The sequence below is a fragment of the Pseudoalteromonas sp. S4741 genome, assembly GCF_005886135.1.
Lineage (GTDB): Bacteria > Pseudomonadota > Gammaproteobacteria > Enterobacterales > Alteromonadaceae > Pseudoalteromonas > Pseudoalteromonas tetraodonis.
In genome coordinates this window covers 1-46,175 of sequence record NZ_PNCN01000075.1, presented here as the reverse complement: position 1 = coordinate 46,175, position 46,175 = coordinate 1, and the positions used below count along the sequence as shown (strand labels likewise).

At 41.6% G+C, this 46,175-nt stretch carries 37 protein-coding genes, 1 tRNA gene and 2 pseudogenes; 13 read left to right on the top strand and 27 right to left on the bottom strand.

Annotated features, from left to right (window positions below):
* Nucleotides 1-50: 50 nt before the first annotated feature.
* The 4 genes from CWC30_RS11930 to tkt all read right to left on the bottom strand — a co-directional run bounded on the left by CWC30_RS11930 (nucleotide 51) and on the right by tkt (nucleotide 4,711).
* A complete protein-coding gene (locus CWC30_RS11930) occupies nucleotides 51-1,283 on the bottom strand; it encodes an NRAMP family divalent metal transporter (RefSeq protein ID WP_138627192.1) in 1,233 nt (410 codons plus the stop codon).
* A 142-nt stretch (nucleotides 1,284-1,425) separates the two neighbouring features.
* Nucleotides 1,426-1,782, bottom strand: coding sequence for a ribosome hibernation-promoting factor, HPF/YfiA family (gene hpf, locus CWC30_RS11925; protein WP_013465684.1), 357 nt, complete (start codon nucleotides 1,780-1,782; stop codon nucleotides 1,426-1,428).
* A gap of 188 nt (nucleotides 1,783-1,970) precedes the next feature.
* Nucleotides 1,971-2,285, bottom strand: coding sequence for a pyrimidine/purine nucleoside phosphorylase (gene ppnP / locus CWC30_RS11920; protein ID WP_138627191.1), 315 nt, complete (start codon nucleotides 2,283-2,285; stop codon nucleotides 1,971-1,973).
* Between the two features lie 434 nt (nucleotides 2,286-2,719).
* Nucleotides 2,720-4,711 carry a transketolase gene (tkt, locus tag CWC30_RS11915; RefSeq protein WP_138627190.1) on the bottom strand — a complete coding sequence of 664 codons (1,992 nt, stop codon included), beginning with the start codon at nucleotides 4,709-4,711 and terminating at the stop codon, nucleotides 2,720-2,722.
* Nucleotides 4,712-4,976: 265 nt separating this feature from the next.
* Between tkt and metK the strand changes: the two genes are divergently transcribed.
* The 5 genes from metK (at nucleotide 4,977) to serA (ending at nucleotide 9,374) form a co-directional block, all read left to right on the top strand.
* Nucleotides 4,977-6,128 carry a methionine adenosyltransferase gene (gene metK / locus CWC30_RS11910; protein ID WP_036981564.1) on the top strand — a complete coding sequence of 384 codons (1,152 nt, stop codon included), beginning with the start codon at nucleotides 4,977-4,979 and terminating at the stop codon, nucleotides 6,126-6,128.
* A 139-nt stretch (nucleotides 6,129-6,267) separates the two neighbouring features.
* Nucleotides 6,268-6,813 carry a hypothetical protein gene (locus tag CWC30_RS11905; protein ID WP_036981562.1) on the top strand — a complete coding sequence of 182 codons (546 nt, stop codon included), beginning with the start codon at nucleotides 6,268-6,270 and terminating at the stop codon, nucleotides 6,811-6,813.
* An 18-nt stretch (nucleotides 6,814-6,831) separates the two neighbouring features.
* Entirely contained in the window at nucleotides 6,832-7,428 is a 597-nt protein-coding gene (locus CWC30_RS11900; protein WP_138627189.1) for a 5-formyltetrahydrofolate cyclo-ligase, read from the top strand.
* A 53-nt stretch (nucleotides 7,429-7,481) separates the two neighbouring features.
* Complete coding sequence (gene rpiA / locus CWC30_RS11895; RefSeq protein ID WP_013465690.1) at nucleotides 7,482-8,135, top strand: ribose-5-phosphate isomerase RpiA; 654 nt, start codon at nucleotides 7,482-7,484, stop codon at nucleotides 8,133-8,135.
* Nucleotides 8,136-8,144: 9 nt separating this feature from the next.
* Nucleotides 8,145-9,374 (top strand): phosphoglycerate dehydrogenase, encoded by a 1,230-nt coding sequence (gene serA / locus CWC30_RS11890; RefSeq protein ID WP_028833921.1) that lies wholly within the window; start codon nucleotides 8,145-8,147, stop codon nucleotides 9,372-9,374.
* Nucleotides 9,375-9,466: 92 nt separating this feature from the next.
* On the opposite strand, the gene CWC30_RS11885 is transcribed toward serA, so the two are convergent.
* Together CWC30_RS11885 and radA are read right to left on the bottom strand one after the other, a co-directional pair.
* Nucleotides 9,467-10,399, bottom strand: coding sequence for an aq_1923 C-terminal domain (locus CWC30_RS11885; RefSeq protein WP_138627188.1), 933 nt, complete (start codon nucleotides 10,397-10,399; stop codon nucleotides 9,467-9,469).
* Between the two features lie 85 nt (nucleotides 10,400-10,484).
* Nucleotides 10,485-11,870 carry a DNA repair protein RadA gene (gene radA, locus CWC30_RS11880; RefSeq protein WP_138627187.1) on the bottom strand — a complete coding sequence of 462 codons (1,386 nt, stop codon included), beginning with the start codon at nucleotides 11,868-11,870 and terminating at the stop codon, nucleotides 10,485-10,487.
* A 348-nt stretch (nucleotides 11,871-12,218) separates the two neighbouring features.
* Between radA and CWC30_RS11875 the strand changes: the two genes are divergently transcribed.
* Nucleotides 12,219-14,699: a PilZ domain-containing protein gene (locus tag CWC30_RS11875; RefSeq protein ID WP_069440044.1), complete on the top strand. Its 2,481-nt coding sequence runs from the start codon at nucleotides 12,219-12,221 to the stop codon at nucleotides 14,697-14,699.
* On the opposite strand, the gene serB is transcribed toward CWC30_RS11875, so the two are convergent.
* The gene (serB, locus tag CWC30_RS11870) at nucleotides 14,696-15,721 is read right to left on the bottom strand and encodes a phosphoserine phosphatase SerB (RefSeq protein WP_138627186.1); all 1,026 of its coding nucleotides are present in this window, start codon (nucleotides 15,719-15,721) and stop codon (nucleotides 14,696-14,698) included. The genes CWC30_RS11875 and serB overlap by 4 nt on opposite strands.
* A 142-nt stretch (nucleotides 15,722-15,863) precedes the next feature.
* Between serB and CWC30_RS11865 the strand changes: the two genes are divergently transcribed.
* Entirely contained in the window at nucleotides 15,864-16,484 is a 621-nt protein-coding gene (locus tag CWC30_RS11865; protein ID WP_138627185.1) for an AhpA/YtjB family protein, read from the top strand.
* Here the strand turns inward: CWC30_RS11865 and CWC30_RS11860 are convergent.
* The 10 genes and pseudogenes from CWC30_RS11860 to CWC30_RS11815 form a co-directional block, all read right to left on the bottom strand.
* Nucleotides 16,451-17,218: a TatD family hydrolase gene (locus CWC30_RS11860; RefSeq protein ID WP_138627184.1), complete on the bottom strand. Its 768-nt coding sequence runs from the start codon at nucleotides 17,216-17,218 to the stop codon at nucleotides 16,451-16,453. The genes CWC30_RS11865 and CWC30_RS11860 overlap by 34 nt on opposite strands.
* A 12-nt stretch (nucleotides 17,219-17,230) precedes the next feature.
* A complete protein-coding gene (gene pdxH, locus CWC30_RS11855) occupies nucleotides 17,231-17,869 on the bottom strand; it encodes a pyridoxamine 5'-phosphate oxidase (RefSeq protein WP_024602100.1) in 639 nt (212 codons plus the stop codon).
* A gap of 551 nt (nucleotides 17,870-18,420) precedes the next feature.
* The gene (gene argS / locus CWC30_RS11850) at nucleotides 18,421-20,163 is read right to left on the bottom strand and encodes an arginine--tRNA ligase (protein ID WP_138627183.1); all 1,743 of its coding nucleotides are present in this window, start codon (nucleotides 20,161-20,163) and stop codon (nucleotides 18,421-18,423) included.
* 62 nt (nucleotides 20,164-20,225) lie between these two features.
* A complete protein-coding gene (gene prfC / locus CWC30_RS11845; protein WP_138627182.1) occupies nucleotides 20,226-21,815 on the bottom strand; it encodes a peptide chain release factor 3 in 1,590 nt (529 codons plus the stop codon).
* A gap of 255 nt (nucleotides 21,816-22,070) precedes the next feature.
* Nucleotides 22,071-22,718: a LexA family protein gene (locus CWC30_RS11840; RefSeq protein WP_069440049.1), complete on the bottom strand. Its 648-nt coding sequence runs from the start codon at nucleotides 22,716-22,718 to the stop codon at nucleotides 22,071-22,073.
* 200 nt (nucleotides 22,719-22,918) lie between these two features.
* Nucleotides 22,919-23,354, bottom strand: a pseudogene (locus tag CWC30_RS19145) (alcohol dehydrogenase catalytic domain-containing protein); the annotation flags it as partial.
* 42 nt (nucleotides 23,355-23,396) lie between these two features.
* Nucleotides 23,397-23,837, bottom strand: a complete 441-nt coding sequence (locus CWC30_RS11830; RefSeq protein WP_138627181.1) for a PaaI family thioesterase — start codon at nucleotides 23,835-23,837, stop codon at nucleotides 23,397-23,399.
* Between the two features lie 414 nt (nucleotides 23,838-24,251).
* Nucleotides 24,252-25,259, bottom strand: a complete 1,008-nt coding sequence (locus CWC30_RS11825) for a zinc-dependent alcohol dehydrogenase family protein (protein WP_138627180.1) — start codon at nucleotides 25,257-25,259, stop codon at nucleotides 24,252-24,254.
* Between the two features lie 46 nt (nucleotides 25,260-25,305).
* On the bottom strand, nucleotides 25,306-26,313 hold the full coding sequence (locus CWC30_RS11820; protein WP_138627179.1) for a zinc-dependent alcohol dehydrogenase family protein: 1,008 nt from the start codon (nucleotides 26,311-26,313) through the stop codon (nucleotides 25,306-25,308).
* Nucleotides 26,314-26,387: 74 nt separating this feature from the next.
* Nucleotides 26,388-27,146: an SDR family oxidoreductase gene (locus CWC30_RS11815; RefSeq protein WP_138627178.1), complete on the bottom strand. Its 759-nt coding sequence runs from the start codon at nucleotides 27,144-27,146 to the stop codon at nucleotides 26,388-26,390.
* A 159-nt stretch (nucleotides 27,147-27,305) separates the two neighbouring features.
* Here CWC30_RS11815 and CWC30_RS11810 point away from each other — a divergent pair, with 159 nt between their 5' ends.
* Nucleotides 27,306-28,199, top strand: coding sequence for a LysR family transcriptional regulator (locus tag CWC30_RS11810; protein WP_138627177.1), 894 nt, complete (start codon nucleotides 27,306-27,308; stop codon nucleotides 28,197-28,199).
* 520 nt (nucleotides 28,200-28,719) lie between these two features.
* On the opposite strand, the gene CWC30_RS11800 is transcribed toward CWC30_RS11810, so the two are convergent.
* Together CWC30_RS11800 and CWC30_RS11795 are read right to left on the bottom strand one after the other, a co-directional pair.
* A complete protein-coding gene (locus CWC30_RS11800; protein ID WP_138627176.1) occupies nucleotides 28,720-29,934 on the bottom strand; it encodes a type II toxin-antitoxin system HipA family toxin in 1,215 nt (404 codons plus the stop codon).
* Entirely contained in the window at nucleotides 29,927-30,247 is a 321-nt protein-coding gene (locus tag CWC30_RS11795) for a helix-turn-helix domain-containing protein (protein ID WP_000122829.1), read from the bottom strand. Before CWC30_RS11795 ends, CWC30_RS11800 begins: the two co-directional genes overlap by 8 nt.
* A gap of 905 nt (nucleotides 30,248-31,152) precedes the next feature.
* On the opposite strand from CWC30_RS11795, the gene CWC30_RS11785 reads away from it, so the two are divergent.
* The gene (locus tag CWC30_RS11785) at nucleotides 31,153-33,810 is read left to right on the top strand and encodes an ATP-binding protein (protein WP_138627175.1); all 2,658 of its coding nucleotides are present in this window, start codon (nucleotides 31,153-31,155) and stop codon (nucleotides 33,808-33,810) included.
* A gap of 3 nt (nucleotides 33,811-33,813) precedes the next feature.
* On the opposite strand, the gene rimI is transcribed toward CWC30_RS11785, so the two are convergent.
* From rimI to guaB, 5 genes are all read right to left on the bottom strand, one after another.
* On the bottom strand, nucleotides 33,814-34,278 hold the full coding sequence (gene rimI, locus CWC30_RS11780) for a ribosomal protein S18-alanine N-acetyltransferase (protein WP_171034711.1): 465 nt from the start codon (nucleotides 34,276-34,278) through the stop codon (nucleotides 33,814-33,816).
* Nucleotides 34,265-34,549: a hypothetical protein gene (locus CWC30_RS11775; protein ID WP_138627174.1), complete on the bottom strand. Its 285-nt coding sequence runs from the start codon at nucleotides 34,547-34,549 to the stop codon at nucleotides 34,265-34,267. Before CWC30_RS11775 ends, rimI begins: the two co-directional genes overlap by 14 nt.
* Before the next feature lie 63 nt (nucleotides 34,550-34,612).
* Nucleotides 34,613-34,689: transfer RNA gene (locus CWC30_RS11770), tRNA-Trp, on the bottom strand.
* 145 nt (nucleotides 34,690-34,834) lie between these two features.
* On the bottom strand, nucleotides 34,835-36,412 hold the full coding sequence (gene guaA / locus CWC30_RS11765) for a glutamine-hydrolyzing GMP synthase (protein WP_036981535.1): 1,578 nt from the start codon (nucleotides 36,410-36,412) through the stop codon (nucleotides 34,835-34,837).
* A gap of 105 nt (nucleotides 36,413-36,517) precedes the next feature.
* The gene (gene guaB / locus CWC30_RS11760; RefSeq protein ID WP_008110278.1) at nucleotides 36,518-37,987 is read right to left on the bottom strand and encodes an IMP dehydrogenase; all 1,470 of its coding nucleotides are present in this window, start codon (nucleotides 37,985-37,987) and stop codon (nucleotides 36,518-36,520) included.
* 134 nt (nucleotides 37,988-38,121) lie between these two features.
* Here guaB and xseA point away from each other — a divergent pair, with 134 nt between their 5' ends.
* Complete coding sequence (gene xseA / locus CWC30_RS11755) at nucleotides 38,122-39,456, top strand: exodeoxyribonuclease VII large subunit (protein ID WP_138627173.1); 1,335 nt, start codon at nucleotides 38,122-38,124, stop codon at nucleotides 39,454-39,456.
* A gap of 15 nt (nucleotides 39,457-39,471) precedes the next feature.
* Here the strand turns inward: xseA and CWC30_RS11750 are convergent, their stop codons facing one another.
* Together CWC30_RS11750 and cysE are read right to left on the bottom strand one after the other, a co-directional pair.
* Nucleotides 39,472-40,116 carry a hypothetical protein gene (locus CWC30_RS11750; protein ID WP_138627172.1) on the bottom strand — a complete coding sequence of 215 codons (645 nt, stop codon included), beginning with the start codon at nucleotides 40,114-40,116 and terminating at the stop codon, nucleotides 39,472-39,474.
* Nucleotides 40,117-40,133: 17 nt separating this feature from the next.
* Nucleotides 40,134-40,952, bottom strand: a complete 819-nt coding sequence (gene cysE, locus CWC30_RS11745; protein WP_010387694.1) for a serine O-acetyltransferase — start codon at nucleotides 40,950-40,952, stop codon at nucleotides 40,134-40,136.
* A gap of 326 nt (nucleotides 40,953-41,278) precedes the next feature.
* Between cysE and CWC30_RS11740 the strand changes: the two are divergent.
* A pseudogene (locus CWC30_RS11740) lies at nucleotides 41,279-41,685 on the top strand (hypothetical protein).
* Nucleotide 41,686: 1 nt separating this feature from the next.
* A complete protein-coding gene (locus CWC30_RS11735; RefSeq protein ID WP_138627171.1) occupies nucleotides 41,687-42,001 on the top strand; it encodes a helix-turn-helix transcriptional regulator in 315 nt (104 codons plus the stop codon).
* A gap of 64 nt (nucleotides 42,002-42,065) precedes the next feature.
* Here the strand turns inward: CWC30_RS11735 and CWC30_RS11730 are convergent, their stop codons facing one another.
* The gene (locus CWC30_RS11730; protein ID WP_138627170.1) at nucleotides 42,066-44,948 is read right to left on the bottom strand and encodes a M16 family metallopeptidase; all 2,883 of its coding nucleotides are present in this window, start codon (nucleotides 44,946-44,948) and stop codon (nucleotides 42,066-42,068) included.
* Between the two features lie 249 nt (nucleotides 44,949-45,197).
* On the opposite strand from CWC30_RS11730, the gene CWC30_RS11725 reads away from it, so the two are divergent.
* Nucleotides 45,198-46,154: a methylenetetrahydrofolate reductase gene (locus CWC30_RS11725; RefSeq protein WP_008110265.1), complete on the top strand. Its 957-nt coding sequence runs from the start codon at nucleotides 45,198-45,200 to the stop codon at nucleotides 46,152-46,154.
* Nucleotides 46,155-46,175: the final 21 nt, after the last annotated feature.

Sequence of the window (46,175 nt, the reverse complement as noted above, 5' to 3'; positions counted from 1 at the left end):
ACCTTTAACCTTTAACCTTTCACCTCGAACCTCGAACCTCGAAAATAAAATCACATCAACTTCCACACTACAAACGCCATAGCAAAACCAACTAAGTACACCAAGCCCAACCAAGTTAAGCTACGCAAAAGTAGGCTGTGTTTAATCGCAGGCTCTGAGCGTACTAGGCTAAAATTAAGCCATGCAAAAACAGGGGTAGTAACAAACGCAAGCGTCATAGCAAAGGTAAGCATGGGGCCAAGGGCTGATTTAAAAAATAAAATAACGGCCATACCGGCCATTGCTTGTAATATAAGCCACGTATTTAAGCTGTGTTTAGATTGCTTAAAACCCAGTAATTTATGCGATTCGTTAAGTGTGCGGGCGTAGCCGTCAAGCACGGTGAGTGTGGTGCCAAACATACACAAAAACGCGATGGCTGATACCAAAGGCCTTGCCCACTCGCCAATAGTAAGTGCATACATATCAATCAGCTGTTTAGCAAAGGCTACACCGCCAAGCTCTATATTACTGCTTTGCCCATATTGCACTAACGCACCTAAACTAAAAAATACCAGCGCAAGCCCGGCGGTTAACCAATAGCCTACATTAAAGTCGAATAAGCCTTGGGTTTTAGTCACACTTTGCTGAGCTTGTTTTTCTTTAAGCCACAACGAGCTCAGTGCCGATATTTCAATAGGCGCTGGCATCCAGCCCATTAAGGCAACCATAAAGCCTAACATGGCAAGTTCATACGGTGAGGGGCCAACATAATTTACAGGCGCTACAGGGCCGTTATTTATAGCAATAACTAATGCCGTTATGGTTGCTATAGTAAGTAGCCCCATAATAGCTTTTGCAACGTTATCGAGCGCTTTAAAGTGCCCTAGTAATAATATAATTAAACATACAGCCAATATTAACCAGCACAATAAGGTAACGGGAATACTAATAGGTAATGCGTAGTGTAATAAGCTCGCAGTAAGCAACAATACGCCCGCGGTATTTACCACAGCGGCAATAATATTGAGAGCAATAAAACTGTAAAAATAGCCAGGCCCTTGGTTTTTATACCCTTGCACTAAACTATTTTTAGTAGCGAGTGTGTATTCCATGCCAAAACGAAAAAACGGGTACTTTAAAACGTTAACCACTACAATAAGCCAAAATAGCTGCCAGCCAAATAATGCACCTGCTTGAGTAGAGGCCACTAAGTGTGAGCCACCAATGGCAGCGGTGGCCATTAAAATACCTGGGCCGAGCGCCCCTAACCGAGACTTCCATGTGCTTTGTGTGTACTGCATTAACTTCTCAAATTTGGTGTATTAAGTGCTTTTATTATTAATTTTTATCATTAATAAACTGTGTGAATGCATAACTTACCTAATTTACAGGCAATAAAAAAGAGCCCTTAGGCTCTTTTTAAAAATAACACATTGTTAGTTATTAATTTAAATCCATCTCTTGGATGATTTCGTGTGCTATTTCAGGTGTGGTACTTACAGGCTTTTCATGTAAGTTCGCTTTTATTTGCCCTTTACGATGCTTTAGTGCGGCATCGAGTTTTTTAGCTGCGCTAGAAATAGCAGGATACATAACTTCGTTTTCCCCTTTTACCGATATACGCGCACCTTCATAATTTGTGCTAATTTCCGCTTGGAACTTATGATGCTCTTTTGAAAGAATAATATCTAGAGATATCAATGATGGAAAATGGCTCGCGACTTTTGAGAACTTTTCGTTAATGTGTTCTTTAATAGAATCAGTAACGTCAACATGGTGACCAGAAAGATTAATTTTCATAGGGTATCCTTTTATTTGTTACCTCATAGTTAGTATTGGGGGCTAAACGAATTAACACAAGAGAAAAAATGAAAATTACGCAATTATTTATTACCCCACTGATTTAGATCATTCATTTAGCATTAAGTATGCAAAAAGCCGCTTTGTAGCGGCCTTTAGAGGTGTTGACAATTTAATCAACCTACAAATTAATCGATGTATGAACAACAATAATCTGCAAAATCACTTACTTTTACATGAAAGCTAACATTAGCATCAACGTTAAATGACTCGCCCGCGTTAAATGTTTGCCATTCGCTTTCACCAGGTAGTAATACATCCCACTGCCCTGCTAACAATTCCATGCACTCTTTTTGGTTGGTATTAAACTCAAATTCACCGGGTTGCATAAAACCCAAGGTTTTTGCTTCACCGTTACCTAAAAGCACAGTACGACTTGATACTTTGCCATCGAAATACACATTGGCTTTTTTAACCACACTAACGTTATCGAACTTTGGCATGTTAACTCCTGTTGTTAATTTATAATTTTGTTACCTCCACAGTGCCTGATACATATAAACCTTGCAAGTTAAGTGCTGTGAAAATTACTCACTTAGAAGCCAAAAGGTTAAAAATGAACGACTTTATAGAGAGATATGCTTCGAGCAACGGGCTACGAGTTTCGAACAGTACTTTTAGAGATTTATGCACAAGAGAGCTATGAGACGCTGAGCTTTAAAAGAAGTAATCAAACAGCAGAATTAATTTTGTAATTAAGGTTTTGTATTGCCTCATTTTCTTCTCATTTGCTTATCTTTGTCCAAATAAACCTTTTAGTGATTATGCACAAAGAGGGCTAGAAATACTGCGCTTTAGAGGAAGTGATAAAAGTACAACTCATAAAAAGCCCGCCCTGTTACACACAGCGCGGGCTTTTAAACGTTAAAGCAGTTGCTTAAAACAATGCGTTTGCTTTGTTAACTACATTTTCTACCGTAAAGCCGAAGAACTCAAATAGCTCGTTTGCCGGTGCCGACTCACCAAAGGTGGTCATACCAACTACGGCACCATTTAGGCCTACATACTTGTACCAGTAATCAGCAATACCCGCTTCAATCGCTACGCGACGTGAAACGCTTGCTGGTAATACACTTTCTTTGTACTCAGCCGATTGGTCTTCAAACGCATCAGTACATGGCATAGATACAACACGTACCTTTTTACCCTGCGCACGTAGCTCTTTCGCAGAGTCTTGCGCTAGCTGTACTTCAGAACCCGTTGCAATCAAAATAAGCTCTGGATTGCCGTCACAACTTAGGATGTAACCACCCTTTTTAACGTCGCTTAATTGCTGGGCATCACGAGATTGCTGCTCTAAGCCTTGGCGAGTAAAGATTAATGATGTAGGACCGTCTTTACGTTCAATAGCTTGTTGCCATGCAATTGCTGACTCAACTTGGTCACATGGCCGCCAGTTGTAAAGGTTAGGCGTTAAACGCATGCTGGCAATTTGCTCTACTGGTTGGTGAGTTGGACCATCTTCACCTAAACCAATTGAATCGTGCGTGTATACAAAAATGCTTGGTTGCTTCATTAATGCAGCCATACGTACCGCGTTGCGTGCGTATTCCATAAACATTAAGAACGTTGCGCCGTAAGGAATAAAGCCTTTATGCAGTGCAATACCGTTCATAATGGCCGACATACCAAACTCACGTACACCGTAGTATATGTAGTTACCACTTGCATCATCAGCAGTTAAGCCTTTAGAGCCATCCCAAATTGTTAAGTTTGAACCCGCTAAATCGGCAGAGCCACCCATAAATTCAGGTAGTAACGGGCCAAACGCATTTAATGCATTTTGCGACGCTTTACGTGATGCTGGGTTTGCTGGGTTTGCTTGCAGCTCTTCAATGTACGCTTGTGATTTTTCAGCCCAGTCAGCGGGTAATTCTGAATGTGTACGGCGTTTGTATTCAGCAGCGAGCTCTGGGTATGCTTGCTCGTAGGCGGCAAATTTTTCGTCCCAGCTTGCTTCAAGCTGTTGGCCTTTTTCTTTGTTATCCCACTGTGCATAAATATCTTCAGGGATTTCAAATGCATCGCCCGTCCAACCTAAAAACTCGCGAGACGCTTTAATTTCGTCATCACCAAGCGGTGCACCGTGACAATCGTGGCTACCTGACTTATTAGGTGAGCCGTAACCAATAATAGTTTTACAACAAATAAGAGATGGCTTATCAGTCACGCTTTTAGCTTCTGCAATTGCTGCACTTACTGCATCGCTATCATGGCCATCAACGTCACTAATTACATGCCAGCCGTATGCTTTAAAACGTGCTGGGGTGTCATCACTAAACCAACCTTCAACTTCACCGTCGATTGAAATGCCGTTGTCATCCCAAAATGCCACTAACTTGCCTAGGCCTAATGTACCGGCTAGTGAGCATGCTTCATGAGAAATGCCTTCCATTAAACAGCCATCACCCATAAACGCATACGTGTGGTGATCAACAATGTCGTGGCCTTCACGGTTAAACTGCGCTGCTAATGCTTTTTCAGCAATCGCCATACCTACCGCATTTGTGATCCCTTGACCTAATGGGCCCGTAGTGGTTTCAATTCCTGGCGCGTATCCATATTCTGGATGGCCTGGTGTTTTAGAATGCATTTGGCGGAAGTTTTTAATTTCGTCCAGTGACAAGTCATAACCACTTAAATGCAGTAGAGAATAAATTAGCATTGAACCGTGACCATTTGAGAGTATAAATCGATCTCGGTCAGCCCACTCTGGATTTGTTGGGTTATGTTTTAGATAATCGCGCCATAATACTTCTGCGATATCAGCCATGCCCATAGGGGCTCCAGGGTGACCAGATTTGGCCTTTTGTACTGCGTCCATTGACAAGACGCGAATAGCATTTGCAAGTTCTTTGCGAGATGGCATGAATTCTCCTACCTTTATATGTATTTGCGCGGGTATTTATTTATCCCCATTCTTACTTATTGTGGGGGCTGTGTGCAATTAAAAACCCATAAAAATAGGGCATTATGAATATTTTTTAAGAACCATTTACTATTAGATATTTTATTTAGACGTCTAGGCGTAAAAAAACTATGCAAGTTCATTTGTTTTAGATAAAATACGCGCCTTAATTTTTTAGCGCTAATACCGACGTTTGTGAAGCGCAATATTTGTGAGCATAATTACAATGGCAAAACATTTATTTACTTCTGAATCTGTTTCTGAAGGTCATCCGGATAAAATCGCCGATCAAATTTCTGATGCGGTACTTGATGCTATCCTAGAGCAAGACTCTCATGCCCGTGTAGCGTGTGAAACTTACGTTAAAACCGGTATGGTTATGGTTGGTGGTGAAATAACGACTAGCGCATGGGTTGATATCGAAGAAATTACACGTAAAACAGTACGTGAAATTGGTTACACACACTCTGATATGGGCTTTGATGCCGATTCGTGTGCAATTTTAAACACGATTGGTAAACAGTCTCCTGACATTAACCAAGGTGTTGACCGTACAAGTCCAGAAGAGCAAGGCGCTGGCGACCAAGGCCTAATGTTTGGTTACGCATGTAACGAAACTGAAGTATTAATGCCTGCTCCAATTACTTATTCTCACCGTTTAGTACAACGCCAAGCTGAGGTTCGTAAAAGTGGCGAGCTTAACTGGTTACGTCCAGATGCAAAATCACAAGTTACATTTGCATACGAAAATGGCAAGCCAGTAGGTATTGATGCCGTTGTACTTTCTACTCAGCACAGCGAAGATGTATCGCAAAATGACTTAGTAGAAGCAGTAATGGAAACCATCATTAAGCCAGTACTTCCTGCTGAGCTGATTACTAGTGCAACTAAATTTTTCATTAACCCAACAGGTCGCTTTGTTATTGGTGGCCCAATGGGTGACTGTGGTTTAACTGGTCGTAAAATCATTGTAGATACTTACGGTGGCATGGCTCGTCACGGTGGTGGTGCTTTCTCTGGTAAAGATCCATCAAAAGTTGACCGCTCAGCGGCTTATGCTGCACGTTATGTTGCTAAAAACATTGTTGCTGCTGGCCTTGCTGACAAGTGTGAACTTCAGGTGTCTTATGCTATTGGTGTTGCAGAGCCAACATCTATCAGTGTTGAAACATTTGGCACAGGTAAATTAGAAGAAGCGCGTTTAATCGGACTTATTCGTGAACACTTTGACTTACGCCCTTACGGCCTAATTCAAATGCTTGATCTTGAGCGCCCTATTTATCTTCCAACAGCGGCTTACGGCCACTTTGGCCGTGATGAATTCCCATGGGAACGCACAGATAAAGCAGACGCACTTCGCGCAGCAGCTGGCCTGTAAGCCACCTAGCTAATATTAAAACGGCCCTTTTTAGGGCCGTTTTGCTATGTGTATTAAGTTAGTCATAAAACAGTCTCGAACTGTTTAACATTTTAGGTATATACTCTACTTATACAATAAAGCGTGTTAGGGATAAAAAATGGCCGACAATTTTCGTGTTATATTTGTAGGACTTGCAGAAGGCGCAGACAGCCAAGCAGTGACCAATGCACTGACAGAAAAACTAAAAACCTCACCTGAAAAGGTGGCGGCATTTTTTAATGGCAAGCTGCTGTTTGCTCCTAGCAACAAAGAGAAAGCCCTTAAGCAAGCCAAGTTACTTTCAACGCTGGGGATCAAAAGCAAACTTCAGCAAACAGCCCCTACACAAGCTACTTCTCAAAAAGCGCACGACAGCCAGCGAGATCAGCGCTTATTTGATGCCCTAGATTACATTACTAGTAGCTTAATTCGTCTTGAAGAGAAACTTGAGGATCTTGAGCAACGTCTCCCCGAGGTTGAGTTATCTCTGTCTGATGAAAATGACGAACCATGGCAAGATGACGATTTAATGCTAGATGAGCCATTCTCTACAACACCCAAAAAACGCAGTAACCTTGTTTTATATTCACTGATTACCACAGTTGTAATATTACTTATTGTGCTTGCTGTGTATTTAATGTTTCCGAACTTATTCTCTTTTTAATTATGGTTTAGATATTTAATGAGCAATAATCGCGCACAAATAAGACACGATATTCGTAAAGCACGTAATAACCTATCAAAAAACCAGCAAGAAATAGCGGCCCACTCGCTTAAAGTGAATTTTATTCAATATTTAAAAAGCATGAACTCGGCCAAAAAAAGCCATATCGCGCTTTATTTAAGCAATGATGGTGAATTAGATACATCATTGTTAATTAATGAATTATGGAGCATTAAACAGCATGTTTACTTACCTGTAATTCACCCTTTCAACGGGGCTAATTTACTATTTCAACGATATGAAAAAAACTCACCCATGAGGGCAAATCGCTATGGTATCTTGGAGCCTAAGCTGAACTGCTCTCAAATATGCCCATTGCCAGCGCTTGATTATCTACTTATGCCACTTGTTGCATTTGATAAATTTGGTAATCGCCTTGGAATGGGGGGTGGGTTTTACGATAGAACCTTGGCACGTTTATACGAACAAGATTGGCAACAACCACAACTTATTGGCCTAGCACACGAATGCCAACAAGTGGATAAGCTCCCAATTGAATCGTGGGATGTGCCTCTTAAAACTATTATTACACCCAATAAAACCTACTGTTGGTAACAATTAATCTTGTAAACTAACAGTCTATTTTTGACATAAATGAGCACATAGCAATGACACAAGATGAATTAAAAAAAGCAGCTGCATGGGCTGCACTCGAGTTTGTAAAAGAAAACACCATAGTGGGTGTTGGTACAGGCTCAACCGTTAATCATTTTATTGATGCTTTAGGCACAGTAAAAGACACCATTGTTGGTGCAGTATCTAGTTCAGAAGCGTCTACAGCACGTTTAAAAGAACTTGGTATAGAAGTATTTGAGCTAAATGATGTTGATGCTCTGGATGTGTACGTTGATGGCGCAGATGAAATTAACGCTCTAAACGAAATGATTAAAGGCGGTGGTGCAGCACTCACCCGTGAAAAAATAGTAGCGGCAGTGGCTAAACAGTTTGTGTGTATTGTTGATGACACCAAACTAGTCGATACCTTAGGGGATTTCCCTCTTCCGGTTGAAGTTATTCCGATGGCGCGCAGCTATGTTGCCCGCGAATTATTAAAACTTGGTGGCGACCCTGTGTATCGCCAAGGTGTTGTAACCGATAACGGCAACGTTATTTTAGATGTACATAATTTAAAAATTACCCATGCTAAACAGCTTGAAACACAAATAAATCAAATTGTTGGCGTAGTCACCAACGGCCTATTTGCAGAGCGCGGTGCTGATAAAGTGATTATCGGCACAAAAAATGGGCCACAAATTAAATAGGATATGGTTATGAGTAAGGTATCGTTAGCAAAAGACAAAATTAAAATTCTCTTGCTTGAAGGTGTTCATCAAAGCGCTGTTGAAACGCTAAAACGTAACGGTTATAGCAATATCGACTACGTTAAAACATCGCTACCTGAGGACGAGCTTATTGAGCGCATTAAAGATGTGCACTTTGTGGGGCTGCGTTCTCGTACTCATATTAATGAATCGGTATTAAATGCAGCTGAAAAACTGGTTGCTATCGGTTGTTTTTGTATTGGCACCAACCAAGTAGATTTAAACGCAGCACGTGAACGCGGTATTGCCGTATTTAACGCTCCATTTTCTAATACTCGTTCAGTTGCTGAACTTGTACTAGGTGAAATACTGCTTTTATTACGTGGTATTCCACAGCGAAATGCCGCTGCGCACCGTGGTGGCTGGTTAAAAACAGCCAATGGCTCGTTTGAAGCGCGCGGTAAAACCTTAGGTATTATTGGCTACGGTCACATTGGTACTCAGTTGGGTATTATGGCTGAAAATATTGGTATGAACGTGGAGTATTACGACATTGAAGACAAACTGTCTTTAGGTAATGCGACACAAGTACATAACTTAACGCAGCTATTGCAACGCGCTGATATTATTAGCTTGCACGTACCTGAAACACCGCAAACTAAAAACCTGATTGGCACGGCTGAATTGGCGGTAATGAAGCAAGGCTCTATTTTAATTAACGCTTCACGTGGTACTGTCGTTGATATTGACGCCCTAGCAGAAGCGCTAACAGAGAAAAAACTCAGCGGCGCAGCAATTGACGTATTCCCAGTTGAACCTAAATCTAACGATGAAGAATTTATCTCGCCACTGCGTGAATTCGACAACGTTATTTTAACGCCGCATATAGGTGGCTCTACTCAAGAAGCACAAGAGAACATTGGTATTGAAGTAGCAGGTAAACTCGCTAAGTACTCAGATAACGGCTCAACTATTACTGCAGTTAACTTCCCTGAAGTATCATTGCCAGAGCTTGCTAATCGCAGCCGCTTGTTACACGTGCATCACAACCGCCCTGGCGTGCTAACGCAAATTAACCAAGCGTTTGCTCAGCACGGTATTAACATTGCCGCACAGTACTTACAAACCGATGAAGCAATTGGTTACGTGGTTATTGATGTAGACACAGATCACTCAGAAGTCGCACTTAAAGAGCTCAGTGCAGTTGAAGGTACAATTAGAGCGCGTATTCTTCACTAACTATCAGCTAAAATAATAAAAGCCGTACTTGAATAATCAAGTACGGCTTTTTTGTTTTAAATTGAATCCTGACGGCTTATAACTTACCGCTGTTATTTGCCTTTAACTTCTAAATTTATAAACTTAACCAGCTCTTCGGGTTGCCCTGCTAACATCATTAGTTGCTGATTCACTTGCATCATAGTTTTACCTTCAGGCAGTTTTGCAGACACACTAAACGAATTTAGTCCTTTAGCAAAATCAGTTAACGCCTTGGCTATTTCTTCGGTCACAGGTGCTTGTTGAAGCTGTTGATCAAGCATTGTTTGCATTTGCTCTAACGTAATACCTTGCTTTGCCAACTCGCTTTCTAATAAGCCTTTAAGATCACCTTGGTTATTAACAACTAAGCTAACATTACGTGGCTCTAGCTTACTCATTGCTTGCATAATCATTGTTTGCTGCTGTAACTCTTGCTCATAAGTAAATGGCGTACTGCCTGCAGCTTGTTGAGCCTTACTGATTTCAAGTGAAGCGTCCATAAGCGCTTTAGAATTAGCAAGCCCCATGTCCATATCAATACTAGCAATATCATTAGCTTGCAGCTTAACAATAATATCACTGTTACCTGATTGCTCATCGTAATCTAATGAAGAGTGTAAATCATAACTGGCTGAGGCAAGTTGTGTATTTGTATCTGCAGGCAGTGTATCGACAAAGCTTTTATCAAATTGAAAGTTTTTTAACGTAAAAGCAGTATGTGGCGATATTTTATCGGTTTCGTAGCCTGTCACTTCAACATGCTCAACCGTGGCAATTTTATCGCCCTCAGGGCTAGTCACTTCAATATTACTAATGGCAACACTGTTTGAAATAACACTCGCCGATAGCTCTGCGTAGTTAAAACTAGCACCTGTTTGTTCGCTGATCAAGGCCAACTGTTTATCAACCTCAGCACGTACCTCTTGTGTTGCAACATAGTTTGCATAGCTCACGCCACCCACACCTGCAGCAATAATCGCGGCTGCAATCACTAATTTTTTCATATCATTTCCTTATTAAACTCTTTATATAAGTGGCTTTAAGCAAGACTAACATTGAGAACATGCATCGTTAAGCACTTTTTGTTTGCTAGTTAATTAAACTCAGTAGCTCGTGCACTGTTTTAACTGGCGTTATTTTAGCACCCAGCCCTTCCATCGATTTATGGTAGTTACGAAATGGAATAAATATTTCAGTAAACCCATGTTGCGCCGCTTCTTTAACACGGGGTACACCACTGTCGATTGGACGCACATCTCCGTTTAAACTTAGCTCCCCCATAATACAGGTGGTTCGAGGTACAACAAACTCGTTCAAACTACTTAAAAGTGCAGTAACAAGCGCTAAATCAATACAGGTTTCTGATTCATCAATTTTTAGACCACCCACAATATTAAAAAACGTATCGTGGAATATTTTAGTTTTGGTGTGTTTACGTAAAATACCGGTGAGCATTTTAATCCGGTTCATATTTAAACCAACACATACTCGCTGTGGAAATTCTGCTTCTGTTTCAGTGGTTAAACATTGAATTTCGAGTAGTAAATTACGATTACCTTTACGAATACAGGTAATCGTCGACCCCGGTGATTCAGTGGTTGAACCGGATAAGAAAATTTCGCTGGGGTTATCCACACTGAGCATACCGCGTTCACACATTTTAAAAATGCCCACAGTATCTATATCACCAAAGCGATTTTTATTAGCACGTAGCGTACGCACTTGACCATCGTTGGTATCAATATGTAACAGTGCATCAACAATATGCACTAATGTTTGCGGGCCAGCTATTTCATTATTTTTATTTACGTGAGCAATAATGAACATAGTGACATCGTTTTGCTTACAATATTGGGTTAGCGCTTGAGCGGCACTTTTTACTTGCGAGGGTGAGCCAGGGCTACCATTAGCGGTGTCGGTGACCACGGCTTGAATAGAGTCGATAACGGCAAACTTAATTTTGTTTTTATCCAGCTCTTCAATAATGGTTTCAACACTTGTTTCAGAAAGTAAATAGAGCTCATCTTCGTTATAGTTAAGTTTTAAACGGTTTACTCGGTTTTTAAACTGCGACAAAGACTCCTCAGCAGTACAATAAAGCGATGGCATGCGCTGAGACATTCTTGCCACTAAATCCGATAGTAGCGTGGTTTTACCCGCCCCCGGATCGCCAGAAATAATATTAACCGAGCCGGTGGTTACACCGCCGCTTAAAACACGGTCAAGTTCGCCAATTTCAGTAAGCTGTTTTTCTGCCTCTGCGGTTGCTACTTCATTAATTTTTTTAGAGCCACCGCCAATACCACCGGCGTAGCCACCGACACTTGCACGAGCTGCTACTTTTTTGCTTTGCCCTGCAGAAGGTTTAAACTCTGCTAATGTGTTCCACGCACCGCAGCGACACTGACCTTGCCAGCGTTGATAATTCATGCCACATTCTGTACAAACAAACTCTACTTTTGCCGCTTTAGCCATTTAAAACCTTACCTACTATTCTTTATTTTGAAGTATTGACTGTTAAGCGCTTATTTTGCCATTGCTGGCTTTACCTTAGCAACAACGCCTTGTGGAATAGCGCATTTAGTATCACACTATACTGATGTAGTTTCATTTAACCTGCTTTAGGGCATGCTTCTTGCTTTAAAGTACTAATAAAAACGTGCCAACTAATTGGCTCATAACGAATAACAATAAACACAAAGTATAGTTACGCATAATATCGTGGTCGCATTTAACTACTTTTCGATATTAGATTCATTTAATTCTCTAATAAATGATTGCAACAGTATACCTACTTTTAAATTAGACGGTGATGATTTATAAATGGCTGAAGACGTATTGCTCAAGCATGAAGCGCTTGTAAATGAATTAAAACAGTATTTGGGAAATGCTAAGTTTGATCTCATTTTCAAGTCAAAAACCGCCGAGTTAAGCAAACCCGAGCAGTTTTTAATAAAAATGGAAATGTCGCGTTTATCTCAGCCGATAGACCGCTTTATTGATCTACGTGGTTTAGTTACCGGTCAAGTAAAACCATATGAGCATAACGGTAAACAACACTTTATGGATGACACCGCCATTGAAGTATTCGAAGCGGCAATAAAACAACATAAAGGCTACACCCTTGCCGTGTACGAAGCGGTGATGAACACCGAAAATAATTTTCGTGTTTTACAGCAAAAATCAACGACCACCCCGCCTAAAATAATTGAACCACAACACGAACTGACCACCAACGTTATTAAATTTGCGGCTTATGAAAGTCGTAGCGAAGAGCGAATGAATTACTCAATTAAAATTACTATTGAGTACGATGAGCAAACAAAAATTGAAGCAAGTACTTCTGATATTTCACTCAGTGGCTGTAAAATTAAGTTGGCATCCCGCTATAATTTAAAAAAAGGTCAGCTTATTGTTATGCACTTAGTTGGCCTTGAACAAGATTTTGAGCTTGGGTTAAAAAATGGGATTGAATACGAAGTGGTTGCGATAGAAAATACCTCGGATGAATTTAATCATATTCGCTTAAAACGCACATTTAAAGAAAACAACACCGCGTTTGACCATTTTTTAGAAAGCTTTATCCACGGCAATAAACGCCGCTACAAAGTGAACTTAGATAACACCCTCGATGCAGTTATTTCTAAAGGCTATGAGCAATATTACATTCCTAGGGTCAATTCGCTATACGTTTTTATAAGTCAAAAAAACGGTGTTTATTATCCAAGCTTAAATTTAACTACTGAAAACAGCCTGTTTATTCAACGTTACTTTACCGATGAGCGCAAAATATCCTGCCTATACAGTGTGTTAAACCATGAGCGTATTCGTAACTTGGCACTAAAACCTGTGGCTGTAAAAGAGGAATATTTATATACCTTTACCCATGTCTCTGCAGGAAAAATTTACTACTATTCAGCCACTCGTTCAGAGCTTGAGCAACATACACAATTAAAAGCGTTATTTTTTGGTTTTGGTAGCCGAAGAGACAGTTGGCGCTGCTTTAAATTACAATTGATGCCAAGCCATACTGAAGATGCTTATATTCCTTTATCTTTACCTAACTCTTTGGGTAAAGATATTGAGAAACTTAATAAACCGCCTTCACCACGTGTTGAAGGCGCCATAAAAGACGTAAAATATTTAATGCTACTTACTCAAGTAGGTAATAAGCATGAACAACAGCATTATCAACAGTATGAATTTGATAAAGCCTTGGCCAATAAATTGAAATTGTTTGGCCACAGTAAGCATGCATCACCGCCGGAGCTAAATACCGTGCCGTTAGAGTACGTGAACCTTCGTTCTAATAAGCGTTACCTTTATAAAACCAGCGTCGTTATTAACACCCGCGACTCAGTGCTGCATGGCCACACTCGGGACTTTTCAGTCTTTGGTTTGCAACTAGAGTGTAATCAAGAAGTAAACTTTAAAAAAGGCGATATCGTGTCGCTGTCATTCCCTGATTTACAAAAAATCACCAAAAGTTATTCATTAAGTCTTATTCAATATGAAGTAATGGCGGTGAGTAAATCGTTAACCACGATTAATTTAAAAGCACATGTAGAGAAAAAGTCGCCTCATACTGGGGTCGATTTTTTTACTCTTTTAATTGACAGCAATAAACAAAAATTAAAAATAGCAGAAGAGTCACCTAAAGTACCAGGGCTTTCTACTGCACTTAGAAATATGGTAACCAAAACACTTTGCCAGTTCCCAATATATTTACATAAATCAATGGCTCACTTTGAAATTGGCGCCATGGGACTTGGTTTATATCCAAGCCCTCTGCATGTTATTTTACAAAATTTTTCGCTGCTAAATACTAAAACAGACTTATCAAATATTATTACTAAAGCGCACATTGCTGATGTGATCACCCCGAATATTAAAGAGCGCTCTCGCCAAGACTCGCCATTAGAATTTAGTTTGGTGATTAACTTCGATCCTAAAAAAGAAAATATAGCCGATGCAATTACCAGTCAGTGTATTTTAGGCACCGACTGCAGCGAGTTTAAACAGCAAGTAAGTAAAGGGCTGAAGTCTGAGCTGGTTTTTATAATGCGTTTATATATTTCACGTACTGGTCGACTCGATACTGACTACTTAGCAAGTGAGCTAAAATACGTTAGCCAATACGCAATTCACAAGGCTAAAGACTTAGAGGATGCCTTGTGGTCAGTATCGGGAGTTGGCGATATTATTGATGTAAGTGACGAAGCCCTTGTACATTTATCGCTCAACCAACAACAGGTTGAGCAAATGTCTAGGCGAAAACTAATTTGGTTAAACCGTTTACGTTAACCCTGAGATGGATTTAGCGGAACCGCCAACATATACAGCAATTGTAATAACGAGCCTTGGCAAATAGCCGCTTGGGCTTGTTCAACTACTTTAGGTTTGCCATGCACAGCAACGCCTAATCCTGCTTGAGCCATCATTTTTAAATCATTTGCGCCATCACCAATGGCAACTGTTTGCGTTTTTTCAAGGCCTAGTTTTTGTTGAAGCGATTCTAAAATAACCGCTTTTTGCTCAGCATCAACAATACCACCTAACACTTTACCTGTTAGTTTATCGTCTTTAAATTCTAATACATTGGCATGCACTTCATCTAAATTAATTAACTCTTGTACACGCTCTGCAAACGGCACAAACCCGCCTGATGCAATGGCTAAATACCATTGGTGGCGCTTTAAAATTTGACACAATGCTTTAATACCCGGCATTAAAGGCAGTTCACTTTTAAGATCATCAATTAAGCTCTTTTCAATGCCTTCAAGCTTGGCAACGCGTTGGTTTAAACTCTCACTAAAATCAAGCTGGCCTGCCATTGCCTGCGCAGTCACGCTGGCAACCTCGTCATATACATTAGCTAAACGCGCAATTTCATCAATGCACTCAATAGTAATGGCTGTTGAATCCATATCCATTACCAATAATCCTGGTTTTTTTAAATTAGGGGGATTGGTTACTTGCACTAACTGACACGTCAAGGTATTTGCAAAAGCTTGAAGTTCAAGTGGGTTTATTGCCTGCTCTGTATTCTCTATATAAAAACATAATGCCGGAGATAACCCTAAATCTGGCTGATATTGACAAATAGCCGTTACTTTTTGCTGGTGAGCCGCAAAGAACTCAATCATGCTATTGATATGCGCCATACTAAAATCGCCTGCAAAGGCGATACTAAAAAGCCCTCGCTCTCTGCTTGGATTTGTATTTAAAGGTGCAAATACGCCCTTTTGATAGCTGAACCATTTATTTAGGGTAAGTTGTGATAATGGTTGCTCAGCGCTGTGCTGTGCCATGTTCGCGTTCGACATGGGATCTCCGTTTATATTTCCTGACATTTAGCGCATTGATGATAAGGATATAAGATACAAAATTCGCCATCAGGGTGGATTTAAGGTTATAGTGTAGTTGTAACATCAAATCAAAATGCTGTCAGCAGCATATACGGTGACTATGAAAAATAACCATCTTAAAAATCCACTTACAGCCTCGCAAAAAAAGCGTTTAGTCCGTTTGCTATTGGCCGCTGGCTGCTTTGTATTATTAAGCTGGGTGGGTATAAATAGTAGCTTTCAAAGTCATCAACTGCTTTACGATAATGCCAATAGCGCAGCTAAATCTCTCACTCAGTTTATGGCACTGAATGCTAAAAATCCGCTGATAGAAAAAAACAAGCAGCAACTGACCACCTTATGCAACAATATCAGTAAAGATGAATTTGTACTCTCGGCCACTATTTATGACAAACAAGGTGTGGTACTTGCGAGCAGCGATAATTGGCAATCGCATCATGTGTATGGCTTATTACCTGACTCATCACCGGGTATTAGTAAGTTAAAAACGCCTTTTGTTGAGCAAGTTATTTCATACGACAACCGCCCGATTGGCTTTGTATCTATTACCTATTTAACCCGTGCTGCGGTATCGGCTAGCCATAATCACTTTCATGATTTAGGTCGCCAAGTGCTACTTATGTTAGTGATTGCCTGTATTTTTACTTGGCAATTAGGCCGAGGATTAAAGCGCTGGCAAGTAAATCGTTATATACAAAAAACGTCTGAGCATGAATCATAAAGCTGCTCAGCTAATTGAAATTTATCGCTATTTGGTTTTAAACCATAAAGCGCATCAAATACGTTAGGAATATACAGTGGGGTATTTACCTCCCCTTGATAGCCACTTAGCGGCATTGAAGGTGAGTCAGTTTCAAGCACTAAATGCTGCGGCTCAAGCTTTGCTATAACTGCACGTGTTTTAGCTGCACGCTCGTAAGTTATAACCCCACCGACTCCAAGTTTAAAACCCTGCTTTATATAATAGTGCGCTTGTTGAATTGAGCCTGAAAAAGCATGGATCACACCGCCGTTTTTTGGCCTACAACGCTTAAACGACTGCGCAATTAAATCATGGCTTTGCCTGTGATGAACAATTAGCGGTAAATCAAGCTCATTAGCAAGCGCTGTTTGCTGCTCAAACAAAAAGGTTTGTTTTTCAAGATTTTCGATACTGCGATCGAGACCGCACTCACCAATAGCCACCAGCTGTGCTTTATTTGCTTTAGCAAAATTAAATAATGACTCTAAATGTGATTGTTGGTGTTGCTCTAAAAAGTAAGGATGCAGCCCTGCCGCTATGCTGACTTGTGGGTAGGTTGCTTTAAACCCTAGTAGGTTTTGAGATTGCGCCAAGCTAATACCTGGCACAATAAATTGGCTAACGCCCTTTGCTACACAGGCATTAATAAGTGATTCGCGGTTTGCGTCAAACTCACTAAAATCAAGATGGCAATGCGAGTCTATAAACTTCAAAAAACTAGCCCACTACGGATTTAAGCGCGTTATTTGCCAGCTATTATCGGCCTGACGCTGATACATAAAGCGATCATGTAGACGGTGCGCTCCGCCTTGCCAAAACTCGATTTTTTGCGGCACAACACAATATCCGCCCCAAAAATCAGGGAGTGGTATTTCACCTTTGGCAAACTTGTTTTTCATATTGGCAAAGGTTTCCATTAACACTTTGCGCGACGACACCGGGCGGCTTTGTTGCGACGCCCAAGCGGCTAATTGACTTTCTTTTGGACGTGATAAAAAGTACTTAGCCACGGCTGACGTTGGAAGCGGCTGCGCCTCACCATACACAATCACTTGGCGCTCCATGTGGTGCCATGGAAAGTGCAAGGAAATTTTATTATTGCCTTTAAGCTCTTGTGCTTTTCGTGAACCGGTATTAGTAAAAAACACAAAACCGTTATCATCTAAATGCTTTAGCAGCACAATACGCTGTGAGGGCTGACCAGTGTCATCAACCGTAGCGACCACCATTGCTGTAGGGTCGGGTAAATTACTGGCAACAGCATGCTCAAGCCAGGTTTCAAACTGCTTAAACGGATCATCAAGCAAGTTGTCTTCACTGAGCGCATCTTGCAGGTATTCACGGCGGATGTCTTCGAGTTTCATAAACAAATCCTTCTCTGTTTATTAAAGCGTATGTGGGTAAGTTAAGGTCAGGCTGTTAATCGTTATAAGAGCAAAAATAAAAATGTTTTGTTTAATGTTAGTTTAGTGTTGGGTTTCGTTTCACTCAACCCAACCTACGGTGCTATCAGCTACAAAATTGATTAATATACAAAAGTTCGTCAAGTAAAGCCTAAAATCATCTGCAAGTGTAGGAGTGCTAGCAAGGCGGTAAAACTATTTATGTCAAGGAGCATACGGTTTGTATGTGACTTAGGCTAAATAGTTTTACCAACGCAGCTAAAGCGAACTACACGCAGCAGACGTTCACCTAAGTAGTTTAGTCTAAGATAAGGCGGACACTCGACTTATCCCTATGAGCATACGGTTTGTATGTGATTAGGGTCAACTATTTAGTGCCAAGCTTCGCATCTGCAAGTGTAGAAGTGCTGACAAGGCGAAGTGCTTTTTTACGCCAAAGAGCATACGTTTTTGTATGTGACTTAGGCTAAAAAAGCACGACAACGCAGTCAAAGCGAACTACACGCAGCAGATTACATTTGCTCCATGACTTCGATGCCTAACAGATCTAAACCCGTTTTTAGCGTATCTGCCACTAAATTACACAACACTAAACGGCTATCGCGTACGCTTGGCTCTACCCCTTCTTTAAGTACTGGGCAAGCTTCATAGAATGTCATGTATAAACTAGCTAGTTCGTATAAGTAACCACATAATACGTGCGGTGTGGCTTCATTGATCATTAAATCAAGCACTTCTTCAAGCTGAAGTAGTTTAAGCGCTAGCGCTTTTTCTTGCGGCTCTGTAATAGCTACATCAGCATTTAGCGCAGCGGCATCTACACCTGATTTACGGAAAATACTGCGAACACGCGTATAAGCATATTGTAAGTAAGGGGCTGTTGCGCCTTCAAAGCTTAGCATGCTGTCCCAGTTGAAGATGTAATCGCTGGTACGGTGCTTAGAAAGGTCAGCATATTTAACTGCGCCAATACCTACTTTACGCGCAATTTCACTGCGCTCATGTTCTGATAAGTCAGATTCACGCTCTGCAAGTTTTGTTGCTGCACGGCTAATCGACTCTTCAAGTAAATCAGCAAGTTTTACTGTACCACCTGTACGAGTTTTAAATGGTTTACCATCAGCGCCCATCATGGTGCCAAATGGACAAAACTCATAGCTTGTTTCATCACGTAATAAACCGGCTTTACGCGCAGTTAGCTCTACTTGATTAAAGTGAAGACTCTGGCGTGCATCAACAAATATTAAAATACGATCTGCGCCTAGTTTGTTGGAACGGTAATCACACGCTGCTAAGTCGGTAGTTGCATATAAAAACCCGCCACCTGATTTTTGCACGATAAACGCCGATGGCTCACCATCTTTATTGGCAAGTTCATCTAAAAATACGACTTGTGCGCCTTGCGACTCTACAGCTATGTTTTTATCTTTTAATAAGCTAATAATATCGTTAAGCTCACTGTTATAAGCACTTTCAGCCATAATATCGTCTTGCGTAAGTGTTACGTTTAGACGTTTGTAAACTTCTTCAGAGTGCTTAACAGAGGTCGCTATAAATAGCTTCCATAGCTTTTCACAGTGCGCGTCGCCACCTTGTAGTTTAACTACATAGTCACGGGCTTTATCGGCAAAGCCTTCTTCATCGTCAAAACGTTTTTTAGCATCGCGGTAGAAGGTTTCTAAATCAGCAAGCGCTACCGACTCTAAGTCTACGCCTTGGCTAATTTGATCCTCTAAATGTGCAATTAGCATACCAAACTGTGTGCCCCAATCGCCCATGTGGTTTTGGCGAATGACTTTATCGCCTCTAAATTCAAGCGCACGTACAATGGCATCACCGATAATGGTTGAACGCAAATGGCCTACGTGCATTTCTTTTGCAAGGTTAGGCGATGAATAATCTACCACAACAGTTTGCGGTTCAGCGTGCTCGTTTACAGACAGTTTTGCATCGCTATTTGCTGCTTTTACACTGTTGGCCAAAAACTCAGGCTTTAAATGAATATTAATAAAACCTGGGCCGGCAATTTCTGTTTTTTCTGCAATGTCAGTTACATCTAGATTATCAATAATTTTTTGTGCAAGCTCGCGTGGGTTGCTTTTCATTTTTTTAGCGGCGCCCATTGCACCATTAATTTGATAATCACCAAATTGTGGACGTGTGCTTTGTGTAACTGCTGGGTTTGTGTCTTCAGGCAAGCCTGCTGCAGTCATAGCGGCAATGGCTTTTTCTACTAAGATGGTACGAATGTTCATTATATTATTTACCTTTGTAAGCCCGCTAAAGCAGGCTTTCAGTTAACTTTAGTCAGTCAATTCTAGTTTTCGCGCGTATGGCTAAATGTTACGTCTGGGTAACGTTCTACCGATAGGTTAAGGTTTACACGGCTCGGCGCTATGTAAGTTAGGTTATCGCCACCATCGAGTGCTAGGTTGCTTTCGCACCTGCGTTTAAACTCTTCAAACTTTTTAACATCATCACAGTGTACCCAACGCGCAGTATTTACGTTTACGCCTTCATAAATTGCATCTACGTTGTACTCTGCTTTTAAACGCGCTACAACCACGTCAAACTGAAGCACACCTACCGCACCCACTATCAAATCGTTATTAATAAGTGGTCTAAATACCTGAACTGCGCCCTCTTCAGATAGCTGTACTAAGCCCTTTAATAACTGCTTTTGTTTGAGCGGATCTTTTAATCGAATACGACGAAATAGCTCAGGGGCAAAGTTAGGAATGCCACTAAATTTTAGCTTTTCGCCTTGCGTAAAGGTATCACCAATTTGGATTGTGCCGTGGTTGTGTAAACCAATAATGTCGCCCGCGAATGCATCAGCTGCGCGCTCACGATCGCCCGCCATAAAGGTTACCGCATCAGAAATGCTTATTTGCTTACCAATACGCACATGATTCATTTTCATGCCTTGGCTGTATTTACCTGATACGATACGCATGAAGGCAATACGGTCGCGGTGTTTAGGGTCCATATTGGCCTGAATTTTAAACACAAAGCCGGTAAAATTTTCTTCTGTTGCAACAACTTGGCGATCATCTGTTTCGCGCGGCAATGGTGTTGGTGCCCACTGCGTTAAACCATCAAGTACATGGTCTACACCAAAGTTACCAAGGGCTGTACCAAAGTACACAGGCGATAACTCACCCGCTAAAAACAGCTCAAGATCAAACTCGTTAGAGGCACCTATTACTAGCTCCAGTTCTTCACGTAATTGTTCAGCGAGCTCTTCACCAATGGCAGTATCAAGCTCTGGGTTGTCAAGGCCTTTAACTGTACGTACTTCTTGAATAGTATGACCTTGGCCTGTTTTGTATAAAATCGCCTCGTCATTATGAATGTGGTAAACACCTTTAAACTCTTTACCACAACCAATTGGCCACGTAATAGGCGCACAAGCAATATTTAGCTCTGTTTCTACTTCATCTAATAGCTCCATTGGGTCACGAATATCACGGTCACACTTATTCATAAAGGTAACAATAGGCGTGGTTCGTAGACGGGTAACTTCCATTAGTTTACGGGTACGGTCTTCTACACCTTTGGCGGCATCGATAACCATTAAACACGAGTCTACCGCGGTCAATGTACGGTAGGTATCTTCTGAGAAGTCCTCGTGCCCAGGGGTATCAAGTAAATTAACTAGCGCATTGTTATATGGAAACTGCATTACAGAGGTAGTAACCGATATACCACGCTCTTTTTCCATTTCCATCCAGTCAGACTTTGCATGTTGATTAGAGCCACGGCCTTTTACAGTACCGGCTTTTTGAATCGCTTGTCCGAACAAAAGTACTTTTTCGGTGATGGTTGTTTTACCAGCATCCGGGTGCGAGATGATAGCAAAGGTCCTTCGCTTATTGATTTCATTAAGAAAATCTTGGTTTGCCATGTATAAATTCTTTTAGTTTGTACACGGATTTGTACACACTTTTGGAAGTACTCTCTTTCAGTTCTTCGCTTGTCAAATCCGTCGTGTTAATCGTAATTGGCCACTATTTTCGCTGACCTTGACTTTATAAACAATCAATGGTTATCTAATCGGTTACCATTTACTCTCAGCGTGCGCCAATGCTCAGTTGTAGCTGTTTGCAATCGTTGCTTCTTCAGCTCATGAACAACTGTGGCTAAACCACAAATTCCTTCGCTACCAAAAATCGATGATAGCTTGTCGTACTACACCAATGATAGTGCAGTTGCCGTTGATCGGTATTGCAGGGTATTGGGGGTTCAAAGGTTTTAGGTACTTCTGTTCACCGTCAATGACCAACTGCTTAAAGGTTGCTTCTTTCGAATCATCCAAACGCGCAACAACCAATGAACCTGAAGTGCAAGGTAACTCAGGATCAACAACGATCACTGCCCCCTCAGGTATGGATTTTTTCCCGCTTGGACTTTCCATACTGTCGCCTTTTACGCGAAGTGCGAAACAACCCTCATGTGCTTTTCCAGTGACTTCACGCCACTCTTCAGCATCTTCATGGGCAAATCCCTCCGCTATTTCAGTCCAATCACCGGCCTGAACCCAGTTAATGAGAGGAATTCTTCCCTTAATGTCAGGCCCAACTTCTACATTACCGACCCCCAAGCCAATCTCGCCATCACCTGTGGCGAGCCAATGAGCATTCACGCGAAGCGCCTCCGCGATCTGCATGGTGTAACGAGACCTAGCCGATTTACCAGAGCAAATCTGGCTGATCGACTGCTGTTTGATACCAATGCGACGAGCCAACTCAGACTGAGTCACCCCAGTAAGCTGCAAGGCATGGTTTAGTCGTTCGGATAAAGTTTTCATAAGCCCGTATTCTACAAATAAAACTGTAGCCTTTCAACAATTTTAACTGTTGCCCAATCTACAGTTTAAACTGTAACACTCGATCTTGTAACAGTTATTATTGTAACAGGTGACGGTATGGAAGTGTTCAACATGTTCTTAGATTATGAAACCGCTCGATATAAAAAAATATATCGGCACAATGACCGACAGCACTCATGCTCCCCAAAAGCGCCATAAACTGTCAGGTACTGCATCCAAGCTGCTGCGCCTTCAGCAAAGGTTAGCCCTGCTGGTTTGAGTGCTACATATTCACTTGGTACGACAATCTCTTCTGCGTAGCAGCCATTCTGAGAAAGCCCCATCTGAGGGACAATACAAACCTCTTCCCCAAGGCGTAAATGATTTACCTCTTCCCCGACTTCAATGACTATCCCGGATGCTTCATAGCCGATTCGCAAAGGGAAGTCGGCCTTTTCTATAGTGGCCTCGCCTAAACATGGCATCAGCACGATTGAGCCCAACAACTTTGACCGCAATACGTACATCAGTGGCCTGCAAACTTGGACTCGCCAGCGAGTCAATAGTTAATACCTCGGGGCCACCTAGTTCATGGAAACGAACAGTTCGAATTAGTTTTCTTGGGCTCTTATGCATTCTCAACAATAATCTTTTAAGCGGAGTCAAGCTTTCAGAGAGTTAATTGTTTTTAATATTCTCACTTCGTTCCGATGTATAGGGCGGTATAGAGTATGTACCCACAACATGTGCTACTAAATCACTCACCCCCTCAGAGTACAGAGAAACCTCCCCAACCACGAGAGTACAGCCGACTTTTATCAGAGAACATTCCGCAATGATTCGCTCATTTGCCGATGGCTTACGTAAGAAGTTGATGTTAAGGCTAGTTGTTACTGCCAATGGCACGATGCCAATTTTACCAAGTATCGCCACATAAAGTGCCACATCAGCCACACTCATTAAAACAGGCCCCGAAACCGTTCCGCCAGGACGTAATTCATCCTGACCTACATGATGAGATACAGTCGCTCCACCGTTGCCCACTGCTTCCACAACGCATTTGCTTTGTGGAAACTCCGATTTCATGAAAGCGATAACTTCTTCTTTTGTAGCTGTCATTGAGACTCCTTAAATATTTATTCACGTTTATAGGCACCTGGTGAAGCGTTGCTCCAAGACTTCTATACCCCTTTGTGAGCCTAGCTTCTCTTCCACCAATGCAAAGCCCTGACTTTCGTACAGAAGCTAGAATTTTATCGTCCCGTTTGATAGTCCAAATCTCATTGCTTGGGTTATCAAGCCTTTCAATAAATTCCGCCATGCTACTCGCCACTGAACATGCAAATTCCCGACCAAAATCAGCCACTGTCGCGTAATAATGGGCATGCATCTGCGTAACACGTGCAATCAAAATGAATGTCCCTGATCTGATCGTAAGATTCTGATTTAGTTCATTCGATTTCCGCAACAAAGCCCACGCTAATTATTATCAGGTACTGACTGAGTTGAGAGACTAGCGGAAGCTACGAACTGTTAATCAAGTTCGACCACTATTTTACCAATCTGCTGATTTGACTCCAGATAATGATGCGCTGCTACTATCTCTTCAAATTTAAAGCTGCGATCGATGACAGGCTTGAGTGTTCCCTTGGATAAACCCGACTGGATAAATTGCTTTGCTCTGCGAAAACGCTCTATGTCTTTTATAACTTCAGTAAACACATATCCCCTAACTGTCAGGCTTTTACGAAGTGCTATTTTTAAGGGAAAAGGAGTTGTTTCGGGACTTAATGCTCCGTGTACTATTATTGTTCCTTCAGGGCTCATTGCTTCAGCAATTTCAGCTATCTGCGGCCCACCGACAGCATCAAATGCGATTTTTAAATTGTTTTCTCCCAAGATGCTTATCAAGCTATCCAGCAGCGGTTCTTCTTGGGTTGCAATCACATGGGCCGCGCCAGCATTGAGCACAGCAGCCTTTTTAGCTCCTGTTTGAGTTGTAGCGATAGGGATACCCCCTAAAGCATTCACAATTTGAATCGCAGCCAATCCAACACTGCTCGATGCGGCGGTTATCAGTACTGCATCGCCTTTTTGCACGTTAGCAATTTCGACCAAAGCGCCATAAACTGTCAGGTACTGCATCCAAGCTGCTGCACCTTCAGCAAAGGTTAGCCCTGCTGGTTTGAGTGCTACATATTCACTTGGTACGACAATCTCTTCTGCGTAGCAGCCATTCTGAGAAAGCCCCATCTGAGGGACAATACAAACCTCGTCCCCAAGGCGTAAATGATTTACCTCTTCCCCGACTTCAATGACTATCCCGGATGCTTCATAGCCGATTCGTGAAGGGAAGTCAGCCTTTTCTATATAGCTGCCTCGCCTAAACATGGCATCAGCACGATTGAGCCCAACAACTTTGACCGCAATACGTACATCAGTGGCCTGCAAACTTGGACTCGCCAGCGAGTCAATAGTTAATACCTCGGGGCCACCTAGTTCATGGAAACGAACAGTTCGAATTAGTTTTCTTGGGCTCATATGCATCCTCAACTATGACTTTTTAAGTAATTACAACAATGATTTTTTAAGCAATTACATCAATAACTACTTTACCCATGGACCCCAACTCTACAGCATTATGTGCATCCATTGCCGTGTCAAGGGAGAAGCGTAACGGATCGAGTATTGGCTTAATTTGTCCAGCTTCAACTAGAGCCGTAATTTTCCGCAGAATGTCACCATGATGTTTGCGCCCCTCTCCGCTGAGCTGTGGGTGTAACACAAAAATCGCTGACAATGTTGCAGAGCGTAATGACGACGGTGCCAAGTTATGTGAGCTGAATGCAGCACAACTTAAAATATGTCCATAATGTGCAATGATATCTAATGAGGCATCGAGTACAGAGCCACCGACAGTGTCGTAAATGATATCGAATCCTTTGCCTTGGGTGTATGCGTCCACGTAGTCAGCAGGGCTTACAGTGTGATAATCAATCGGCGTGGCACCAAGCGCCTTGACCAGTTCTTGTTTTCCAGTCGATGCAGTGGCATAAACGTCGGCACCTAAGGCCTTAGCAATTTGCACAGCTACATGCCCAACTCCGCCAGCTCCACCTTGGATAAGGACTTTCTGGCCCGCTTTAACATTCGCCTTGTCAACCAAACCTTCCCAAGCGGTAAGTGTAACCAGAGGTAAAGCCGCAGCTTCACGCATGGACAAATTTTTCGGTTTGAGAGCAAGTAACTCAGCATCTACGTTGGCATATTCAGCCAATGATCCTTGCAATCCTCGCACTCCGCCAGTCAGACCATAAACTGCATCGCCTACTGCAAAGTCGGTGACGCCGTCGCCGATAGCAACAATTTCTCCAGCTAAATCGGTGCCAAGTACTGCGGGTAATTCCGGCATGGCATAAGGAGCGATACCTTGGCGGATCTTGTAATCAATAGGATTGACGCCACTTGCAAATATTTTTACTTGCACCTGACCTGCTGATGGAGAGGGTAAGTTAATCAGGGCATCCCGGAATACTGTACCCTCTTCATAGCTATCTAATACCAAAGCACGCATTTGTCTGTTTAACGCTGTCATCAATAACCTCACAAACTGAATATTCAGCGGGTGGTTAAATCACCCGCTGGTTAATAGGTCTTTTATTAAACGAATTAAAACTCTTGAACAGTTGGGCGCAGAACAATCTCGTTTATATCCACATCCGCAGGCTGCTCAATTGCGTATGCGATAGCACGAGCAACAGAGTCAGATGGAATTTCATTTTGCTGATAAAAATCTTTTACAAAGGCTGCACCCTGAGTATCTGAGCTTCCATGTTTTAAATCAGATTCGATTGCACCTGGTGAAATGATTGTTGAACGAATTTTACCCCCAACTTCATGGCGTAAGCCTTCGGCAATAGCGCGAACAGCGAATTTGGTTCCGCTATAAACCGTGCCGCCGGGACTGAATACTTTGACACCCGCTACGGATGAAATATTGATAAAGTGGCCTGTTCCCTGAGCCTGAAAAATAGGAAGCGCTGCGGCTACTCCATACAGCAGACCTTTAACGTTGATGTCAATCATGCGATCCCATTCGTCAACTCGAATCTCAGCTAACGGTGCAATCGCCATTAACCCTGCATTATTGATAACCACATCAACTTTACCGAAGCGCTCTTGTGCAAGATTTACAAGGGCCTTCACTTCGTCCTGGCTAGTCACATCTGTCGCTTGAACCGCAACTTTTCCGCCTGCTGAGCGAATGTCAGCAGCAATAGCTTCAAGCTTCTCGATACGTCGGGCACCTAACACTACTGACGCACCAAGACTAGCCAGATATCTTGCTGTTGTTTCGCCTAAACCGCTGCTACCACCGGTGATAACAACGACTTTACTGCTGATGTTGTTTGCTAAAACACTGCTCATAGTTAATATCCTCAAATCAGTTGAATGAATGACTCTGTCTAAATATCAAACAAATTATTACTTACCTTCAGAAATTAATAAATGGAAAAGTTTTAATTTCACAATTCCTAAAAATGGAATAGTATTAATGTATTCATATCAAAACTGAATGTGACTGTGATGCTTAACAGATTAGAAATGCTCCGGATATTTTGTACTGCTGCTGAGTCCAGCAGCTTTAAAGAAACGGCTAACCGTCTGGGAATTTCTCCTCAGGCAGTGACACGAGCAGTGAAGGAGTTAGAGCGATTGCAAGGGGAGCTTTTATTTCATCGAAATACTCGACACATACAAGTGACCCTAGTTGGAGAAAAATTTGCTGTGATAGCAAAAGAACGCCTGCGCGCTGTAGATGAATTGTTTCAAACAAGCGCCCCTAACTCGGGTAATGAATTACAAGGGCGGGTTCGTATAGCAGCGCCTGTTGGTTTTGGTCATAAATGCTTAATGCCAGTATTACTGGAACTCTCAACAATACATCCTCAACTGGATATAGACCTGACACTCAGTGACGAGCGCGTGGATGTAGTTGACGAAAAAATAGATATTGGGATTCGTATCGGCTTCATGAGAGATAGCCGATTTATTGCCCGCCAGCTCACCAAAATTAATATGTATGTCGTGGCTTCGCGTGAGTTAATAAATAAAGTGGGAAAGCCTGCGTCTATTGAAGATCTAAACCACTTGCCGGCTACAGGGTTAGTCGATCGCAATACGGGAAAGCTTTGGCCATGGATTTTTTCCATGGACAGACAGTGGACCCCATCCATAACACGTTTTCGAAGTGCCGACACCGAAGCTGAATTAATGGCTATACAAAATGGACTGGGGTTTGCTCAAATTCCTGACTTTTTGGTCCAAGACTTATTACGCCAAGAGAAACTGGTGAGAGTGTTAGAAGAGGCCGAGCCTGTGCCTTGGGATTTATATATTTATCGCCCTCAACGTGGTCCAGTACCACCACGTATTCGATTGGTTTTTAATCACTTGGTGTCAAGATTGAGTGGCCGCTAATGGCACATAAGTAATATTCATAAAGTGCGAATACTACATTAGCTCACTTTACTGCAAAAACCGTAACCAATGTCTTCATTTAGTCACCAGGAATCATAACAAAGTGCATTTTGCTACCAACATGCTGCCATGTTCTGAATCGTCGGAACAGGATTCACATCAAATGCGCCTGCCAAGCCCTGAACTTACTTGTTTTTCGCGAACGGACAAGAAGAGCTTGCCACAAACGGCTTTGATACCACTATTGAGCCATCACTTCGTAAGATGTTAGAAAAGGGGTTACCTGGTGCGCTACTGCTGTCATCTGCATTCTCCTGAAAATCAATGTAAAGCTATCATCGCCTGATTCATCACTTGTTGATGGTCAGAAAGATGCATGATTTGTTCAGAAGATCAGCCTTATCAAGACACCGGTATCATTGTGCGGTTTACCAAATTTCCAGTTTACGGCGAAAAGCGCCGTAAAATCGCATAAAGTTAAACCATCTTTATCGATATGTATGCTTTAGCTACTAGTAATTCAACGTAGCGGTATGCTTCGTAAGTGCGTTTCGATGGCTTCAATCACTGTCTTAGTGAGGGGTAAATGCGCTTTTTCTTTCGCCCATATCTCATGGAAGCCTGCTACGGTTTGCTTTGCGGTATCTAACACCAACTTTTCTGGTAACATGGCTTTAGCCGCGAAGTGTGATAATTCATCCAACGTGAAATCGCTGAATTTCTTGCTACGGCTCACCTTAAGCGATGCACTATCATCGGGGATATAAGGAATGGTTGAAACAAAGTCATAAGCAGGTGCAATAGACGCGGTGCGCTTATCTTTGTAGATCACAGACCAATTCTTCAAATGCATATCAGCATTACCAATTAGAGTATTGAACACCAATCGGCGAGTAAATTCAGCAATGTCTTCGTCTTGCCCTTCAATACCGATAACATGAGCAATATTGCGCATACTGGCTTTTTTGTATTTATCTTGAGGATAAACACCAAACACTTGCGCAAAGTCTTCAATGTGAACAGCTTGACCATCTGCACGGTCAAAACGCTTAATCACAAACGCACTGTCACCAAATTTGCCAATGCCATTGGGGATATTAGCAATCCGATTAATGGGGAGTAGCTGCGTTTCTGGCACGTCCATTCCCAACATTCGAGCCAGTTCCATCATCGAATATTCATTTTCTGGCACAGCTTCAAACCGAGACGACGGTAATTTTACAATCCAAGAGCCACCTTGACCGGTTGCTGGGATCGTCAAACCGCCATTTGCCTGCTGCACAGCTGAAAACTTCAACTGCACTCCCGCCAATGAAAAACGCATTGGCTCATCTGTTTTCGTTTCATCTTCTATGTCTTGATGCACACTAGGTGGTAAAGCTTCACCATCCGCAGGCACAACCGTGATTGCGCCTGCCAAATCCTGTCCCAGTACCCACAATAGAAAAAACTCCCGCGCTGGATTTACACCGGCACGCTCTGCCAGGTAATTTCGCATGGTTTCTTCTGGCAAAAGGTTAGAGAAAAACGGGGTTAACTTGGTTTGGGTCGGTTTGAAGCTAGTCAGCAAGCCACCTAGCGAATCTTTAAAGCCAAGCCCTAACACAGGCCGTGATTCGTCATTAATGTACGAATCCATAAAGGAAAAAATCGTTCTGTCATTGCCCACGTTGGTGATCGTTGCAATGGGTTCACCGTAAAGCAAAACGTTGAGCGTAGAGACATGGTTAGTCATCGTCGTCTTCCTCTAACTGATAGGCGGGCGACATTGGCTCACCCTCGTCGCTGATGCCGTTAATACCTTGTCCACTTCGAATGATCGACTTGATGGCAGGTACAGATTTTTTAGGCGCAACCAATAGCTCTAGGTCTAGTACACGGGCAAGTGCAATCAAACTGGATATTCTTAAATCAACACTGCCAGACTCGATTTTCGAAATATGGCTTTGAGGCACCCCCGAACGAGCACTTAACTCTCTCTGGCTAAACCCCTTTCGTACCCGAGCTTCTCGAAGACTTTCTAGTATCTGCTCTGTTACATAGCTCATTTCGATACGCCTTAATGCATTACTTAAGAATAATTATATACAAAAGCATATCACAGTAACTCAAATAACACAAATTCGATTAGCCATTACATATCAAAAGCCATAAACTGATACATAATTATATATAAGTAGAAGGAGATTTTTGTCATCGACAAAAGAGCGATACTCTCGCTGATAATCGCGAACTGACGCATCAAACTCCCTAAGTACTTTTGTCGCTCAGCTCATATACAGCAAGGTCTAAGAAGAACTCGCGTCAACCCCAGTAACGACAAGGCCTACAGCCAGGTTTGTGTCATGGAATTTTCGCCAAAGACCTCTAAAACGGAATTTGTACTCAAGTTTGTACACACTTTCCGAGGTTACGCTTGAACATCATTGAAAAGCAAAGAAACGAGAAAAAGACAAAAAGCCTTTAAATTCAGTACGTAGAGATGTGATTGTGGTGTGCAATGAAAGGTGGTTTTATGCGTTGAAAGGCTGGGCGGCATCAGGATGCGAGATGATCGCAAAGGTACGGCGTTTATTAATTTCGCTAAGGAGATTTTGGTCTGCCATTAAAAAGGCTCTTTTTGTTGATATACGGATGTATTTGTATTTTAGTATGCTAAGCTTTCAAGGCTAAAAACAAGCTAACCTAGAAAGCGCAACATACCCCAACAAGAACCCAAATTAGCTCTTGTGACGCTATCCGTAAAGTTAATCGTAATTGAAGACTACCTTCGCTGATCTTGGCGCTATAAACAATCAATGGTTAGTTATTAACGGATCTTTTTTAAGTTTGGTGTTTTCAGCGATTATTAACAATAACGCTATAAATTGCCCACTAACTTAACACCAAGCTTGAGTAATAGTGCTGTAAATCATACTATTGGTCGATTAAATGGAGGATTTGATGTTGGGTAATGAAAACCAGTAAGCTAAGTATTCGATTATTATGGTATATAACTCCACTGGTTATACTGCCGTTGTTATTTTTAGGTGGGTTTACGCTCACTAATGTAACTAACTCTACGCAAAAACAAGCTGACTTGATCATGAGTCGCTTTGTAGAGCAACAACAGCAAAAAGTATTCAACTATATAGACTCTTTTCATGCAACGGCTAAGTTACTCTCTGCCTCACCGGTACTAAGTGACTTTTTAGCTAAAGGTTTATTTGAAGACGCCAGCTATACCTATCGCCTTGGCGCGTTAATGGATGTATTTGCCAGTTACAGTGAAGCCTACCCTGATATTATTAGTATTAATTTAGTCTCAAAAACCGGTGAAAGTGATGCCTATTACTCCAGTAATTTAACTGTCGCGCCAAAGTCTTATCCGTTTTTTGATCAAGTTAAACAAAGTAATTTAAGCCAGCAGCAGTTTATGGTGCAAAAAGAAGATGGCACCACCAACTTATATTTTGTGCAACGCATATACAGCGTTGACTACTATTTAAAACGCCCACGACAACTTGGTTTTATTGTCCTTAAGGTCGAACCTTCGATTTTAAACACCAGTATTTTAGAAGCCCCTTATAACAATACCTTAAATTTACTACTCGCCAATGATGGTAAAATTTTATTTAGCTCTGATTATAAAATGCGTGGCCACTATGTTAGTGAGTATGAACTTAATAAAATTAATGACCTAGCTGATATTGGCAGCTTATCAACCATTGAGTTTTCGAGCGTTGATAAAGTAGAACGATTGATTTTTGCAGCCCAAATGAGTGGCGGCTACTATTATGTGTCGACCATTCCTAAAGCGGTACTGTATCAATCAGGTAAAGCAATTAGTGTCATCACCGGGCTAATTGTAATTATTTCTGTGATCACCCTACCGATCTTAATTTTTATTGTGGTACGCAATTTACTGCTTAACCCAATTGAATTACTAGGTGAAGCAAGTCATCGCGTTGGTGATGGCGACCTCTCAGTCACACTGCCTGCTTATACTACCGATGAGGTAGGCATACTGTTTAACGACTTTAATCACATGATTAACCAAATTAAGCATTATCAGCAGCAACTAGAAGAATATAAGCATCATTTAGAAGATAAAGTAGAGAGTCGTACTAAGGCACTTGAATCAATGAATAGTAAGCTTGAAACCGCCATCGCCCAAGCAGAACAAGCAAACCAGCTTAAAAGCCGCTTTTTAGCCAATATGAGTCATGAAATTCGCACTCCGCTTACAGCTATTATGGGATTTACAGAGCAACTACTGCATAGCGAAAAAGCAACTAATGACAAACATCATTTAGGCACTATTCTACGTAATTCAAAACATTTGTTAGAGCTTATTAATAACATTCTCGATCTTTCAAAAATTGAAGCCGAAAAACTGGCGGTTGAGCAAACGCCGTTAAATGTTGTACAACTTATTCATGATGTTGAATCAATCATTAAACCTTTAGCGCAAGAGAAACAGCTGTCATTTACGATTAATTATTCGCTACCTTTGCCGCATACGATAAATAGTGACGTTACTCGTTTAAAACAAATACTGATTAATATTGCCAGTAACGCAGTTAAATTTACTGAGCAAGGCCAAGTAACAATTACGGCAAAGTTTCAAGCACCAAAAATTCTTACATTTATAGTTGAAGACACCGGTATAGGCATGTCGGCAAACCAAATAAGTCGATTATTTACGCCATTTGAACAAGCTGATGCCACAACCACACGCCGATTTGGTGGTACAGGATTAGGGCTATGTATTTCAAAAAATTTGGCTCAACTGCTCGGTGGCGATGTCAGCGTAACCAGTGAAGTGGGTGTGGGTAGTTGCTTTACTATCGATATAGATTGCCATTTAGGTAATGGGCTTAGTAGTAACCTTTTTTTGACTGAACACTCTCAGCTATCACCCGAAAAAGACCCGCAACTTTCTTTTGCAACCAATAACTTTGATGCGCATATTTTAGTGGCAGAAGATAACCCCGATAATCAGTTGCTGATAAAATTACTCCTTCAAACATGGGGGTTAGAGCCTGATATAGCCAATAATGGCGCACAAGCAGTAGAAATGGCACTAGTGAACGACTATCAGCTTATAATCATGGATATGCAAATGCCGGTTATGGGCGGCTTAGAAGCAACTAAAATGCTCAGAGATGCCGCCTACGATGGCCCAATTATCGCCCTGACCGCAAATGTCATGAACCATGATATAGATACTTACCTTAAAGCAGGCTGTAACAAAGCGCTGGGTAAACCCATTGATAAAGACGCACTAGAAAATGTATTAGTCAGCTATTTACACCTTGAACGCGATAATCAAAATAAGTGGGATAGCTTATTAAAAAGTGAGAAATTTCAGCAAATAAATGCTAATTATTTGGCAAGTTTACCTGATTACTTAAAGCAGATAAAAACCCTTTATAACAACCAAGATTGCGAAACACTACGCGCACTTGCCCACAGTATTAAGGGCAGTGCTGGTTGCTTTAACTTTGATGATATTTACCATAGCGCATCAGCGCTTGAGCAAAGTTTAAAAGGCAATGATATGACTCAAAGAGAAAAACGCGTTGTAGAACTCATTACAGCAATAGAACAAGCCATCGCTAATAAGTAATCATTAAAAATTTAAACCCAGTGCCATGCCCATTAAAATCGCATCTTCAAAGCCATTTTTATTGGGCGCATCGCTGGGGTAATAATTTTTACGCACAGACATTTCAGTAAAGCCTGCGCGTTCATACAAAGCAATCGCCCGCGTATTAGACTCTCTCACTTCTAAAAATAAGTTTTCGGCACTATGTTGCTCGCCATACGCTATAAACTGCGTTAATAACTGCTTAGCAAATCCTTGTCCCTGAAAGCTCGGGGCGACACAAATGTCCATTAAGGTAAAATCGGGCCCTGCTTTTTCACCAATGTAAAAGCCTATCATTTGCTCATCATCGAACGCAGCTAAATTAAAATAGCGGCCCTGCAAACACGACTGCATTGTTTTTAACGTCCAAGGGTGTGTATGACAGGCATTTTCAATGGCCATCAGCTCATTGATATTATCATCGGTAACCGACTTAAAGTGTATCAAGGTGTTCACTCATTAAAGCCCATAACGCACGTTTTTGCGCACAGGTTAGGTTTGAATCAGGCAGGCCTAATTGTTGCTCACTAAACTCAATGATTGGCGATTTAACAATTGAGTTTATTGTTACAGGCGCAAAGGCACGCTCAATATCATTTTTTAATGTATCACAGAGTATTAACGATGAAGTCGCTGACAACTCAGCTTGAGCTGGGCGAAAGTGTTGATTAAGTTCAAGCTTTTCTATACCAAAAACAGATGCGTAACGTGAATGCATAACAACTCGATGGATTAGTAAGAGAATAATATAGGAAGTAATCAAAACAATGTAAAGAAGAGATGGCAGGGGCGGAGAGATTCGAACTCCCAACCGTCGGTTTTGGAGACCGCTGTTCTACCAATTGGAACTACGCCCCTGCAATGACGATGAATTATAAAGACCTTTTGACAAAGGTAAAGTAAAAAATCAACTTTTTGGTTTGTTTGCTTTTTAAATAAACAAAACGGCGAATTAGCATGCTAATTCGCCGTTAGTTATTACGAAATTACAGTAACAGGAGGATTATTCCCATTCGATAGTGGCAGGTGGTTTACCTGAAATATCGTAAACAACACGAGAGATACCGTCGATTTCGTTAATGATACGGTTTGAAACCACACCTAAGAATTCATACGGTAAATGTGACCAACGCGCAGTCATAAAGTCGATGGTTTCTACACAACGAAGTGAAACAACCCAATCATACTTACGTGCATCGCCCATAACCCCTACCGACTTAACCGGTAAGAATACAGTAAACGCTTGGCTTACTTTATGATAAAGCTCTGCTTTGTGAAGCTCTTCAATGAAGATAGCATCTGCGCGGCGAAGTAAATCACAGTACTCTTTTTTGATTTCGCCAAGTACACGCACACCTAAACCTGGCCCTGGGAATGGGTGACGGTAAAGCATGTCGTACGGTAAACCTAGCTCTAAACCAATTTTACGTACTTCATCTTTAAATAACTCACGTAATGGCTCTACTAAGCCCATTTGCATATCATCTGGTAAGCCGCCCACATTATGGTGCGATTTAATTACGTGTGCTTTACCAGTCGCTGAAGCTGCTGATTCGATTACGTCAGGGTAAATTGTACCTTGACCTAACCATTTTGCGTTTTTAAGCTTTTTGGCTTGCTCATCAAATACATTAATAAACGTGTGGCCAATGGCTTTACGCTTATCTTCTGGGTCTGATTTACCTGCTAAGTCATTTAAAAATTGGTCTTCGGCATCTACTTTAACAATGTTTAAACCAAACTTATTGCCAAACATGTCCATTACTTGCTGGCCTTCGTTTAAACGAAGTAGCCCGTTATCAACAAATACACAGGTTAGTCGCTCACCAATAGCACGGTGAATAAGCATAGCCACAACCGATGAATCTACACCGCCTGATAAGCCTAAAATAACTTCGTCGTCACCTACAGTTTCTTTGATACGTTCAATGGCGTCATCAATTATTTTTGCCGGCGTCCATAATTTTTCACAACCACAAATATCAATAACAAAACGCTCTAGTAAACGTTGACCTTGATGCGTGTGCGTTACTTCTGGGTGAAATTGTACACCGTAAAAGCGCTTTTCTTCGTTAGACATTGCCGCATGCGGGCAGGTAGATGTTTTAGCTGTGGTTTTAAACGTATCTGGAATTTCCATTACTTTATCACCGTGGCTCATCCACACATCTAGTACGCCATTGCCGCCATCAGTAATATGATCTTCAATGGCATCAAATAATGCACAGTTACCCACTTTTTCAACTTGTGCGTAACCAAATTCTTTTTTATCTGAACTATGTACACTGCCGCCAAGCTGCGTTGCCATAGTTTGCATGCCGTAACAAATACCAAGTACTGGAACGCCTGCATTGAATACATACTCAGGAGCACGCGGGCTATTTTCAAGCGTGGTTGATTCTGGGCCACCAGAAAGGATAATACCTTGTGGGTTAAACTCGCGAATTTGCTCTTCGGTTACATCCCAAGCCCAAAGCTCACAATAAACACCAATTTCGCGCACGCGACGGGCGATTAACTGCGTGTATTGTGAACCAAAATCTAAAATGAGGATTCGTGAATCGTGAATGTCTTTGCTCATGAAGTATCTCGTAAAGTCAGGTGCTAAACGCCACCAGCTAAAGCTGCGTGACTATATTAGGGCTAACAAAGGTTAGCCCACTTTTTTCAAGTTGTTAAAGGCTGATTAGCCTAAACGGTAGTTCGGTGCTTCTTTAGTGATTTGCACATCATGAACATGCGACTCACCCATACCAGCAGAAGTTACACGTACAAACTGTGGTTTAGTGTTTAGCTCTTCGATTGTGGCACAACCGGTTAAGCCCATTGCACTGCGAAGACCACCCACTTGTTGGTGAATAATGGTTGCAATTGGCCCTTTGTAAGCTACACGACCTTCAATACCTTCTGGTACTAACTTGTCAGCTTGGTTTGATTTTTGGAAGTAGCGATCTGATGACCCTTCTTTTTGATCCATCGCACCTAGGCTACCCATACCACGGTAAGACTTGTAGTAACGACCTTGATAAAGCTCCACTTCACCTGGCGCTTCTTCAGTACCCGCTAGCATAGAGCCAACCATTACACACGATGCACCGGCAACCAATGCTTTTACAATATCACCAGAAAAACGAATACCACCATCGGCAATTACTGGAATATCGCGACCTTTAAGGCCTTCAACCGCATCAGAAATGGCTGTTATTTGTGGTACACCACAACCAGTAACAATACGTGTAGTACAAATAGAACCTGGGCCGATACCTACTTTAACAGCATCAACACCGGCATCTGCAAGAGCAATAGCACCTTCGGCAGTTGCCACGTTACCCGCAACAATTTGTAAATCAGGGTAAGCTTGACGAGTCGCTGCAACACGGTCAATAACACCTTGAGAGTGACCATGAGAAGTATCGATTAGTAGTACATCAACACCGGCTTCAACTAATGCAGCAATACGCTCATCAGTACCTGCGCCAACACCTACCGCAGCACCTACACGTAAACGACCTTGCTCGTCTTTACATGCATCTGGTTTGTCTTGTGCTTTTTGGTAATCTTTTACGGTGATCATGCCTTTAAGTTTAAACGCATCATCAACCACAAGAATCTTCTCAATGCGGTGTTCGTGCATTAAGCTTAAGATATCTTCGCGAGCCGTTCCCTCTTTAACCGTTACTAGGTTTTCTTTTTTCGTCATCACTGTTGAAACCGGCTGTTCAAGCTTAGTTTCAAAGCGCATATCACGACTAGTTACGATACCTACAAGGTTATTTTCGCTATCGGTGACCGGAAAACCTGAGAATCCCTTTTCCTGAGACAGCTCAACGGCATCTGCAATAGTCAGATCGGCGGTTACTGTAACAGGGTATGAAACAATACCTGCTTCATAGGTTTTAACTTTACGAACATTTTTCGCTTGTTCTGCAATGGTCATGTTTTTATGAATAAAACCAAGACCACCTTCCTGCGCGAGTGCAATAGCTAAACGAGCTTCTGTAACAGTATCCATAGATGCTGAAATGAGCGGCAAGTTAAGTTTGATACCACGCGTTAAGCGAGTTGAAATATTTGCCGTGTGTGGCAAAACAGTAGAATGACCAGGTACTAAAAGTACGTCATCAAAGGTAAGAGCTTCTTTAGCGATTCTAAGCATTTTGGCAACTTCTCACATGTGGATCTAAGATAAGGAATTGCGGCCAAATTTTAACAGCGTTGTAGGCACTAGTAAATAATATTTTGTATTTATTTATGATAAGCTAGATTTATAAATGTTTTTTGGTAGTTTTTATGTTTTCTAAGCCCTCGCAAACGGTTTATACCGTATCTCGCCTTAATCGTGAAATACGTGCCCTACTTGAACAAGGTTTTGCGTCTTTAGTACTCACTGGTGAAATTTCTAACTTTATTGCGCCTGCTTCTGGGCATTGGTATTTTTCGTTAAAAGACGATAAAGCGCAAATTAAAGCCGCCATGTGGCGAGGCAATAATCGCAACCAAAGTTACCGACCAATTAACGGCGCACAAGTAACCGTTAAAGCACGTGTATCTTTGTACGAACCCCGTGGTGACTACCAGCTTATTGTTGAACATATGGAGCCTGCCGGCGAAGGGCAACTTAAGCAAGAGTTTGACGCGCTAAAAATGCGTTTGGCTGCAGAGGGCTTATTTAGCTCCGCTTATAAAAAGCCCCTGCCCCAAAACATAAATCGCATAGGGGTGATCACCTCACCTACAGGCGCCGCAATTAAAGATATTTTAACCGTACTAAAACGTCGTGCTCCGCAATTAGAAATCGTTATTTACCCTGCGATGGTGCAAGGCAAAGAAGCGCATGGCCATTTAATAAAGCAAATAGAGCTGGCAAATTTACGTAATGAAGTCGACGTTATCATTCTCGGACGCGGTGGTGGTTCATTAGAAGATTTATGGTGCTTTAACCATGAACAACTTGCTCGTGCTATTTATCAAAGCTCGCTGCCTATTGTGAGCGCTGTTGGCCATGAAATAGATACCACAATTAGCGATTATGTCGCTGATGTTCGCGCCGCAACCCCTTCTGCAGCCGCAGAGCTCGTAAGCCCCAATACACAAGAGCTACATAATAGGGTTAATCAGTTAATTAATCGTTTAGCGAATGCATTTAAACACGACATTGCCGATAAACGCGCACTAGCCATACAATTGCAGCATCGCCTTAATTTATGCCACCCGCGCAATCAGCTAAACCAAAAATCACAACGCTTAGATGAATTGAGTATTGCACTACAACAAGCAATGCGTCAGCGTTTATATCAGCAAGAACGCGTGTTAGCTAATTTAACACCCAGACTAATGCGCCAATCACCAGATAAAAAGCTCGCACAAGCAAGCCATCTGTTAGCCCAGCTACATGCAAGGTTACACCAAGCTATGCAGCAGCAACTACAACACGCAAATAATAATCTTGCCTTACAAGCAAGTCGGCTTGATTCGGTCAGCCCACTTAATGTATTGGCGCGCGGTTACAGCATAACGAAAACGGCGCAAAATAAAGTGGTTAAATCAGTGGAAGATGTAAAAGTGGGTGATGTGTTGATCACTGAGTTAGTAGATGGCCAGGTTATTTCAAAGGTAGAAGCTTAGCCATATTGCTAAGCGCTAGCCTTGCGTACTAACAGTAAACTCAATACGGGCATCGTTAGATTGAGATGCACTGAGTTTAAATTGCTGCCACCAAGGTTCAAGATGAAGCTTATCGTTTAGCTCGCGCCATAATTTAGCTCCATAATTAACGGCATGTTGGTTAATGGTAAGCTCAAACTTACAAATTGTTTGCTTACACTTTAGCGCTGTAAGCTCAGCGCTATCTGCAAACTCATTAATAATTAAAAAGTCAGTTAACGCGACTTCAAGCTCGTAACTCCATTCGAGATTATCAGCCTCTTGTTCAAACTGTATTGCGAGCTCATCATCAAGCTCTACACTTTCTGATTGATTTAACTTTAACTGTTGTTGAGACTGCTTAAGCTGGATTGATTTTTTTTCAAGCCGCTGATTAAGCTCAACCACATGTTGTGCTAGCTGAGTTTGTTGATCAGTCACTTGGGCTTTATTGACCTGCACTAGGCCTTGCAAAGTAGTTGGCTGATTATTGACTTGAGTGTTAGCCGAAGAGATTACAGCTTGTTTGGGCGCTGAGGAAACACGAGTGGAATCTTTAAAAAACAAAAAGTAACCACTTGCTAACGCCACGCCTGAAGAAAAACAGAGCAGCATAGCCACAAAGTTACTTTTATATATCATTTCTAGGTACTCAAAAATTAAAGCATTGCACTGGTGTGCGATTCGTTTTCTGGCTCGGGATATTCTAAAAAGTTTTGGTTCATACTTTCTGCCGGGCACTCACAATCAGGGCGACCAATAATTTTTGCAGGTACGCCAACAGCAGTTGTGTGAGGTGGTACAGGGCTTAATACCACTGAACCTGCGCCAATACGTGCGCCCTCGCCCACTTCAATGTTACCCAGTACTTTAGCGCCCGCGCCAATAAGTACGCCCGCTCTGATTTTAGGGTGGCGATCGCCTTGCTCGTTACCCGTACCACCTAATGTAACCGATTGTAATATAGATACATTATCTTCAATTACGGCGGTTTCACCTATAACAATACCGGTGGCATGGTCAAACATAATGCCTTGGCCTACTTTACAAGCAGGGTGAATATCAACCCCAAACACCTCTGAAGTACGGCTTTGAATAAAGCGCGCAAGCTCTTTACGGTTTTGTTGCCATAAGCAGTTAGCTAATCGGTGTGCTTGTATCGCATGAAACCCTTTTAAATTTAAAATCACGGTAAGGTAGGTTTCGGCGGCAGGGTCACGGTCTTTTACCGCTTTAATATCATGAGCAACATGTGTCAGCATGCGGTCACACTTTACAAAAGCTTGGTCAAACAGCTCACGGATTGTAAAAGCAGAAACCACAGCATCAGCTAGCTTGTTAGCAACAATAAAACTCAATGCCGACCCTAAGCACTCATGATTTAAAATACACGAATACACATGGCTCGCTAAAAGGGGTTCACGAGTTACTACTTCATTTGCTTCACTACGAAGCTGTTGCCAAATTTCATGACGCATAATACTGCCTTAAGTTATTACAAAGAGCCTACCGCCAATTCTAACGGATTTAGGCGCCTAGGTGTTAATCTCTTCGTTATTTGTTCTGGTTATTATATATAACTAGTTAAATTTCATTTTTAGACTACTTTTTCAAAGCCATACTATATGACAGCTAGGCAGGTTTAAGCATTCATACAAAAATAAAATAAGTTAATAAAAATCAGTAAATAACAACATATGACAGCACGTGTGTCATGTGCCAAAATAGCCACTGGCGTACTGCTGACGGCGTAAAAAATAATAATAAACGCTAAATTAGCATCATCAACTCAACAAGGATAACGATGATGAAAAACGACATATTAAATACAAAAAAATTAGGCTATAAATTTTACTTTCAAGATGGCGATAACCAAATAGCCTGTTTTGGAAGCTACTTTACAGGTAAAGAAGAAGTCTATATTAACGATGACTTAGTTAGCAGCAGGCGCAGTGTTAATATAAAAAGCTCACACACATTTGATTTTGAAAATTCGCAGTACCAAGTGAAATTTGACATGCTCAATATACTCACAGGACGACTTGAGTGCACTCTATACAAAGATCAAGAAGTGCTTGCCAAGCAAGTTCAAAGTAGTCTTCCTAGCGCTCCTAAAAAAGCGGCTTTTTTATTCTAGGCTGCGCGTTAGGTGGTGCAGTATTTGGCTATACCACTGCAACAGTCGTAGAGCTAATTGTAGGAAAACTTTAACATGCAATTAAACCCTACAACGGTAAAGTCGCTTAGGCACACATTCGATTGGATACAACAACAGCTTGCCGATGCCTGCGATGTAAGCTTACGAACCATTCAACGAGTAGAAAAAGAAGGTGCAGCCTCAAAAGAAACCACCATGGCCTTATGTGCGGTATTTGAAGTACGCCAAGGTGAGCTTATTAAGCTTGATGAAAACAACCAAAATGATGCCAATAACAGTCCATCTAAAAGTTTTATTGCAGGTTTGATTATTAGCTCTGTTATTAGTTTTGCCCTTGGTGCAGCCTCAGTACTTTTAGTAAGTAACTAATAAAATATAAAAATGCCCCAATGCTTACTGCACAGGGGCATTTTTTAATACTTAAAAACTTAAATTATTGAAATACTTTATCCACCTTTACTACTTCAATATTTTTTGCAGGAATTGCCAGTTTATAATCAGCAATTACCTTATCTTCAGCCACTAACCCGACAGGCTTATCGGTGTTGTAAACCATAGGTGAGGTTTGCATAGTTGCTAAACGTTTTTGCATATCTTCACCATCACCGGTAACAAACACATAGTGAATATTCTCAGTTTGTAGGTTATCTTTAATCACTCGATTTACATCGTCAACAGTCAATGTTTTCAGTTTGCTTGTGACGTAGTTTACAAAACTATCGGTGTTATAAAACTCGCTATCTAGCGAATAACCTAACTGGCGATTTTGACTAGCAACCATTTGTGGCACAAAGTTAATTAAAAAGTTACGTGTGGCTTCAAAATCAGCCTCAGTCATGCCATTTTTAATTAGCTTATCTAGTTCAAATAATGCGGTACGGGTTGCAAAATGCGCATCGTTGTTTGAGCGCAGTGGACGCAGCCACACCTGGAATATTTGCTCAGAGCGCCCTAAGTTTGCATCCGGTTTAGTTTGAAACATACCTCGAGGGAAGTATTCAATGTAGGCGTAATCACCGTAATTCATACCACGCGTTTGACGAATACGTTCGTACAAGTAACTGTTAGAACTGCGATGCTCACCAAAGTACGAGCGCACTAACCACAATGAAGTCCAGTCGTCGCTGCTACGAATGGTATCAATAGGAAAGCCAAACGATACAGCCGTTGATTGCGCTGACTTTTCAACAATCGTTGCATGATGACCTTTAAGCTCTGGCGCATCAGGGATTGTTAAGCGGCTTTGTTCGCCTTTAGGGAGTGTCGCTAAGTCAGTTAACATTTGTGCTTTAAGTTTTTCAGGCACGGCACCAATTAAACCCACAGTAAGTTTAGCTTGTGTAAGTTCAGCATTATAAAACGCTTTAACATCATCAAGAGTGAGCGCTTCTAAATCTGATAAGTCACCGTAGTTATAGCTTTCATAAGGGTGACCTTTATAAAGTACGCTGTAGAGCACTTCTTTACCCAACTCTTCATCATTAGAGGCTTTTAAACCCGACTTAATGCCATCGATCATTTCTTTTTTCAGACGTTTAAAGTCATCTTCTCTAAAGCCTGGGCTTAACAGCTGCTCACTCACTAAGGCATACCACTGAGCAGCATTATCTTTATGAATACGCCCTTGGAACGACAGCATTTCTTTATCTATTTGATAACCAAAGCTACCCGCCAGCGGATACATTGCCTTTTTAATATCTTTGTAACTCATTGAGGTTGAGCCACCTTGCGCCAGCATTGCGGCAGTTAAAGCCGCTACGCCTTTTTTACCCTGCGGATCGGCAGCGGCACCGGTATTAAATAATAAGTTAATATCGATTAACGGCGAGCTATTGGTTTTATCCAGCACCTTAAAAATAGGCTTACTCGGTACTTGCTGATACTTAGCGACCAAGGCATCTAAATCGCTTTCTTGTTCAAAACCAGGGGCTTTATCAAGTGCTGACATAGTAATTGTGGTGCGTTCATTATCAACAAAATACTTATTTGCAACGGCTCTAATATCTTCGCTAGTGATATTGTCTGCTGATTTATACAGTTGGTTTATCACCTCAGGATCGCGCTCAAAATGCATATAGCTGGCAAGTGTAGAGGCAATTGCTTGCGATGAATCTAAACCATTTATAAAGCTGTATTTAAGATTAGACTTTAAATCGCTGAGTTTTTGGCTATCAACCAACTCGGTACGCGCTTTGGCATAGGTACGGTTTATAGCATCACGCACTGTGGCTAAATCATCGGCATTTTCAACTTTTACAAATACATGCAGTAACCCTGGATCTTTTGTCTCTGGATTATAGGTAAACATTTGACTCGCGATTTGCTTTTCTACTACCAGCTCTTGGTAAATATCTGAATTGCTAGAAAAATAAAGCTGCGACAGTAAATCTAATGCGGCTCTGTCTTTTTTCTGAGGCTCCCATGCAGCCCCTTTATACGACACAAGTAACCAATGGCCAGGTAATCCCTCGTTTTGCTCATGCACATATTTTGGCGCTTGCTGAGTTGGCTCTTTTGGAATATCAGCAACATAGTCGCCTTTTTGCCAGTTACCCCAGTGTTTTTTAACCATCGCCATGGTCTCTTTTGGATCAACATCACCAACAATCACAAGCGATACATATTCAGGCTTATAAAACTTATCAAAAAATTCTTTACCGTAGGCCATTTGATCTGGCATGGCTTCAATATCTTCAAAAAAGCCCATAGTAGTGTGTTTATAGGTATGTTTATCGAACGCTTCTTGGCGTACCGCACTTAATAATTTACGAATTGGACTGGCATTATTTTTTAAGTACTCGCCTTTAACGGTAAGCGCTTCGGTTCTAAATTGTTCTTCGGTGTAGCTTAAGTTTTGAAAAATATCAGCTTCAATCTCAAGTACTTTATCAAGATGCTGTTTTGAAAAATTTAAGTGGTAGTTAGTGTAATCGTTAGTTGTGTAGGCGCGGTTATCAACTCCTGAATTTTTTAGAATATCTGAATACACATCTTGCGGAAACTTTTCAGACCCTTTAAACATCATGTGTTCAAAAAAGTGAGCAAAACCAGTTTTACCTGCTTCCACTTCATTACGCGAGCCAACAGATACAGGTATTTGTAGCGATACTACATCTGGGTAATCGGTTTTAACTACCATAACGCGCAAGCCGTTATCTAGCTCTTCTATTAGGTAATCTTGTGAAAAAACACGCTCATCTGCTTTATTAACTTGTTCTTGTTGAGCTGCTGTTTGCGTGTTTTGACTTTGCTGCATAGCACAACCTGTTAAGGCCAGCGATACCGCTAGGCTAGTTGCCAATAATTTAAACTTCATTGTTATCCCTTTTTAAATTGAGCAATTTTTAAAACATTTACCAAACTAAGTATGCCGTAAAGTAATTAAACATAAGAGCCCTAAGCCTATTAATTATGTAAACAACTGTGTCAGTTATTGCTGGTAACTTGGTTTAACTATGAAAATAATTCACGTTAGTTGAGAAACTTTCAATAAATAAATCTATCTAGACGTCTAAATGGCTGCTATATTAAATCCATCATCACAAATTAAGCTGGAATGAGGATTATGGCTTTATCACTTCAAGAAAAAATACAGGACACCAACCAAGGTGTTTACCTAATTGGCACAACACCGCCAAAAATTGGGACTGATAAAGCGCAATTAAAAGTCATTGCCGAAAAGTTATTAGGCCGTTTACACGAAATTGAATATGACGGCGTAATTATTTATGACATTCAAGATGAAAGCAGCCGTACAGAGCAAGCGCGTCCATTTGCATTTAAGCAAACAGTTGATCCGCGCGAGTACAGTCAACTCTTACGAGGCTTATCTGATCTTGATGTAATTACTTATAAAAGTGTAGCTCAGCGCGGTGTGAGTGAGTTTAAAGCGTGGTTAGATGAAACTAAAAATGACTACGATTTAAAAAACGTGGTGTTGGTGGGCAGCCCATCATCAGCAGGTGATATAAAGCTGAGCTTACCGAATGCCTACAAAACTCTGGCAGAGCAGTCTGAAGACTTCTTTTTAGGTGGTGTAACCATTGCTGAGCGCCATGCCAATAAGCGCAACGAGCACCAACGCTTAATAGAAAAAACAGCACAAGGGTGTCAGTTTTTTATCTCTCAAGCCGTGTACAACGCACAAGCAACCATAGATCTAATAACCAGTTATGCGCGCACATGCAAAGCACAAGGCCTGACACCTAATCGGATTATATTGACCTTTACGCCTTGTGGTGGTGAAAAAACCTTAGAGTTTATGCAATGGCTAGGTATCTCAGTGCCAGAGGCAACTAAATGGCGCATGCTTGATTCGGAAAATACATTAAGCGAATCGGTGCGTATTTGTCGCGAAAACCTCGACTCAATTTTAAAAAGCTGTGCCCACTTAGGTGTACCACTGGGTTTAAATATTGAAAGCTTAACCAACCGTAAAGAAGAAATAGACGCATCAATTAACTTATACCGTTTATTAAAAGCAACAATGGAACTCAACCTTGCGGAGAAACTAATAGCTTAATTGCGGGGTTCGGGGTTCGGG

Coding starts and splice junctions, on each gene's coding strand:
- radA (WP_138627187.1), bottom strand. CDS start 11,870: ATGGCTAAAGCGGCAAAAGTAGAGTTTGTTTGTACAGAATGTGGCATG.
- CWC30_RS11865 (WP_138627185.1), top strand. CDS start 15,864: ATGAAAAATAACCATCTTAAAAATCCACTTACAGCCTCGCAAAAAAAG.
- CWC30_RS11730 (WP_138627170.1), bottom strand. CDS start 44,948: ATGAAGTTTAAATTATTGGCAACTAGCCTAGCGGTATCGCTGGCCTTA.
- CWC30_RS11875 (WP_069440044.1), top strand. CDS start 12,219: ATGGCTGAAGACGTATTGCTCAAGCATGAAGCGCTTGTAAATGAATTA.
- guaB (WP_008110278.1), bottom strand. CDS start 37,987: ATGCTTAGAATCGCTAAAGAAGCTCTTACCTTTGATGACGTACTTTTA.
- CWC30_RS11810 (WP_138627177.1), top strand. CDS start 27,306: ATGCTTAACAGATTAGAAATGCTCCGGATATTTTGTACTGCTGCTGAG.
- CWC30_RS11815 (WP_138627178.1), bottom strand. CDS start 27,146: ATGAGCAGTGTTTTAGCAAACAACATCAGCAGTAAAGTCGTTGTTATC.
- serA (WP_028833921.1), top strand. CDS start 8,145: ATGAGTAAGGTATCGTTAGCAAAAGACAAAATTAAAATTCTCTTGCTT.
- tkt (WP_138627190.1), bottom strand. CDS start 4,711: ATGCCATCTCGCAAAGAACTTGCAAATGCTATTCGCGTCTTGTCAATG.
- cysE (WP_010387694.1), bottom strand. CDS start 40,952: ATGCGTCATGAAATTTGGCAACAGCTTCGTAGTGAAGCAAATGAAGTA.
- CWC30_RS11905 (WP_036981562.1), top strand. CDS start 6,268: ATGGCCGACAATTTTCGTGTTATATTTGTAGGACTTGCAGAAGGCGCA.
- guaA (WP_036981535.1), bottom strand. CDS start 36,412: ATGAGCAAAGACATTCACGATTCACGAATCCTCATTTTAGATTTTGGT.
- ppnP (WP_138627191.1), bottom strand. CDS start 2,285: ATGCCAAAGTTCGATAACGTTAGTGTGGTTAAAAAAGCCAATGTGTAT.
- CWC30_RS11775 (WP_138627174.1), bottom strand. CDS start 34,549: ATGCATTCACGTTACGCATCTGTTTTTGGTATAGAAAAGCTTGAACTT.
- serB (WP_138627186.1), bottom strand. CDS start 15,721: ATGTCGAACGCGAACATGGCACAGCACAGCGCTGAGCAACCATTATCA.
- CWC30_RS11785 (WP_138627175.1), top strand. CDS start 31,153: ATGAAAACCAGTAAGCTAAGTATTCGATTATTATGGTATATAACTCCA.
- CWC30_RS11840 (WP_069440049.1), bottom strand. CDS start 22,718: ATGAAAACTTTATCCGAACGACTAAACCATGCCTTGCAGCTTACTGGG.
- pdxH (WP_024602100.1), bottom strand. CDS start 17,869: ATGAAACTCGAAGACATCCGCCGTGAATACCTGCAAGATGCGCTCAGT.
- CWC30_RS11930 (WP_138627192.1), bottom strand. CDS start 1,283: ATGCAGTACACACAAAGCACATGGAAGTCTCGGTTAGGGGCGCTCGGC.
- CWC30_RS11795 (WP_000122829.1), bottom strand. CDS start 30,247: ATGAGCTATGTAACAGAGCAGATACTAGAAAGTCTTCGAGAAGCTCGG.
- CWC30_RS11800 (WP_138627176.1), bottom strand. CDS start 29,934: ATGACTAACCATGTCTCTACGCTCAACGTTTTGCTTTACGGTGAACCC.
- hpf (WP_013465684.1), bottom strand. CDS start 1,782: ATGAAAATTAATCTTTCTGGTCACCATGTTGACGTTACTGATTCTATT.
- prfC (WP_138627182.1), bottom strand. CDS start 21,815: ATGGCAAACCAAGATTTTCTTAATGAAATCAATAAGCGAAGGACCTTT.
- CWC30_RS11900 (WP_138627189.1), top strand. CDS start 6,832: ATGAGCAATAATCGCGCACAAATAAGACACGATATTCGTAAAGCACGT.
- rpiA (WP_013465690.1), top strand. CDS start 7,482: ATGACACAAGATGAATTAAAAAAAGCAGCTGCATGGGCTGCACTCGAG.
- CWC30_RS11750 (WP_138627172.1), bottom strand. CDS start 40,116: ATGATATATAAAAGTAACTTTGTGGCTATGCTGCTCTGTTTTTCTTCA.
- CWC30_RS11830 (WP_138627181.1), bottom strand. CDS start 23,837: ATGACAGCTACAAAAGAAGAAGTTATCGCTTTCATGAAATCGGAGTTT.
- CWC30_RS11725 (WP_008110265.1), top strand. CDS start 45,198: ATGGCTTTATCACTTCAAGAAAAAATACAGGACACCAACCAAGGTGTT.
- metK (WP_036981564.1), top strand. CDS start 4,977: ATGGCAAAACATTTATTTACTTCTGAATCTGTTTCTGAAGGTCATCCG.
- xseA (WP_138627173.1), top strand. CDS start 38,122: ATGTTTTCTAAGCCCTCGCAAACGGTTTATACCGTATCTCGCCTTAAT.
- CWC30_RS11820 (WP_138627179.1), bottom strand. CDS start 26,313: ATGACAGCGTTAAACAGACAAATGCGTGCTTTGGTATTAGATAGCTAT.
- CWC30_RS11825 (WP_138627180.1), bottom strand. CDS start 25,259: ATGAGCCCAAGAAAACTAATTCGAACTGTTCGTTTCCATGAACTAGGT.
- argS (WP_138627183.1), bottom strand. CDS start 20,163: ATGAACATTCGTACCATCTTAGTAGAAAAAGCCATTGCCGCTATGACT.
- CWC30_RS11885 (WP_138627188.1), bottom strand. CDS start 10,399: ATGAAAAAATTAGTGATTGCAGCCGCGATTATTGCTGCAGGTGTGGGT.
- CWC30_RS11735 (WP_138627171.1), top strand. CDS start 41,687: ATGCAATTAAACCCTACAACGGTAAAGTCGCTTAGGCACACATTCGAT.